This is a genomic window from Pilosibacter fragilis, from assembly GCF_032490495.1.
Lineage (GTDB): Bacteria > Bacillota > Clostridia > Lachnospirales > Lachnospiraceae > Pilosibacter > Pilosibacter fragilis.
On sequence record NZ_JAVYJB010000009.1, the window covers coordinates 57,672 to 115,342 of the forward strand.

A 57,671-nucleotide genomic window follows, 5' to 3' on the forward strand; every position below is an offset into this window, starting at 1 on the left:
GGGACAGAATATCGGAACCTGTGTGACAGCGATGCTCTCCGGTATCGGTGCCTCAAAGAACGCAAAGCGCGCGGCACTGGTCCATCTTTACTTTAATATTATCGGTACCGTTATTTTTATGATCGTCTTTTATACGATCAACGCGGTCGTTCATTTTTCCTTCCTGGACACAGCGGCAAGCGCTATGGGAATTGCCGTGATCCACAGCAGCTTTAATATTGCGGCAACGATCATGCTTCTTCCGTTCGGCAACGGCCTTGTAAAGCTTGCATGCCTCACGATCCCGGAAGAGAAGAAGGAAGCTCCGGTCCAGAACCAGGAAAAAGACGCGTTCCGCCTTCTCGACCAGCGTTTCCTCGACACGCCGGCTTTTGCGGTTGAGCAGTGCCGTCAGACGACGATCCAGATGGCGAAGCTTGCACGGGAATGCTTCTTCACGGCGGTGGATCTGCTTCACGGCTATGATGACGAAAAGGCAGCCCGTGTGGAGACCCTGGAAAACCTTGTGGACCGCTATGAGGATGAGCTTGGAACTTACATGGTAAAGCTTGGCGGAAAGAATCTTTCCAAGTCAGACAGCCATACCGTATCCCTGCTCTTACACTGTATCGGAGATTTTGAGCGTATTTCCGATCACGGCATGAACCTGAAAGATTCCGCAAAAGAGATGAAGGAAAAAGAAATGCAGTTCTCCAGCAAGGCAGAGAAGGAACTTGGCATATTCTTCGACGCAGTAAAGGAGATCCTGAACCTGTCCATCGATGCCTTTGAGACGAACAATACGGATGAGGCAGCCAGAGTGGAGCCTCTTGAGGAGGTCATCGACGATATCAATACCGTCGTAAAGGCAAACCATATCCGCAGACTCCAGAAGGGAAAATGTACGATCGAGCAGGGATTTGTGCTTTCCGATATTTCCATGAATTTGGAGCGTGTTTCCGACCATTGCTCCAACATCGCGGTCAGCGTCATTGAAATCGACCGTGACGGTTTCGATACCCACGGTTATCTTGACAACCTGAAGCGTGACGGAGATCCGCATTTCGCGGCGATGGTAGAGCAGTACCGCGACAAATATATGCTTCCGGTATAGGAAAATATGTAGTAGAATGTTTTTAGTGCTGAACAGTAATACAGAAAGTGAGACAGGAGGAAAGGACCATGGCTCTGATCTATGCGGTAGAAGATGATAAAAATATTCTGGAAATTGAGATGTTCGCGTTAAAGAACAGCGGATATCAGGTGGAAGGATTTGAATGTGCCCGCGATTTTTATAAAAAGCTGGAAGAGAAGCAGCCGGATCTTGCCCTTTTGGACATTATGCTTCCGGACGAGGACGGACTGGAGATCGTTGCAAAGCTCCGCCGCCGTCCGGAGACGAAAAAGCTCCCGATCATCATGGTGACGGCAAAGAGTACCGAGATCGACAAGGTAAAGGGACTTGATGTCGGAGCGGATGATTACCTGACAAAGCCTTTTGGTGTCATGGAGCTGATCGCCAGAGTAAAGGCGGTGCTCAGAAGGACGATGGAGGAAGATAAATTCCTGACTTTGGGGGATATCTTTCTGGATGATGAGAAACATATGGTATACGTGAAGGATGTTCCGTGCAGCCTGACATTTAAGGAATATGAGCTCTTAAAGCTCCTGCTCCACAATGCGGGGATCGTAGTGACGCGAGAGATCATTTTAGAGCGCGTATGGGGAATCGACTTTGAAGGTGAGTCGAGAACTCTGGATATGCATATCCGGACGCTCAGACAGAAACTCGGTGAAGCGGGTTCCATGATCCGCACTGTGAGAAATGTGGGGTATATGATCGAATGAAACGGAAAATCCATATGGAACTTCTGGCCACGGCAGTGTTCGCAATTTTACTGACACTGCTGTGTGCCTTATTTGTTTTTTACGGGGTCTACCGGAAACAGGTCATCGGGGATCTGAAGGCTGACGCTCTTGTCATGAAAAATATGCACATCTTCGACAATATATCCGATCTGCATCCGGATGCCTACGACCTGAACCCGGATACGCTGCGCATCACGGTGGTGAATGCCAACGGGAGCGTTATTTTTGACAGCAACGCGGATTTTTCTGTGATGGAGAACCATGAAGACCGGCCGGAGATCCTCATGGCGGCGAAGTCCGGAGAAGGAAGCGGAACCCGCCGGTCCACAACGCTGGATAAAAATCTGTTCTACTATGCGATCCGGCTGGACAACAGACGGATCTTAAGGATCGCGAGGGAGGGCGACAATATTTTTGCTCTGACCCAGAACATGATGATGACGGTAGTGGGAGTATTTGTCCTTCTCTTTTTCTTCTGTATCATGATGGCAAATTATTTTACGAAGAACCTTGTGGCACCGATCGAGCAGATGGTGGAAAATCTTTCGGAGCCGGGGACGCAGGCGGCCTACAAGGAGCTGGTACCGTTTATGAATAAGATCCGGCAGCAGCATGAAGATATCTTAAAGAGCTCCCAGGTCCGGCAGGAATTTACGGCGAACGTATCCCATGAGCTCAAGACCCCGCTCACGGCGATCTCCGGCTATGCGGAACTGATCGAACACGGCATGTCCGGGGAGAATACGGAACGGTTTGCGTCGGAGATCCATAAAAACGCGGCGAGACTTCTGACCCTGATCAATGATATCATCCAGCTTTCCCAGCTTGACGGCGGAAAGAAAGACGTAGAGTATAGGGATCTGGATCTGTTTCCGCTGGCGAGAGAATGTGTGGACATGCTCCAGATGAATGCCCAGAAACAGAATGTGACGATCCGGGTTCAGGGCGGAGAAGCGCCGGTTTTCGCGGATAAGCAGCTGATGGAGGAATTGATCTATAATCTTTGCGACAACGCGATCCGGTACAATAAAAAGGACGGAACCGTGACGGTGACGACCGGCATTGAGAACGGGCATACGTTCCTTTCTGTGAAGGACACCGGAATCGGTATCTCCGCGGAACATCAGGAGCGTGTATTTGAGCGATTCTACCGTGTGGATAAGAGCCGCTCGAAGGCGACGGGAGGAACCGGTCTGGGACTTGCGATCGTAAAGCACATCGTTGCCCAGCACGGGGCAAAATTGACCCTTGAGAGTGAGCAGGGCAAGGGAACGGAGATCCACGTAGAGTTCTCGGAGGCGTTAAAGCAGCATGAGCTGGAAACTGCAAAACAGCGTCAGGAGGCTCATGCGGAGCGGTCAGAAAATGGTTCGTCAGATTGAAGCAAAAGACAGATGATCTGCAGGCCATATGTGACATATTTACAAAAATTACAAAATTTGCCGCTTTACTTCAAAAACACGTTGATACAGAAGGAAAACTGTGATAGTATGTAACACATAAGTGCAGTCCAGGCGGACAAACGTCCGTATGGACACTCTGGAGAGTCTCCGTATGGAGCGCCGAAGGTGTAAGACCGGTTCATGTCCATGGTACCGGTCGATCTCTCAGGCAAAAGGACAGGGCATACAAATAACCACAATGGGACAAAACCCGTTGTATGCAAATGTTCTACTCTTTGGAGAGCTGATCAATATCAGCTCTTATTTTATTGCATGGAAATTCAGAGGGGATATTCCATGCTGCCGGACAGCCGGAAATTTAAAGAAAAGGCTGGAGGCTATGATGATGAAAGAGGAGGATAATTAAAATGGACACATTGACGCGGCTTGTAACAAAGGGAAATGATTTTCTGTGGAGCTTTCTCCTGCTCGTTCTCTTATGCGGAACCGGACTTTACTATACGATCCGCCTGAGATTTATCCAGGTCAGAGAGTTCGGGGAGGGCGTCCGCCAGGTATTCGGGCATTTCAGCATGAACGGTGAAAAGCACGAAAAGGGCGAGATGACTCCGTTCCAGTCCATCGCGACAGCCATCGCGGCTCAGGTAGGTACAGGAAACCTTGCCGGAGCGGCGACAGCCCTCATCGGCGGAGGCCCAGGCGCGATCTTCTGGATGTGGATCAGTGCATTCCTCGGAATGGCGACGATCTACGGAGAGGCAGTTCTGGCACAGACATATAAGACAGAGGTAAACGGTGAGGTGACAGGAGGTCCTGTCTACTACATCAAGGCGGCGTTCAAGGGCACATTCGGAAAGGCGCTTTCCACTCTGTTCGCGGTATTTATTATTCTTGCTCTGGGCTTTATGGGAAATATGGTTCAGTCCAATTCCATCGGAGCAGCGTTTGTGGAAGCATTTCAGGTATTCCATGTGGAACTTTCACCGGTGATCGTCGGCATTGTTGTCGCAGTGATCGCAGCGGTGATCTTCCTTGGAGGAACAAAGAGTCTGGCAACGGTAGTTGAGAAGATCGTTCCGATCATGGCCAGCGTTTATATCGTCGGCAGCCTGGTCCTGATCCGCATGAACATCACGGCTCTTCCGGCAGCGTTCCTTTCCATTATCGAGGGCGCGTTTGCGCCGGAAGCAGTTCTCGGCGCAGGCGCCGGAATCACGGTGCGTGAGGCGATCCGCTATGGTGTTGCCCGCGGCCTCTTCTCAAACGAGGCAGGTATGGGATCCACCCCGCATGCCCATGCGAGAGCGAAGGCGGAATCCCCACATCATCAGGGGCTCTGTGCAATGGTCAGCGTGTTCATCGACACATTTATCGTCCTGAACCTGACGGTATTCTCTGTCCTCACAACAGGCGTTATGAGCACAGGAAAGGACGGTACCGCGCTCACTCAGGCGGCATTCATGAAGGGTTTCGGCAGCGCGGGGATCATCTTCGTTGCGGTCTGCCTGTTCTTCTTCGCGTTCTCCACGATCTTAAGCTGGCATTTCTTCGGACTTGTGAACGTGAAGTATTTATTCGGCGAGAAGGCATCAAAGCTCTATTCGCTGATCGTTGTTGTCTGCATCGTGATCGGTTCCTGCCTGAAGCTGGAACTTGTATGGTCCTTAGCGGACTTCTTTAACGGGCTTATGGTCATTCCGAATGTTCTGGCGCTTCTGGCGCTCAGCGGACTGGTAGCGCGGGCTTCGAAGGAGAGATAGGAAGTCCTGGCGTGAGCCGGATGGGAATACATATATAATAAATAGGATAGAATGGCGGCAGAACATGTATTGTGGGCATGGGCTGCCGTCTTTTGTTGTTTACGCGGAGCGTGGGGAAGGAAGCTGTGAGGCGGATATTGGAGATCAGGCAAATTTTTCATGGCTGACCAGGTAAAAAATGAGGGTCTGAATTTGTGGAGAATGCCGATTGACAGGGCGAAGAAATTTCGATATAGTACGGGTATCTGAAATCGTTCTGGGAGGTCTGTCCCGGATAGCAGATAGTTCATGATGCGGGAAAGCATCGTCCTGGCGGCGGATCGCTGCAGGCCTCAGTGAGAAGATAAGATGGAAAGAAGTAAAGGACAGGCAGAAGGGTATTTTATGACGGCGGAGAGCAGAAAGTCTGGTATTGAATCGTGGGGATCTGCCGGAGAGGGGATGAAGTATGATGGTGTTACTGTGCGCGGGTAGGGATTTTCTGAACTGAAAAATCCGCACAATACAGTGGCGGTAGTGGATTTTTCCGATTTGGAATGCGAAGCATCAGCAAAATCAGTTGCTGTTTGCGCAAGGCGTGGACATTAACATGATGGTGGAAGAAAAGCCGGACGGAATGAGAAGAAACAGTTGACTTTTTACAGGGATTATATTATGATTAACAGGTACAGAACACTTGTTCGCATATGACGATTGCTTTGGCAGGACGGGAGGGAAAAATTCGGACTGCAAAGTTAGTAATTTGTGGATGTCCGGGGACGCGGGGAACGCTGCGGGGCCGGATCTTGGAGGAAGAATATGAATAAAGATGATAAATTAAAAGCCCTTGACGCGGCTCTCACACAGATCGAAAAAGCTTATGGAAAAGGTTCCGTTATGAAGCTCGGTGATTCCGGTGCGAATATGAATATCGAGACTGTTCCGACGGGTTCCTTAAGCCTTGATATCGCCCTCGGACTTGGCGGCCTTCCGAAAGGACGTGTCGTTGAGATCTACGGACCGGAGTCCAGTGGTAAGACAACGGTCGCTCTCCATATGGTAGCGGAAGTCCAGAAGCGCGGCGGGATCGCCGGATTTATCGACGCTGAACACGCTCTCGATCCGGTATACGCGAAGAATATCGGAGTTGATATCGACAATCTCTATATCTCCCAGCCGGATAACGGCGAGCAGGCCTTAGAGATCACAGAGACGATGGTGCGTTCCGGTGCCGTTGATATCGTGATCGTGGACTCTGTAGCGGCCCTTGTTCCGAAGGCGGAGATCGACGGCGATATGGGTGACTCTCACGTCGGCTTACAGGCCCGCCTGATGTCCCAGGCCTTAAGAAAACTGACCGCCATCATCAGCAAGACAAACTGTATCGTGATCTTTATCAACCAGCTCCGCGAAAAAGTCGGTGTGATGTTCGGAAACCCGGAGACAACGACCGGCGGACGTGCGCTTAAGTTCTATTCTTCTGTCCGTCTTGACGTAAGAAGAACTGAGTCCTTAAAGCAGAGCGGCGAGGTGATCGGAAACCACGTCCGCGTAAAAGTTGTAAAGAATAAGATCGCTCCGCCATTTAAAGAGGCAGAGTTTGATATTATGTTCGGAAAGGGAATTTCCCGAGAGGGCGATGTCCTGGATCTGGCTGCAGACGCGAATATTGTTGAGAAGAGTGGATCCTGGTACGCTTATAAGGGAGCGAAGATCGGTCAGGGACGTGAGAACGCGAAGACGTATCTTGCGCAGAATCCGCTGATCTGCGAGGAGATCGAGAACCAGGTGAGAGAGCTTCACGGACTGGAAGCGCAGCATGTTGCCCCGGGTGAGGCAGCTGCGGCACCGGCGGTTAATGAGGCTGAGGAAGCTGATGAGTAATAAAAATAATGATGAAAAAGAGAACTGTCTGGTGGGTACGGCACTTTAGAAAGAAGCTTGAGACAGGAAGGCAGTTCTGACGGGAAAGCATAGATGAAAGAATGGCAGCAGGAAGAGCACCGGGAGCAGAAAATGTATGCCGGTGCGGATGGAGACGCGGTTCCGGAGGAGTTCCGGGAGGCGCGGAACAAAGGTCTCTACTATCTTCAGTTTTCCGGAAAAACAGAAAATGAAATGCGCAAGAAGCTGGCGGAACAGGGGTTTTCGCCAGCCTCTGTTGAAGATGCGGTTCTTTTTCTGAAACACTACCGGTATTTGGACGATGAGGACTACGCGAGGCGGTATGTGGAGAAAAACGACCACAAAAAGAGCATCCGCAAGATGAAATTTGACCTCCGCCAGAAAGGCGTCAGCGACGATCTGGTGGAGATGGTCTTTGAGGATATGGAGGTGGACGAGTCTGCCCAGATCCTCGGACTTTTGAGAAAGAAAAATTACGACCCGGAAGAACCGGATCCCGCGAAACGCCAGAAGATCTACGCATTTCTGGCGCGAAAAGGTTTTTCCTGCGACGCGATCAACAGTGCGATGAAGCAGTGGGAATAGGGCTGTTTCCGGCCCCAAAGGACAGGATATGACAGGCTTCGTGGGGATGCACAGAAGTACCCGGAATGAGGGCATTATACTTGACATAATGCATAAAACAGTTTAAAATTGAAGTGTTGTAATTAGTACAATGAAAACTAAATAAAGGAGGTGCTCCTGTGTCACCAATAATCAGCGTTATTATAACAGCAATTATTGTGGCTCCTATTACCTGGGTCGTGGCTGTCGCTTACCGCAAGAACAGTTATGAAAGCAAGATCGGTAGCGCAGAGGAAAAATCCAGAGAAATAATAGATGAAGCATTGAAGGTCGCCGAGACGAAGAAGAAAGAAGCTCTCCTGGAAGCGAAGGAAGAGAATTTAAAAGCGAAAAACGAGCTTGAAAAGGAAACCAGAGAACGGAGAGCCGAGATCCAGCGTTATGAGCGCCGCGTACTGAGCAAAGAGGAAAACCTCGACAAAAAATCTGAGGCAATGGAGAGAAAAGAATCCAGTCTTGCCGCGAAGGAAGAGACTTTAAGAAAGCGTTCTTCCGAGGTCGAGGAATTATTTGCTAAGGAGCAGGAAGAACTGGAGAAGATCTCCGGACTTACCAGCGAGCAGGCGAAGGAATATCTTCTGAAATCCGTAGAGGAAAATGTAAAACACGACACCGCAAAGCTCATCAAGGAATTAGAAGCCAAAGCAAAGGAAGAAGCTGACAAGAAAGCCAAAGAATATGTGGTTACCGCCATCCAGAGATGTGCAGCTGACCATGTGGCTGAGACTACAGTTTCTGTCGTTCAGCTCCCGAGCGATGAGATGAAGGGCCGCATCATTGGACGTGAGGGACGTAATATCCGTACTCTCGAGACAATGACAGGTGTGGAACTCATTATCGATGATACACCGGAAGCTGTCGTATTATCCGGTTTTGATCCGGTAAGACGTGAAGTTGCAAGAATTGCTCTTGAAAGACTGATCGTGGATGGACGTATCCATCCGGCGAGAATCGAAGAGATGGTGGAGAAAGCGCAGAAGGAAGTTGAAAATATGATGCGCGAGGAAGGTGAAGCCGCAATCCTTGAGGTCGGCATTCACAATATCCATCCGGAGCTCGTCAAGCTCCTCGGCAAGATGAAATTCAGAACCAGCTATGGTCAGAATGCATTGAAGCATTCCATCGAGGTCGCACAGTTATCCGGTTTACTGGCAGCCGAAATTGGTGTCGACGTCAGAATGGCAAAGCGTGCCGGCTTATTACATGACATTGGAAAATCCGTTGACCATGAGATGGAAGGTTCCCATGTACAGCTCGGATCGGAACTCTGTAAGAAATACAAAGAGTCCCCGATCGTTATCAATGCTGTGGAATCCCACCATGGCGATGCTGAGCCGACGAACCTTATTTCCTGCATCGTTCAGGCAGCAGATACGATCTCCGCTGCAAGACCGGGTGCAAGAAGAGAAACGTTGGAGACATACACGAACCGCTTAAAGCAGCTTGAGGATATCACAAACTCCTTCAAGGGAGTAGACAAGTCCTTTGCGATCCAGGCGGGACGCGAAGTGCGCATTATGGTAGTACCGGAGCAGATCAGCGATGACGATATGGTTCTTCTCGCAAGAGATATATCCAAGAAGATCGAAGAGAGCCTGGAGTATCCGGGACAGATCAAAGTCAACGTGATCCGCGAGTCCAGAGTTACCGATTACGCGAAATAAAAATGAAAGCCGTTGCTGTGCAGAGAGAATCTGTATGGCAGCGGTTTTTTTAACAGGAAATTTAGAAGTCTCTGTGCTGCCGAAGCTTTTGCGATACGAGCAAAGATTGGTCTGCTGCAGATGAGAGATAACAGAGAATATAAAACAGGAGGTAATATTGATATGGCAAAGATTGGTTTTATCGGAATGGGAAACATGGGAACCGCTATCATGCGGGGACTTTTAAAGACATATAAGCCGGAAGAGCTGCTTTTCACAAGCGCCCATGAGGCGAAGATGCAGAAAATTACGGAGGAGACAGGTGTTGCCCATGTCTCAACAGCAACTGACTGCGCAGAGCAGGTAAAATACCTGGTGCTGGCAGTAAAGCCGCAGGTACTTCCGACAGTTTTTAAGGAATTAAACGGAAAGATCAGGAAAGATCAGGTTGTGATCTCCATCGCGGCTGGATATGCGATCGCGGATCTCCAGGCAGGTCTCGGAGACAGTGCGAGAATCGTCCGCTCCATGCCGAATACACCGGCTATGGTCGGCGAGGGAATGTCCGGGGTGAGCTACGATGAGGCGCTGTTTACCGATGAGGAAAAGGATGTCATCGACGGATTCTTTACTTCCTTCGGAAAGATGGAGAAAGTGGATGAGAAGCTGATGGATGTTGTTGGAAGCGCCAGCGGCTGCTCCCCGGCCTATGTATACATGTTTATCGAGGCGCTGGCTGACGGCTGCGTAAAGAACGGACTCCCGCGCCAGGCCGCTTATAAGATGGTTGCCCAGGCCGTTTTAGGAAGCGCGAAGATGGTCCTTGAGACAGGAAAACATCCGGGCGAATTAAAGGATATGGTATGCTCACCGGGAGGAACCACTATCGAGGGACTTGCTGCCCTTGAGGAGAATGGATTCCGCGGTGCGATCATTAAGGCGTGTGATGCAAACTTTGAGAAGAATAAAAAGTTAAAAGGCTGATAATTACGTGAAAGACACGGAAATTTCCGTAGCAGTGTGAAAAATGTAAAAAATAAGTTCTGAGCAGAGGAAAATACTGCAGGGTAATTCCGCAGAATAGAAAATCTGAGAGGAATTGTTTAGAATGTCTGTTAAGGCAGTTAACAGATACATTCATGAAAGGAAAAGACTTTAGTATGGAAAAAACAACTCGTTTAAAACGTGATCTTGCATACACCGGAACGATCTTAAAGATCTACCGGGATACCGTTGTCGCGAACGGAATCGAGGAAGTGTATGACTATATCCACCACGATGGCGCGGCAGCCGTTCTACCGGTGACAAAGGACGGAAAGATCCTCATGGTGCGTCAGTACCGGAACGCCTTAGACCGGTTCACGCTGGAAATTCCGGCAGGAAAACTTGATGCTCCGGATGAGCCGAAGATCGAGTGCGCGGCGAGAGAACTTGAGGAGGAGACAGGATTCCGCGGCGAAACCCTGGAATTCCTGATGACAGTCAACACGACAGTGGCTTTCTGCGATGAGCAGATCGGTGTCTATATCGCAAAAGACCTGATCCCGTCAAAGCAGCGTCTCGACGCGGATGAGAGTATTGATGTGGAAGAGTGGGAAGTAAAGGATCTTCTTGAGATGATCTACACCGGCAAGATGACAGACGCGAAGACGATTGCGGCAATCCTTGCGTACGCTCAGAAAGAGGGAATTCGATAGAAAAAACGGCAGAAGCCAGTAACCGGAAAGTGTCAGTGAGGATAGGGCTGGCTGCCTGCCTGTGGAAAGATTGCTGCAATTAGAAAAAATCCTGGTAACTGTTCAGTAGGTCTGCGCACTTGCTGCGCTGACCGTAAGAAAACATAGGCTGGAAGGCAAAAATCCCATCAGCGAAGCTGATCTGGAATGGATTTTTGCACGTAACTATGAAAGTACTGAATAGTTACAAATCCTGTGGATAAAGTAGGCCTATATGCGCATACATTGTGAAAAAGGAACATGGACGGTATCGCTATGGCCGGAATTCACAGGCATCGGAGATTTTGGGACAGTCAGATGTTCTGGCTGTCCTTTTTTTTATTCTTGGGGACCGTTCTGGGGACAGTTTTCTTCAATAAGATGAGCGCAGAGATGAAAAGCACACTTGAAAGCTGGTTCTCCGGGATCCTCACATCATCGGAGATCGTGTCGGCGGACCGGTATAGTCTGTTTGTGGGAGTATTGAAAAAACGGTTTGTGTGGATTTTATTGGGAATTCTGATCTGCCAGGCAGTTTTTGCCAGAATCCTGTTTTACGCGGGAGCAGTCTATCTGGCATTTACATCCGCAATCGCTGTCTGTGTGTTGACGATGCATGCGGGAATTTATGGGATCCTGCGCTTTTTCGGACTTGTATTTCCGCAGGGATTCTTTTATACACTGGCGGCTTACCTTTTATGGATCATGGTCGTGGAGCAGGCGGATGGAAAAGAGAAAATCAGGTTATGGATGATGGTATTTTTTATGGTGCTTGGAATTATATCTGAGATATTCATAAATCCAAATTTTTCAGCGCTGATCTTCCAAATGTTTTAGAAAGGCATATCTGAAAATCGTGGATTTGAATTAGGACATCAACGGAAGAGACAATATCTGACGAAAGGCGTTGAAGGCGTGGTACGGTAGTCAGGGAAATGGGGGCGGAAAAGTGGAATTTTCCCAGGAAATACGCGGCTTTCAGCCCTTTTTTTATAAAAAAATTTTGTGCATTTTGACAAGATATTGCCATTGTGGATATATACAGTTCCATATCTAGCGATTAGTTATGTAAAATAGTCTAAAATGGGATCCAAGTGGGAAAAATCCGTTTGATTTTGCCCTAAAATGGGACTATAATGTAGAAAAATACTGGTTTTGCCGGGAAAAACAGCGTATCGGGGGGATGGTGGAAAACTTAGGCCTATGTCCCCTGTTTCCCAAAGGCAGACATCGTGAAACTAAAAAACAGATAGAGTATAAACGTGTATAGACACAGGTGCTGAAAATTTCGAACAGAAAAATTTTGTGTAACTGTTCTGTGGATTTGCGCACTTGCTGCGCTGACCAGGAGAAAACATAAGCGGGTGAAGCTGCTGAATAGTTATGATTTCGTATAGGATCGTGAAAAGCGCGGATAACTGTGTCTGGAAATGAACGGGGAAAAAGTATGAGAGAGGAAATTCAAACCTTCATAAACTACATGGAGGAAGAAAAACACGCGTCAAAAAATACAACGCTTTCTTATCAGAGAGATCTGTTAAAAATGGCAGATTATCTGGAGGAAAACGGAATCACAGACTGCGGGAAAGTGACAAAGACGGCGTTAAATTCCTATATCCTTTTCCTGGAGAAAGAAGGAAAAGCAGCGTCGACAGTTTCGAGGGCACTGGCATCCACGAGATCGTTCTTTGGCTGGCTGTTTAAGGAAGGGAAGATCCGCCGTGATCCGGCAGATTCGATGCATGCGCCGAAGATCGAGAAAAAGGTGCCTGTGATCCTTACAGTTGATGAGGTGACGAAACTCCTGGAGCAGCCGTCCGGCGCGAATCCGAAGGAGATCCGCGATAAGGCAATGCTGGAACTCTTATACGCGACAGGGATCCGCGTGACGGAACTTGTGAATCTAAAGCTCTCCGATGTAAATATGTCCATCGGCTTTATCACCTGCCGCGATGAGCACAAGGAGCGGATGATTCCCTTTGGCCATGCGGCGAAGGACGCTCTTGCGAAATATCTGGAGTCTGCCCGTGAGACATTTTTAAAAGGAACACGATCGGAACTGCTGTTTACAAATTACAGCGGCAGAGCCATGAGCCGTCAGGGATTCTGGAAGATTATCAAATACTACGGGGACCGGGCAGGAATTGAGGAAGACATCACACCCCACACTCTGCGCCATTCTTTCGCGGCGCACCTCTTAAGCAATGGCGCTGACATGCGTGCCGTCCAGACCATGATGGGTCATTCCGATCTGGCATCCACCCAGATGTACACGGCATATGCCATGGACAGCGCGGTCAGAGAGGCGTACCAGGGAGCGCATCCAAGAAAGTAAAAGTGAAAACTCAGGCTGGAAGGTAAAAATCCCATCGGCGAAGCCGATTTGGAATGGATTGGGGAATGAACACTCACAGGGAAAATCCTTAATAAGGATCATGCATACATTGAATTACGGCTGAATAAGGGCAGTAATGCAGCTTGAATTAGAAAATGTGCTCAAAGAAAGATAACAAAATTTGGCAGACTTTTTTAGTGTCTTTTTTTGCGATAACGAGCTGTGATTTCTGCATCAATAGGGAATTTCAGACGTATCCATAGAATGTCTCTATGATAAAAATAAATGTCCCTATTATACGGACAAACTGACAAAAATAATTGTCAGATAATCTGACAATTTTGTAAAAATGTGATATTTGCACAAAATTGAAAATATGGCAAGCTATCTCCAACGCGCTGGAATTCCTTACCATGAGCGGCATGGATCTTCCGCTGGCTGTCATGATCACGATCCCGGCGCCGTGGAAACATGACCGCTATATGTGGCAGGAGATAAAGGATTTCTACCGCTATTACGCAACAATGATGGAGCCGTGGGACGGTCCGGCATCTATCCTGTTCACAGACGGCGAGATCCTCGGCGCGGAGAAGTATGCCGCGGAAGGTTTCGGCTTGGAGCTTGACGGGCGTCTCCGGGTAAAGACAGAAAATGACGGACACAGGACCCAGATTCCGGGAATCTACACGGCGGGCGATATGCGCCGGGGCCAGTCACTTGTGGTCTGGGCGATCCGTGAGGGAAGGAATGCCGCAAGAGAGGTCGATGAGGACCTGATGGGATACTCAAATCTTGGGGCGGCGGAATAAAAGTCGGATTGGGCATAAAAGAGCATCTCCGGCTCCAATGTTTTGGAAAATGCCTTAAAACATTGGAGCGCAAAGATGCTCTTTTTTCTATTTTATATGTGAGGTTTTCAGCATACAGATTTAAAGGAAGCTTTTTACTGCCTTACTTCTGATCGATCCTCGCGAGGATACTTCTCGCAACAGAAAGTCCATTCGCGGATGCCTGCTGAAGTCCGCGGGTCACGGACGCACCGTCACCGATAGCGCGGAGACCGTGGATGTTTGTCTCGAAGTCCTTATCGACAACGACCTTGTTGGAGTAGAATTTAACCTCCACTCCGTAAAGCAGTGTCTCATCGCTGGCGATACCCGGAGTTACCTTGTCGAGGGCCTTTAACATCTCCTTGATGTCCACCATGATGCGGTGCGGGAGAACTAAGGAAAGATCGCCCGGAACGGCATCCTTTAAGGTCGGGATGATGTTGTTTCTGCAGAGACGTTCCTCCGTGGTGCGGCGGCCTCTCTGGAAATCACCGAAGGTCTGGACCAGGATCTTTCCGTCGCATAGCATGTTGGACAGCTGGGCGATATGTTTGCCGTACTCGATCGGGGTCTTGAAGGGCTTTGTGAAGTTCTTGGAAACCAGGATCGCAAAGTTTGTGTTGTTTGTCTTATATTCTTTTGATTTATAAGCGTGACCATTTACGACAGCCAGGCCGTTCTCATAGTATTCGGTAGCAACCTCACCGGACGGGTTCGTACAGAATGTGCGGACCTTATCGTCGAAGGTCGGTGTGTAGTATACAAGCTTTGCCTCGTAGAGGTTCTTGTTGAGGAACTCCATGACCTCGTCGCGGACCTCAACACGGACGCCGATGTCGACGGTTCCGACTTCGGTATCGATTCCGTGGTCATCGCAGATGTGGGAGAACCAGTCGGAGCCTTCACGTCCGATGGCGGAGACGATCTCATCTGCGTAGTATGTCTCATCTTTATCGGTGATAACACCCTTTGCGGTACCGTCCTCGATGATGATATCCTTGACCATGGTGTTGAATTCCATGTGGATTCCGTTGGCGAGAAGGTGTTCCTGCAGTCTTGTGTAGATCTTATAACCTTCCTCGGTTCCGAGGTGGCGGATCGGGCATTCGATGAGTTTTAAGTTTGCGTTGATGGCTTTCTTGCGGATCTTGCGGATCTCCTGCTGTTTGTCAACGCCGTAGACGTTCTTGTCAGCGCCGAACTGCAGATAGATATCGTCGGATTCCCTGATGAGTTCTGTCGCTTTATCGTATCCTAAGATCTCCGGCAGATTTCCGCCGACATCCGGGGAAAGGGAGAGCTTGCCGTCGGAGAAAGCTCCTGCTCCGGCGAAACCGGTGGTGATGGAACATGGTTTGCAGCCCACACACACCTTTGTTTTTCTCTTCGGACAGACACGTTTCTCGATCGGTCTTCCTTTTTCAATCATTAAAATGTTCAGTTCAGGTTTTTCTTTGATCAGCTCATACGCGCAGAAGATTCCGGACGGGCCTGCGCCGATGATGATCACGTCAAAATGTTCTCCGGATTTCATATCACAAGTTTCCTTTCGGGTGAGTGGATAATTTCTGTACACATCATTTCTATTCTACCATGGAAGTTTCAGAGATGCAAGAAAACGGAGGCAGATCAATACCCAGATCAATACAGAGTAATATAGAGTTAGGATGCTGCACATGGGCAATCATTTTCCGCATGGAACATATCAACATTCCCCGCAAAGATTCCGTTCAGTCTGTAAAAAACAACGAAAAATATTGAAAATGGGTATTGACTTTAGGTAAAAATAGGATATAATCAACTCATAGGTTGTCTGACAAGTAAAAAAACAATCTTATCCGCCCAGCAAGCAGAATAATAAAGAAGCAGGTAACGCGCGAGGATGAAAATAAAAACAGTCAATATTACAGATCAGGTCGTTGAGTATCTGAAGGAAAATATTGAATCCGGAAAATGGAACATCGGCGAAAAGATTCCGTCTGAAAACCAGATGGTTATGGAACTTGGAGTCAGCCGTTCCAGTATCCGCTCGGCACTTCAATATCTGATCGGGATTGGTGTTCTGAAAAGCTATCAGGGAAAAGGAACGTTCCTGATCAACACTCAGGTTGAAAACTGGGACGAGGCAGAATACAAGATCACATCGGAAGATTGTATGGATATCTGCAAAGTGCTGGAATTCAGAAAGATTCTGGAGCCGGGGGCATGTGTACTCGCAATGGAAAACTGCGATGAAAAAACAGTTGCCGCTCTGGAAGTTTATCTGGAACAGATGAAGGAATTTAAAGGAGACCGAGCGAAATTTGTCCGTGCAGACCTGAAATTTCATGAAGTTATCAGCCGGACCTCCGGCAATCCGCTCCTGGAAAAGAGTCTTCATAAAGTCTTTCTGGAATCCAGAAAAAATCACGAACAGATGAATGAGCTGTTCGGGTATGAGACGGGACTCCACTACCACACGGAGATTCTGGAAGCATTTAAGAATCATGATGCAGAAAGGGCTCGTGACGTGATGGAACAGCATCTTGGTGGTTCCATCGAGACATTGAAGATGTCTGGAAAGATCAAAGATCGTGAAGGTGGAACAGAAAAAATTAAGTAATGAGTAAAACAGGGTGTCGGTTGCAGCGCAAAAGGCACCTTAATAATAAAACCTAACTTGTATGATGAGTAACAAGTTAAGAGGCAATCAAGACAACTTGAAAATCTGCAAAATCAATAAACTGATTATGGCAACGTCTTATAAATAAAAGGATGAGGAGGAATATGGGATGTCAGTAAAGATTAGGGATATCCGGGTGATCTGTACGGCACCGGAAGGAATCAATCTTGTGGTCGTAAAGATCGAGACAAATCAGCCGGGGCTGTATGGACTTGGCTGCGCAACCTTTGCTTACCGCCATCTGACGGTAAAGCATCTGATTGAGGAGTATATGAAGCCGCTGCTTGTAGGGCGCCCGGTTGAAAATATCGAGGAGACCTGGCAGCTGATGCATCAGAACGGCTATTGGAGAAATGGTCCGATCGAGAATAACGCGATTTCCGGAATCGACATGGCGCTTTGGGATATCAAGGGAAAGATGGCAGGGATGCCGTTATACGAGTTGTTTGGAGGAAAAGTAAGGGAAGGAATTCCGGTCTACCGTCATGTGGACGGACGGGACATCAATGAGATCTGCGAGAATATTCAGATGTATCAGGAAATGGGGATTACCCACTTAAGATGCCAGTGCGGCGGTTACGGCGGACTTCCTTATGGACAGACACCTGGGACAGCACCGGAAGGCGCACATGATGGATTGTATCTCGATTCTAAGAAATACATCCGCGATACAATCCAGTTATTTGAACAGATTCGAGCGAAGATCGGTTACGATATGCAGCTTGTGCATGATGTCCATGAGCGGATTACTCCGGCTGACGCGGTGGCGCTTGCGAAAGGTCTTGAACCGTTTGACCTTTTCTTTCTGGAAGATCCGGTTCCGTTAGAGCAGCTCTCCTGGCTTAGAAATTTAAGACAGCAGACGAGCATCCCGATCGCGCAGGGGGAACTGTTCAACAATCCGTATGAATGGAGAACCGTGATCGCAGAACAGCTCATCGATTTCATCCGTGTTCATATCAGCCAGGTTGGAGGAATTACACCGGCGAGAAAGCTCCAGATTTTTGCGGAGCAGTTTGGTGTTCGGACAGCATGGCACGGACCGGGGGATATGTCTCCGTTAGCCCATGCAGCAAATATCCACATCGACCTTGCGGCACAGAATTTCGGTGTTCAGGAATGGTCCGGGATTGAACCGCCGAACTTTGTGATTCAGGAATTAAAAGGACCGCACGGCGCGCTTCTTGATGTATTCCCAGGTATGCCGGAGTATCGGAAAGGCTATGTTTACGCGAATGATAAGCCAGGTCTGGGCGTCGATATCGATGAAGCTGAGGCGGCAAAGTATCCGTGTGAAAACACCGTGACAACGTGGACACAGACAAGAGGACGTGACGGAGCACTTGTAACTCCGTAGATTTTCGGAAAAGGGAAAGGAGCTTAAAGGGGAATGAGCAAAAAGTCATCAGCTCTCGCAGCAGCAGGAATTCTCGCAGCAGCAGTTGTACTCAGTGGATTCAGCATCTACAAGGACAGTCATCAGAAGAACAGCACAGACGGAACGATCACGCTTCGAATGGCACAGACATCCTCGCAGACCGGAGCTATCGGACAGGCGATGGATCATTTCGCAGACAGGATCTATGAGGAGACCGGGGGAAAATACAAGATCGAGACTTATCACAATGGTCAGCTCGGTGCGGAGATCGACACGATCGAAGGCTGTCAGATGGGAACGATCGATATCGCGGTCGTAAACCAGTCTACGATCGGAAACTTCATCAGTGATTTTCAGGCATTGGACATTCCGTATCTGATTACATCGACAGATCAGGCAGATGCAGTGTTCCTTGGTGATATTGGAACAAGATTTTTAGACAAGCTTTCCGGTGTTCAACTTTATGGGCTTGGAATCTGGGAATCCGGTTTCCGAAACCTGACAAACAGCAAGCGTGATATCAACTCCGTAGACGATGTTTCTGGTCTTAAGATCAGGACTATGGAGAATCAGGTACATATCGCATTCTGGAAAGCCATGGGAGCCGACGCGACACCGATGTCCTGGGGCGAGGCGTACACCGCGCTTCAGCAGGGCGCTCTCGACGGACAGGAGAATCCGGCAACGGTTATTCTGACAAATAACGTCGCACAGGTCAACAAACATCTTGCGATCACGGAACATGCGTATTCGACCGTATTCCTCGTTATGAGTCCGGAAACCTGGGCATCCTTCGATGATGAGACAAAACAGATCTTTACAGACGTCATGGCAGAATGCAGTATCAGTGAGAGAGAGCTGAGCCGGAAGATGGATGGAGAAGCTGTTGACCAGTTAAGGGAACAGGGAATGACCGTCACATATCCGGATAAGCAGCAGTTCATCGACAAGGCAGCAGACTTGTATGCGCAGTGGGAAGAACAGTATGGTGATATGATCTCTGAGATTCGGGCACTGTCAGTAAATAAGTAGGAGGTGCGTTATGGAAAAATTCGCGGCAGCCTTTAAAAAAGTACAGAAAATCAATAAAGCGATCATCGGCGCAGTCCTTTTACTGATGATCGGAGTTGTATTCTTACAGACATTTTGCAGATTTGTTATATTTAAGAGCCTGACATGGTCGGAGGAACTTTCCAGATATCTGTTTGTGGCATTGATCGTTCTTGGAATCAACCTCGCGGCGACAGATCACCTGTTTGTCCGCATTGAGCTGATTGACGGATACCTGAAAGGAAAAGCACAGTATGTTATGGATGTGATCCGGAAAGGAATCGCCATTTATGTTAGTTTGATTCTTATGTACAGCGGCTACGGACTTATTGAGATCGGTGGATACCAGATCAGCCCGGCAATGGGAATTCCAATGAGCCTGCTTTACGGGATCATGTTTATCGGATTTATTATGAACTTCCTCGCATTGATCGTAGACACCTGGGAGGAATTTGGAAAAGAGAAGGAGGTAGGCTGATGCAGACTGCAGCTATTGCTTTGATCGTTGTCCTGCTTGTCGGCATGGCATGTGGACTTGAAATTACATGGGCATTGGGGTTATCATGTATTGTAGCGGTTCTTCTTGATCCGAAGCTTACATTTGTAGTGATCGCACAGAGAATTTTCGCAAACTCCAACAGCTTTTCCATGCTGGCGATCCCGGCATTCATGCTCGCCGGTGACGTTATGTCAAAGGGCGGACTTTCCAAGCGTCTCGTTGCCTTTGCAGATTCCCTCGTCGGCTGGATCTCCGGTGGAATCTCCCTGGTATCCATCGTTGCCTGCACATTCTTTGCAGCAATTTCCGGTTCCTCTGTTGCTACAACAGCGGCCATCGGTGGACTGATGTACCCGGAGATGGTAAAGCGCGGCTATCCGGAATCTTATGCGGCAGCCGTTCAGGCGATCGGAGGAACACTTGGAATCGTAATTCCGCCGAGTATCGTGCTCGTTATTTATGGTAATATCACAGGAACAGACGTAGGCGCACTCTTAATGGCCGGTATTCTTCCCGGTGTTGTCTGCAGCGTTTTTCTTTGCCTCTATGCTTACTACAAAGCAAAGAAATGCGGATTCCCGAAATCCGATAAGTTTTCATTCAAGAGATTTCTTGTTTCCTTTAAAGACGCAGTATGGGCGCTGATCATGCCGGTCATCATTCTCGGAGGTATTTACGCCGGAATCTTTACACCGACAGAGTCCGCAGTTGTTGCCGTTGTTTATGGTCTGATCGTATGCCTCGCTGTTTATCGCGAGATCAGCATGAAGACGATCTGGGAGATCGTTGAGAATACAGCAGAGGGAACCGCAAACCTGATGATCCTTGTTGTGACTGCGCAGATGTTTGGCTGGCTGATCTCTTATTATCAGATCCCGCAGGCAGTGACGAACTTCATGCTCGCATTTGTCTCCAATAAATATATGTTCTGGGCGATCATCATCATCCTTCTGACGATCTGCGGCATGTTCCTTGAAGTAGGAGCAACAAACCTGATCCTCGGACCGATCCTTGCTCCGATCGCAGCTGCATTCGGCATCGATCCGGTACAGTTCGGACTTGTATTCGTATTCCTCCTTGCAATGGGACAGGCGACACCGCCGTTCGGAACCTGTATGTTCGTGGCATGCGGAATCAGCAAACAGTCCGTTGGTCAGGTGTCAAAGCATCTGGTTCCGTTCGTTGTAGTAGAGATCCTCTGCGGAATCTTATTTGCACTTGTTCCGGGAATTTCACTGCTGCTCCCGTCGATCATAGGGTAACATGGAATGAACCGGTTATAGATAAAACAAAGCTTTTTAGAAAAAAGGAGAATGAATTATGGCTGAAATGATGAAAGAAGTCGTTGTTGTAGAACCGCATAAATATGAGGTGCGTGAGGTTGAGATTCCTGAACTTGCAAACGAGGATGAAGTCCTTATTCAGATGAAATCCGCAGGTGTATGCGGAAGTGACCATCACATCTGGCATGGCTCCAATCCGTGCTCTACATATCCGAGAATTCCGGGACATGAGAATGCCGGTGTGATCGCAAAGATCGGTAAAAACGTGAAAAATGTGAAAGTGGGTGACCATGTTATCGTGGATCTTCTCTCCTCTTGCGGAACCTGTTACCAGTGTACGCATGGAAGAAAGAATGTGTGCGAGCATGTAAAAGTAAGAGGTTCCGGAGCAGACGGCGGCTGGAGAGAGTATTTCACAGCGCCGGCAAAAGAAGTATACAAGATTTCCGATTCTGTCAAGTGGGAAGATGCGGCACTTGTTGAGCCGTTTGCAATCGGTTCCCACTGCACAGGACGCGGTCGTGTGGTCGAAGATGATGTCGTATTTATCCTTGGTACAGGCACGATCGGTTCCATCATCTTACAGACATGTAAGGCGAAGGGCTGCAAGACCGTGATTTGCTGTGATATCAGCGATTCTTCCCTTGAGCGCGCAAAAGAATACGGCGCTGACTATGTGATCAATTCCAAGACTCAGGATGTTGTTGCGGAGATCCAGAAGATCACAGACGGACATGGCTGCACCGTAGCGTTTGACTCTGCATGCTTCCCGGGTTCCCTGACGATGTGCCTGCAGCCGGGTATCCTTTGCAACGCCGGCCGTATGGTACCGATGGGATTCTGCACCGAGAAAGAGGGCATCACACAGGCGATGATCAACCAGAGAGAGCTCGACATCATCGGTTCCAGAATGTCCCAGGACGCTTTCGAACCGACGATCGACAGAATGGAAAAGGGCGAGTACATCACGGACGGAATCGCAACAACATTCATCAAATTCAGCGAGATCGACAAGGTATTTTATCTGATGGATCATCCGGACGAGTCCGCGAAGAAGATGGTAATCCTGTTTGACTAAGAGAAATCTGAGAGGAGAATATGATCATGGAATTATTTAATATTGAAGGAAAAAAAGCGATCGTAACAGGCGGAACAAGAGGTCTTGGCCATGGAATGGCAGAAGGTCTGATGGAGGCAGGATGTGAGGTTGCGATTGTCGGAACATCCGATAAGGTATATGATGTGGCAAAAGAATTCTGCGACCGCGGATTCAAGTGCCATGGCGTAAAGGCAGATTTCAGCAAGAGAGAGCAGGTATATCAGGGATTCAACGACTGTGTTGCTGCACTCGGCGGAGATCTTGATATCATTGTAAATGCACACGGCATCCAGAGACGTCACAGCGCCGAGGTATTCCCGATCGAAGAGTGGGATGAGGTTCTCAACGTCAACTTAAACTCTGTATTTATTCTTTGCCAGGAAGCTGCAAAGATCATGCTGAAAAAAGGCTACGGAAAGATCATCAACATCGCTTCCATGGTATCCTGGTTCGGCGGTCAGACCGTTCCGGCATACACAGCAGCAAAGGGCGGAGTTACCCAGCTTACAAAGGAGCTCAGCAACGACTGGATCGCGAGAGGCGTCAATGTAAACGCCATCGCTCCGGGATATATGGCGACAGACATGAACTCCGCGCTGCTTGATCCGAAGAATCCGAGATATCAGCAGATCACAGAGCGTATTCCGGCAAACCGCTGGGGCACAGGCGATGACATGAAGGGTGCCTGCATCTTCCTCGCATCCCATGCCAGCGACTATCTGGGCGGAGCAATCATCCCGGTAGACGGCGGATATCTTGTAAAATAACAGAATTGCTGCAAAACGGCTGTAAGACCGGATGCCGTCAGGGCAGAGTATAGATACCTCTGAAGCAGACAGATAAGAATCTGGTGCTTCAGAGGTGTTTTTTTACGCGAACAACGAGCCAAAGTCCGCGCTTGGTATGAGAATGTGCCAGGGTGTTTTTTGCCGGTATGAGCAGAAAGACAGAAAAGGCGGTCATATTTTGGATAAAATATCTGATTTGTCTAAAAAATAACGTTAAACAAAAGATTATTAAGCGAAACTGACAAAACACTTGATTTATTTAATCTATTCATGATAGAATCAAGCATATGTTAAGATGAGTTAAGAAAAAGTGGAACTGTGAAGAGATGGAACAGTTGTGAAAAATGGGAAAGACAGCGGCACAGGGCCGGCAGCAGGAAAATGGGTGTCCTGAAGAGGCGGAGCAATCCGCGCGGTTGATGTGCCGGGAACATATCCGGGGTAAACAAAAAAATGCAGAGGAGTGAATCATATGAGCAGATTGGAGATCATGTCCCCGACCCGCGCGCGGATCGTGATGGAGGGACTTTATAAAGATCTGGAGAGAAGAATCGAATCGAGCCCGCCTGGGCTCTGTCCTGTTGATATGGCGAGAGCGTTTCTGGAGCTCTGCCACGCGCAGACCTGCGGAAAATGCGTTCCGTGCCGGATCGGTCTTGGGCAGTTAAACCAGCTGATCCGTGACGTATTAAACGGAAAAGCGACGATGGATACGCTGGATCTCATGGAGAAGACGGCGCTTTCCATCATGGATTCCGCGGACTGTGCGATCGGCTATGAGGCGGCGAACATGGTCTATAAGGGGCTGATCGGCTACCGCGATGACTATGTGGAGCACATCAAGAAAGGCCGCTGTACCTGTACATACAACCAGCCGGTCCCGTGTGTCGCGATCTGTCCGGCCCATGTGGACATTCCGGGTTATGTGGCGCTCGTGGAAGAAGGAAGATATGCCGATGCGATCCGCCTGATCCGGAAGGACAATCCGTTCCCGACGACCTGCGGTTTTATCTGTGAGCATCCATGTGAGGCGAGATGCCGGAGAAACATGGTCGACGACGCGGTCAATATCCGGGGACTGAAACGGTTCGCGGCAGATTACGCGGGTGTTGTGGATCCGCCGAAATGTGCTCCGTCGACTGGGAAAAAGGTCGCTGTCCTCGGCGGCGGTCCGGGAGGTTTAAGTGCTGCTTACTACTTACAGCTCATGGGACATCAGACGACCGTGTACGAGATGCTGCCGAAGCTCGGCGGTATGCTGCGGTACGGGATCCCGAACTATCGTCTCCCGAAAGATCGGCTGGATGACGATATCAACGCGATCTTAAAGACCGGCGTGGAAGTAAAATATGGCTTAAAGATCGGTGTGGACATCACGATCCAGGAACTGCGGGAACAGTATGATGCGGTGCTCATCACGATCGGCGCCAGCACGGATAAGAAGCTTGGACTTCCGGGTGAGGACGCGGACGGCGTTCTCTCCGCGGTACAGTTCCTGCGGAGTGTCGGAAAAGACGAGATCATCGACCTGACCGGAAAGGAAGTCGTTGTCATCGGCGGCGGAAACGTGTCCATGGATGCAGTCCGCACGGCAAAACGACTTGGAGCGAAGAAAGTCAGCATTTTATATAGAAGACGGAGAAACGATATGACGGCGCTGCCGGGGGAGATCGAGGGCGCGATCGCGGAGGGGATCGAGATCGTGACCTTAAAGGCTCCAGCGTCCTTAGATGTCGGGGAAGACCACAAGATTCACGGCATCTACGCGACCCCGCAGATGATCAGCGCGATCAGGGACGGCCGCGCCAGCGTGAAGCCGACCGGAGAGCCGGATGTCTACATCCCGTGCGATGTCCTGATCAAGGCCATCGGACAGGATATCGAGTCCGGACATTTCGAGAAAGCCGGGATCCCGGTATCCCGCGGAAAGATCGTGACCTTAAAGAGCGGTGCATTTGAAAACATGCCGGGCGTCTTCGCGGGCGGCGACTGCTCCAGCGGTCCGGCATCTGTAATTAAAGCGATCGCAGCAGCGAAGGTTGTTGCGGCGAACATCGATGAATACCTGGGTTACCACCACGAGATCACGAGCGGAGTGGAAATTCCGGAGGCGAGCTTAAAGGATAAGACTCCGTGCGGACGTGTGAACTTAATGGAGCGGGAAGCAGGCGAGCGTGTCTGTGATTTCGAGGCAGTCGAGAAGTGCATGACCGAGAAGGAGGCGAAGCAGGAAGCCGGACGGTGCCTGCGCTGTGATCATTTCGGATACGGAATCTTTAAAGGAGGCAGGAGTACATTATGGTAAATATTACGATCGACGGAAAAAAGATTTCGGCAGAGGAAAATATTACGATCATGGAAGCTGCCGAGAAGAATGGGATCCCGATCCCGAAGCTCTGCTATTTAAAGGGGATCAACGAGATCGCGGCCTGCAGAGTCTGTGTTGTGGAGCTGGAAGGAAAAGAAAAGCTGATCACATCCTGCAACAACCTCGTGAAGGAAGGCATGGTCATCCATACGAACAGCCCGAAGGTCCGGAATCACAGAAGAAATACGGTCCAGCTGCTGCTGTCCCAGCATGATAACCGCTGCGTGGTCTGTCCGAGAAACGGAAACTGTGGTCTGCAGCAGGTGGCATATGATCTGAATATTCTGGAAATCCCGTTTAAGCAGGAACCGGAATATCAGCCGTGGGATAAGAATTTCCCGCTGATCCGTAATTCCGCGAAGTGCATCAAGTGTATGCGCTGTGTTCAGGTCTGTGATAAGATCCAGGGACTCGGGATCTGGGATGTGGAAGGAACCGGTTCCAGAACGACCGTGAATGTCGCAGGACATAAGACGATCGGGGAAGCGAACTGCGCTCTCTGCGGTCAGTGTATCACCCACTGTCCGGTCGGTGCCCTCTCGGAGCGCGACGATACGGAAAAGGTCTGGGAAGCGATCGAAAATAAAGAGAAGATCGTTGTGGCGCAGGTTGCCCCGGCGGTGCGTGCGGCCTGGGGCGAGGAACTTGGACTCTCCGGCGCGGACGCTCCGGTCGGAAAGATCTTCGACGCATTAAAGAGAATGGGCGTCGATTACGCGTTTGATACGGTATTTTCCGCGGATCTCACGATCATGGAGGAGAGCACGGAGTTTATCAGCCGTTTCACAAGCGGCGAACTGAAAGACCGTCCGATGTTCACCTCATGCTGCCCTGGCTGGGTTCGATTTGCAAAGAGCCAGTTTCCGTATATGGTGAACTACCTCTCCACGGCGAAATCCCCGCAGCAGATGTTCGGTGCGGTCATGAAGACATATTTTGCGGAAAAACTCGGAGTTTCTCCGGATCAGATCTTTACGCTCTCCATCATGCCCTGCGTGGCAAAGAAAGGCGAGCGTGAGATGGACCTGTTCTACGGGGAGTATGCCGGACATGACGTCGATGCGGTCCTCACGACGAGAGAACTCGTGAAGATGATCCGCTCCGCCCATATCCGTCCGGATACACTGGTCGAGATCCCGGGCGACAGCCCAATGCATGCGGGAACCGGCGCCGGTGTGATCTTCGGCGCGACCGGCGGCGTTATGGAAGCAGCCCTGCGCACCGCATATTTCACCTTAAAGGGCGAGAATCCGCCGGCAGACGCGTTCCGTGCGGTCCGCAGTGAAGGATTCCAGGAAAACGCAGGAGTCCAGGAAGCGGAGTTTGCGATCGGCGACATTAAGCTGCGCACCGCAGCAGTCAGCGGCCTTGGAAATACGAGAAGACTGCTGCAGCAGATCGAGCGCGGGGAAGTCCACTACGACTTTGTCGAAGTCATGGCATGCCCGGGCGGCTGCGTCGGCGGCGGCGGACAGCCGATCCACGACGGCGAGGAGCGGGCGTTTGCGCGCGGAAAGAAATTATACGAACTGGATGCGGAATCAGAACTCCGGTATTCGCATGAAAACCCGGATATCAAGGAAATCTACAGCGATTTCTTCGGAAAACCGATGTCCCACAAGGCACATATGCTGCTGCATACGGAGCACTGGAAAAACAAATAAATGTACAGGTAATATACCGGATATAAAAACAGCATGTATCTGCAGGAAAAGCAGGTGCATGCTGTTTTTTTGCGACATCGGAAATATGAAAAAAGTCTCCGCAAATAGTAGTGTGATGTGTTAAAAAGTACAACTAGTTGATTGTGAATATACCATAAATATCTGTTAGATTTGTTGTATGTATTGGAGTACAATAAGTTTGTAAATAGGGAGGGGCTAAAACTTCCTAATTGCGAGAATTTCATCGTTGATTAGCCCGAAGATGAAAATAGAATTGGAAAACAGGCAATTTACAAAAAAGGAGGAACTTTATGGGTACATCCGATACAAAAAAGAAACGAGGATTGTTAGAAGGATTTCTTCGCAATGTTGAAATCATGGGAAATAAAATTCCCCATCCGATGCTTCTTTTCATCTATCTTTGTATAGCTACGATCGTAATATCAGCAGTATGCTCAATGTTACATGTCAGTGCAGTAAATCCTGTGTCAGGCGAAACAGTAGAAGTTGTGAATTTATTCAGCAAAGACGGATTCGTTAAGATGCTTACAACATTTGTGAGCAACTTTACAGGAACCTCAGCGTTAGGATTGACACTGACATGTATGCTCGGTGTTGGAGTTGCGGAAGCTTCTGGCTTATTCCACACAGCATTAAGAGGACTTGCCAAGACGAAAGGTTCTGACTTAAAGGTCATCATTATTTTCTGCTTTGTCTGTGTAATGGCAGACTGTACAGGCGGTGCAGGATTTGTTGTAATGCCGCCTTTAGGTGCATTGATCTGGGCCGCAATGGGACGTAATCCAATGGTTGGCATGCTGGCTGCTTATGCATCTGTTTCTGGCGCTTTTGCGTCTAACCTGCTGATCACTTCCATGGATGTTGTAAATATGGGATATACAGAGGCCGCAGCAAAACTTCTTTTACCGGATATCACGTTAAGCCCGTCCATGAACTGGTATTTCAGCATGGTATCAACTGTATTTTTAACGATCTTCTCCGTATTTATCACAATAAAGTATGTAGAACCGAGAATGGGAAAATATACGGGAGATTATGTAGAAAAAGCGGAAAATCCGTCTCCGTTAGATAACAAAGGGCTGAAATGTGCACTGATAGCATTTGGTATTTATCTGATTGTATTTGTGATCTTATGTGCAACAGGCATTCTGGCAGACGAGAATGGTTCCCTGCTGAATTCTGCAGCACCGTTAATGAAAGGCATGACAGTCCTGATCGCATTAATGTTTGCGATCCCTGGTCTTGCATTTGGTTTTGGCTCCGGCCGATTCAAAAAGTTTGATGATGTTGCAAGCGCTATGACACAGGCAATGGCGGGAATGGCATCGTATATTGCATTGTTCTATTTTATTGCACAGTTCTTAAAGTATTTTGATTGGTCAAATCTTGGACTGATCATTGCAATCCATGGTGCAACGGCTCTTGAAAAATCAGGCTTGCCAGTATGGGCGATCATCATTTTATTCGTCATTATGTGTGGCTTTTTAAACCTTCTGATTGGTTCTGCGTCTACAAAGTGGTCATTGCTCAGCAGTATATTTGTTCCGATGTTCATGCTGATGGGATATTCACCGGCATTCGTACAGATGGCATATCGTATTGGCGATGCGATCACAAATCCAATCTGTCCGACATTTGCATATTTTGGAATGCTTTTGGCATTAGCACAGAAATATGATAAAAAAGCAGGTTTCGGAACGTTAATGTCCAATATGCTTCCATATGTCATTGGATTCTTTGCATTTATGATAGCAGAACTGTTGATATGGTTCTTCCTTGATCTGCCGTTAGGACCGGGAAGCTTTGTGACATTTACCATGTAGAGGTGAAATATATATGAGTATTATTGATGATAAAAGAGCACCGGAAGAACTCCGGGGATATGTAAAAAAGCGTATTGACAATATGCGTGAAAAAATGTTCCGGAAAGGAGTAGATGCAGCGATCCTCCTGAGACCGGAAAACGTATTTTATTTCAGTAATTTTAATCCGATCATTATCAGCCATGTTCCATATTTTATTATCACAAAGGATAAAGCGATTCTTCTGGTCCATGCAATTCGTTATGCACATGCGATGAATGAAGGTGCAGTGGACACGGTTATGTGCTATGGAAAATGGGGAAGCGCAGTACCAGTTGCACTGGATGCTTACGATGCAATCCGTGAAATTATCGGAGCTGAAAAAATCACTCTTGGAGTTGAAGGTGATTATGCAAGCGTAAATGTGGTAAAGAAACTGGCAGAAAAGCTGGATGTGAAAGGTGTCGTGGATATCGCCCAGGATGCGCTTGATCTCAGATTGATCAAAGACCCATATGAGATTCAGATGTGCAGGATTTCTGGTGAATTTGTAGACTGTGGTGTTACGCATGCGCTTGAACAGCTGGAAAACGGGGCAAGTGAGGCACAGGCGGCGACAGAAGGTCAGTATGCGATGAGGAAACTCTGGCATGAAAAATATCAGAAATATGAAGTATCCGGATTTTCAAACTCAGAAACAGCTGATATTGACACACTGGTCGTATGGTGCATGTCAAATGAGCGATTAAATTATGGCTGCGACTGCCCGAGCGGATATGTTCCGATGCCGGGAGATATCACAATGCCGATGAGCTGGGCCCGTATTGGCGGATATAATGTGGAAAATGAACGAACAGTTCTGGTTGGGGATGTCTGCGAAGAACGTGCCCGCGCATATGATGCGATGCTAAGAGCTAGGGAAAATATTTTTAACATGCTCCGCCCAGGAACGATATTTGAAGATATGTATTTTGCCGCAATGAAAGAGTATGAAGATGCAGGATTTGCCAACATCCTTCCAGGAAGGTGCGGTCATGGAATGGGATTATCCACGCATGAATTTCCATCCGTGACGAAAGGAAACAAAGCATCGTTAAAACCAGGAATGATCCTTACTGTAGAACCAGGACTTATGAGTGCAGAACTTGGAGCTGTCCGGCATAGTGATACGGTACTTATTACGGAAGAAAGTTTTGAATTTTTAACAAAATCCAGAAGAGATAAGATCGTAATTAAAAAATGATGTAATACGAATGAGGTGGTAATATGACAAAAAAAGATAGAATCAGAGCAGCAGTCAATGGAAAACAGCCGGATCGTATGCCGTATTCATTCTGGACACATATGCCAGGAATCGATACAGATCCTGAGAAGATTGCAGAAAAGACATATGAACTTTATAAAAAATATGATTGGGATTTCATCAAGACCATGAATAGCGGGATGTACTCAATCGAAGATTTTGGATGCAAAATTGACGCTTCAGAAGTACTGAAGGGCGGTGTATCGAAGATCACTGAAACACCGGTACATTGTTCAGAAGATCTCTATAAATTGAAAGAAGTCTCAATTGAAGAAGGGGCATATGCGCGCGAATTAAAGCATCTGCAGCTTGTTTTGGATAAGGTAAAGGAAGAGGATGTTCCTGTTATTACAACCGTGTTTTCACCATTAACGACACTCGATAAGATCTGCGGAAAAGTGACTGTAAAGGCGAATGTAGGAAATGACAATGTAAAGGATATCAAAGTCAGCTGGCTGTCCATTTATATGAAGGAAAATACGGATGCGGTGAAAGCAGCTCTGGAGGAGATCACGAAAACGACGGAAAAATACGCCGCAAGGGTGATTGAAAACGGAGCGGATGGAATCTTTTTCGCATCGCAGATGAGCAGCTATAACCAGTGCACACTTCAGGAATATCTGGAATTTGGGAAAGAATATGATCTCAGAGTCATAAAGGCGGCTGATAAGGGATGGATGAATACGATCCATTGCCATGGTGATAATCTGATCTTTGAAGTTTTAAAGGATTATCCGGTACAGATCTTCAACTGGCACGCATGGGAGACGCTGCCGGATGTAAATGAAGCTTACGTAATGACCGGAAAGTGCCTGATGGGTGGAATCAATCGAAAAGATATTACGGAACGTAAGAAAGAGAAGATCCAGAACCAGATCTTCCAGTGTTATAAAGAGATGGGAGGAAAACACCAGATCCTGACACCTGGTTGTGTGATCAGGTATCCATTGGATACAGATATGTTGATGTACATTAAAAACACCTTACGAGAAATTGAGGAAAAATTAAAAAGATAGGCAGATGAAAATTTAGGACAAACCTTCCTGTTAGCAATCGGCAGCAGGAAGGTTTCCTCTTAGAACGATTAGAATGACTCTGAAAAAAGAGCTTTTGCGATGGAAACGAATTCTTTTCCTGCACGCGTCAATGTATGGTTTTTTTTTCGGCAGATGCCAATGACGGATTTATTGACAATGCTGTGTGTGTCAATGATGTAGATGGTATGATTCTTCATCGCGGCCGGGTTGAAAAGAAGCGTGTTTTTTGAAACAAATGCCTTTTGAAGGATAAAAGACATTGGAACGACACAGGCCCCCATACCTTCCATGCAGAGTGCAATCTGGGTAAGCAGGTTTGTAGTCGTAAGAATAATCTCCGGATGCATATCATACTCCTGACAGAGAGATAAAAATACCTGCCCATTCATGGTATGTGTGGACTGCACGATAAAAGGAATCTTTGAAAATTGTGTGATTGGAAGAGGAACGTCGTCGGAAATATTATCTGGTAGCTCAATACAATCTAAAAAGTGATTGGGAATGAGGATTGCAAAACTCTCTGTATAAAGGGGAATAAATCTGTATTTGGGATCATTTTCCGGAAGCCAGCCAATAAAAAGATCAATGTCAGCGGTATCGAGGGAGGAAAGTAATTTCGGTGTATCTCCCTCTAAAAGATTCAACTGCACATGGGGAAAGTTCCTGTGGAATGCGGACAGAAGGGGCGGAAGCATAAGTGTTCCTCTTGTTACAGGGATTCCAATGTTCAGAGTGCCGTAACGAAAATCTTTGATATCATTGATCTCCCGGTTGCAGTTATCGAGATCCTGAAGGATCGTCCGGCTGTATTTATATAAAACATGTCCGGCATCGGTCAGAGCCATCGGATTGCTTCGAGAAAATAACTTTACCCCCAGATTTTCCTCAAGTTTGGAAATATGATGGCTTAATGCCTGTTGTGAAATGTACATTTCCCTTGCAGCACGGGAGAAATTCATTGTCTCTGCGGCTGCCATAAAACAACGGAGACTTGTTAAACTAAGCATGATACCTCCACAAATAAAAAGTTGTTGAAATTAACTGTAGTATATAGGAAAAAATTGTAAAAAGCAATAGAAAAGGATGAAGCAAATGGATGAGAAATTATATAAGAATCATCTGGAAATACTGAAAGAAGAACTGATCATGGCACTCGGATGCACAGAGCCAATTGCAATCGCGTACGCGGCCGCAAAAGCACGGAAACTTCTGGGAGAAATGCCGGAGAGTTGCGTAGTCTCCTGCAGCGGCAACATTGTAAAGAATGTCATGGGAGTGACGGTACCGAACTCCGGCGGATTAAAAGGAATCGATGTGGCAGCGGTACTGGGAATCGTGGGCGGAGACCCGGATATGGACCTGGCAGTGCTTGAGGGTGTGACAAAAGAGGATCAGGAGAAGACAAAGGAGCTTTTGAAGCGGAAATTCTGTACCTGTAAACTGATCGAAGGCGTGGCGACTCTTTATATTGTAGTAGAACTTTGTGCCGGAGAGCATACGGCACTCGTTGAGATCCAGAAGACTCATAAAAATATTACCCGGATGGAAAAAGACGGGGTAAGTGTTCTGGAAAAAACCGGGGCTGGTGAGGAAAATGGTTGTAAGACAGGAGATAAGCAGCTTCTTACCGTGAAAAACATTCTGGAATTTGCGGATGAAGTAAAGATCGGAGATGTGGAGAAGATCCTGAACCGGCAGATCGAGTGTAATATGGCGATCTGTCGGGAAGGCCTGGAACATCCGTATGGAGCAGAGGTTGGAAGAATCCTGATCGACGGAAACGAAAATCCGACGGTGGGCCTGAAGGCACGTGCATTTGCGGCCGCAGGTTCGGATGCCAGAATGAACGGCTGTCCGATGCCGGTGGTCATCAATTCCGGAAGTGGTAATCAGGGAATCACGGTCAGCGTGCCGGTCATTGTTTACGCGCAGGAGAAAAATATCGAAAAAGAAAAACTTTTGCGAGGACTTGTAGTTTCAAATCTGATCGCAGTTCATCAGAAAAAATATATCGGAAGTCTGTCTGCATACTGTGGCGTTGTGAGCGCCGCATGCGGAGCAGCCTGCGGTATCTGCTACATGCTTGGATATCCATATGAAGTGGTCTGTGAGACAATTACCAACACCATCGCAACTGTGGGAGGTATGGTGTGTGATGGTGCGAAATCATCCTGCGCAGCTAAAATTTCGACAGCCCTTCAAACTGCGCTTCTTGGAATGAAAATGGGATTACATGACAGGGCATTTCAGCCAGGTGAAGGTCTGGTGGAGGATGATGTTGAAGAAACAATTCGAAGTATCGGACGCATGGGACGAGATGGTATGCACTCTACGGATTTGGAAATTTTGAATATTATGCTTGGAAATTAAAAAAAGAGGATCTGCCAGTGGACATTGACTTCTGGTAGATCCTCTTTTTTATAAAAAGTCTGATCCTCCAGCTATGCTGAGGAGAATGGAATCAGTGCAGACAGTAATATCATATGCGATACCGTTCTTGGGGACGGTATGATTTATCCAGAAGATCAAGAAGCTTCTCCGGTGGGAGCGGTTTTGAGAAATAGAAGCCCTGGATCATGTCGACACCGTAGTCGCTTAAAAGTTTTACCTCGGCAGCTGTCTCCACACCCTCTGAGATCACATGGAAGTCCATATTCTGGAAGGAAGACACGATGCTGTGATAGAAGTTCGCGGAGCGCGGATCCTCACAGATTTTGTTTAAGAGGGAGCGGTCCAGCTTGATCGCGGAAAATGGAAGCTGCATGACCGTATTCAGGTTCGCATATCCGGAACCAAAATCATCGAGGCAGAGACCGATTCCGGAATTCGCGAAATCATCGACCGCCTTATTGAGTGCGCTGTTGTATTCTGTGGCGACTGTCTCCGTGATCTCGAACTGGATGAAAGAATGTTTGATGCCATACTCATCCATGAGCCGGATCAGACGGGAGCTGCTGTTTGTCTGGATCAGGTCTAACGGGGAGAGGTTCATCTTAATATTACAGAGTCTGTCTGTGAGAAGCGGGTGCTCCTGGATAAAACGGCAGATCCGGCGGAACTGGAGATTCGTGATCCTGTCGACCAGATGATTCTTTTCAGCGATCTGGATAAAAATGTCCGGAGGGATCCAGCCGAGCTCCGGGTGATATAGACGGCTCAATGCCTCCAGCGTGATGTAGCGCTTCTCCTTCAGGGAATATACGGGCTGGTAGTAGACCTCAAACAGATCATTCGTGATCGCGGTGTGCAGAAACTGCTCCACCTTTTTCAGGTAAAGGAAGCGTTCCATGGTCTTGTCCGTATCACGGACGGTCTCATTGAGCCCGGTGTTCGGCGCGAGCGACTCCAGATACTGCGCATAATCAAGGATGGAACCGCCATCCTCGAATCGTTCCGCATGAGAGATCCCGCTGATGATGACCGGGGAGTAGACAATTGTTTCCGAGAGGGCTGTATCCGGATGGAATAAATTTTTCAACTCATCAAGATAGAGTTCAAACTGCTCTTGGGAGAACGTGAAGATGAGAAATCGTTTCCCGGAAATGCGGAACACATTGTCTCCGCAGAGCCTGTGCAGCTGCCTCGCGGCGGAGAGGATCAGGCGGTCACCGCCATTCACGCTTGTTACCTTGTTGATGTGGTTGAGCTGATATAGAGTCACGGTGATGACGTGGAAGATCCTCCGGTTGGACAGCATTTCGCTGAACTTCCTTAACAGGTAGGTTTTATCGTAGAGACCGGTCAGGTTATCCGTATTCGCGTGCGGATTGTTGATCGTGATGAAAAGCGCCAGGATCCCCAGACTCAGCCCGAAACCGGTCATCAGAAGCTGGTGGCAGAATGCCTGGACAATGACGCCGGACGCAAGCAGGATGAGGATTTCAATGAGGACCAGGACTTTGGACGTTCCAAGGATCTTCCACCACAGGCAGGTCAGTATGAGGGCGGTGAGAAGATGGCTGAGGGCAGAGAAGTACATGAGCATGTACCAGGGTCCTCTTATGTAATTCATGGATGAATCGAAGGAAAACAGGAGTCCGGTCTTCAGGTTCCCGAAGATGATGCAGACCAGAATGAGCGTAGGAATCGAGGAGGCAAGCATCTCACCTGGGGAAAGGATCTTATTTGCCCGGAGAGAACGGACATAACAGATCAGGACGAAAGGCAGCAGGGCCTGGAACAGGTAGAAGACCGTTGTTGTAAACATTGCGCCCAGTCTGGTCCCGGCGTGTTCAAAGTTAATATAGAAGGTACTGAGAACCTCAAAGGCGATATCCAGGCTCACGAGGACCGAAAGGATCAGAAAAAGCTGGTTGTTCAGGTCATCCGGACGCTTCTGGGCGGAAAAATGGCACAGAATGATGAGCTGGATGATCATGGCTGCGATCAGGAAATCGGTGTTGTAACTCATATCTATTTTCCCCATTCCTACAATAATTTTGAGATCTTAGAATATTTTCTGTCCGGAACTGGAAGGACGGTTCCATCGGACAGAGTGATCTCAAAGCGTCGAATGGATCTTACGAAGAATGGATTTACCATAAAACACGTGTGGATCATGGCGATCTTCGGAACCATAGCCGTCTTTCTGTCAGGACCGGTTACTTTTTCCGGGGTCAGTATTTTCGTTTCAAGTGTGGTAGAACCATTGTGAGGTGAAACCAGTTTACCATGTAAAGTAAAAAAAGACAAGATGGTGATTCGACCGGTCCGGAATGCGAAGCACCGGAAAAGTCACGCATATGTTGAAATTGAAGACCATGGTTAAAATGCATGCCATGATGGAGCTGCTGACGGCAGATCCCTTTTTGTGTTGTTATGGATCAACTGCCCCTTGCGCATGGGGGTCAAAGCTGATAAAATGTAGAAACTAGGGGACTTTGGAAAAAGGCCCCTTAAATGCGTTGCAGTTTAGAAAAGTTCAGTTTTTGCTCTGCCTGCGGCGGGAAGCACACAGCAGGCAGAGAAAATGTGCAAAGGAGATAGAAATGTTAATTATTGCAGGTCTCGGAAACCCGGGAAAGGAATATGAAAATACAAGGCATAATGCGGGCTTTATGGTGATGGATGCCCTCGCGGAGAAGGTCGGGGCTGATATTTCAGAGAAAAAGCACAAGGCGCTCTGTGGGAAAGGCGTTATCGGCGGTGAGAAGGTCATTCTCATGAAGCCGCAGACATATATGAATTCCAGTGGGGAGAGCATCCGCGCGGCAGCAGACTATTATAAGGTAGATCCTGAGGATATCCTGATCGTGTATGATGATATCAGCCTGGCACCTGGGCAGTTACGGATCCGCGCCAAGGGAAGCGCAGGCGGACACAATGGGATCAAGAGCATCATCGCACACCTTGGAACGCAGGAATTCCCGCGGGTGAAGGTCGGAGTCGGCGAGAAGCCGTCCCGGATGGATCTCGCGGATTATGTGCTGGGACATTTCTCAAAGGAAGAACAGGCGACGATGGATGACGCAGTGAAGGAAGCGGCCGACGCAGTCTGCGAGATCGTGAATGTCGGGATCGCGCAGGCGATGAATGATCATAACCGGAAGAAAGAAGAAAAATAAAAGAAGTATTGGCAAAATTTTGCCGCAGTGTGCGTGCGGAGAATGCCTATGCACACTAACTGGAATAGAATCAGAAATATGATCGGACAGGAAACGAATAAAAACAGGAGGAACCATGGCTGAAGTTTTTGCAAATCCGCTCGCGGAGCTGGCGGAGTATACCGATATGAAACAGGATATGGATAAAGGAAAAGGTCCGATCCAGGTCAGCGGCGTGACGGATTCCCAGAAAGTTCATGTCATGTATGAACTCTCGAAGGAACATCCGTGGCGCCTTGTCGTGACGTACGATGACAACCGGGCGAAGGAGATCTATGATGATTTCAGCTATTTTGAGCCGAATACATGGCTGTACCCGGCAAGAGACCTTCTGTTTTACAGCTCTGATATCCACGGAAATCTCCTGACGAGACAGCGGATGCAGGTGTTTAAACATCTTTTGGAGGACGAAGGCGGCGTTGTCGTGACAACGGTGGATGGTCTAATGGACCATCTTCTGCCGCTTTCCATGATCAAGGACAGCTGCTTAAATATCATGGCGGGGCAGACTCTGGATATCGAGGAGATCAAGACACAGCTCACGAACATGGGCTATGAGCGGATGGGACAGGTCGATGGAATGGGACAGTTTTCGGTCCGCGGCGGAATTCTCGATGTCTTTCCGCTCACGGAGGAGGTCCCGGTCCGGATCGAGCTCTGGGGAGATGAGGTGGATTCCATCCGCTCCTTTGATGCCGAGAGCCAGCGGTCGATCCAGCAGATGGACGAGGTCACGATCTATCCGGCAGCAGAACTGATCCTCACGAAGGAACATATCGAGGACGGGATCCTGCGCCTGGAAGCGGAGGGAAAGAAGCAGGAAAAGACCTTCCGCGACCAGAAAAAGCCGGAGGAGGCGACGCGGATCAGGCGGGCTGTCGGGGAGCTTGTGGAATCCTTAAAAGAGGGCTTTGATGTCCAGACGCTGGATGCGTATATCAGGTATTTCTGTAAAGATACGGTTTCATTTCTTGACTATATGAAAGAAGTCGGTGCTAAGGTCACTTTGGTGTCTTCTGCGACAGAAACAGGAAAACAGGCGGAAGTGGGAGTTATTGAAACTGAAGCTGAAGAGGCAGGAAAGAAGACAGTAGAATCAGGCGGGAACGTAGATCAAAGCGATACTGGGACAGCTGGGACGAAGACATCAGGAAAGAAAACGGCAAGGGCGGCCGGAAAAACAGCCAAAAAGAAACAGGCATCTGGCCTGGCATTGATTTTAGATGAGCCCCAGCGGATGAAGGAAAAAGCGGAGACCGTGGAGACCGAGTTCCGGGAGAGCATGTCCCATCGCCTGGAACAGGGCTATATCCTGCCGGGGCAGGCGGACCTCCTGTTTTCTTCGAAAACGATCCTGGCGGACGCGCACACGCCGCACACGATCTTCATGACCGGACTCGACCAGAGACTCCCCGGCATGACTCCGAAGGCGAAGTACAGCCTGACCGGAAAGAACTTAAATTCCTACCAGAACAGCTTCGAGATCCTGATCAAGGACCTGACGAGATGGAAGAAGGACGGATACCGCGTTGTCCTCCTCTCCGCGTCAAGGACCAGGGCGAGCCGCCTTGCAGGAGATTTAAGGGAGTATGACCTGCGGGCATTCTGTCCGGAAGACCCGGGACAGCCGGTTGCTCCGGGGGAGATCATGGTTACCTACGGAAAACTCCATAAGGGCTTTGAGTACCCGCTGATCAAGTTCGTCGTCATCACTGAGGGCGACATGTTCGGCGTGGAAAAGCGGAAGAAAAAGCGAAAAAAATATAATTACGAAGGAAAGAAGATCAGCAGCTTCTCCGAACTCTCTGTCGGCGACTACGTGGTGCATGAGAGTCATGGTCTCGGCATCTATAAGGGAATCGAGAAGATCGAGCAGGACCATGTCATCAAAGACTACATCAAGGTCGAGTACGGGGACGGTGGAAACCTCTATCTTCCGGCGACCCGTCTGGAGGGGATCCAGAAGTATGCGGGGGCTGACGCGAAGGTTCCGAAGTTAAACAAGCTCGGCGGGACCGAGTGGACGAAGACGAAGACGAAGGTCCGCACGGCAGTCCGGGAGATCGCGAAAGAGCTTGTGGAGCTCTACGCAGCGCGTCAGGACGCGGAGGGCTTTCAGTACGGGCCGGATACGGTGTGGCAGAAGGAATTCGAGGAGATGTTCCCCTACGATGAGACGGACGATCAGCTCACTGCGATCGACGATACGAAGCGGGACATGGAGAGCAAGAAGATCATGGACCGCCTGATCTGCGGGGATGTGGGATACGGAAAGACGGAGATCGCACTCCGCGCGGCGTTCAAGGCGGTGCAGGAAGGAAAACAGGTCGTGTACCTGGTCCCGACAACGATCCTGGCGCAGCAGATCTACAATACGTTCGTCCAGAGAATGAAGGATTTCCCGGTCCGCGTGGACATGATGTCGCGGTTCCGGACGCCCGGAGAGATGAAAAAGACGATCGAAGGTCTGAAAAAAGGATATGTGGACATCGTGGTCGGCACGCACCGGGTGCTTTCCAAGGATGTGCAGTTCAAGAGTCTGGGACTTCTGATCGTCGATGAGGAGCAGCGGTTCGGCGTGACACACAAGGAGAAGATCAAGCAGATGAAGCAGAACGTGGATGTTCTGACTCTGACGGCGACGCCGATCCCGAGAACACTGCACATGAGTCTCATCGGGATCCGCGATATGAGTGTTCTCGAGGAGCCGCCGGTGGACCGTGTGCCGATCCAGACGTACGTCATGGAGTACAACGACGAAATGATCCGCGAGGCGATCCACAGAGAGTTAGGACGCGGCGGACAGGTGTACTATGTATACAATCGCGTCAACAACATCGACGAGGTCGCAAACCATGTGGCGTCGCTTGTTCCGGAGGCAAATGTGGCATTCGCACATGGTCAGATGAATGAGCACCAGCTTGAGAAGATCATGCTGGATTTCATCAACGGTGACATCGATGTGCTCGTCTCCACGACGATCATCGAGACGGGACTCGATATCCCGAATGCCAACACGATGATCATCCAGGATGCGGACCGGCTGGGCCTCTCCCAGCTTTACCAGATCCGCGGGCGGATCGGGCGTTCGAACCGGACATCCTATGCGTTCCTCATGTACAAGCGCGATAAGATGCTGAAGGAGGACGCGGAAAAACGTCTCCAGGCGATCCGCGAGTTCACGGAGCTCGGCTCCGGCATCAAGATCGCGATGCGGGACCTTGAGATCCGCGGTGCGGGAAACATTCTCGGAGCGGAGCAGCACGGACACATGGAGGCAGTCGGATATGACCTTTACTGCAAGATGCTCAATGAGGCGGTTATTGCCTTAAAAGGCGGACAGGAAGAGGAAGAGACCTTTGAGACCGTGGTGGACTGTGATATCGACGCGTTTATTCCGGATGGATATATCAAGAATGAGTATCTGAAGTTAGATGTATACAAGAGAATTTCCGCCATCGAGACGGACGACGAGTATATGGATATGCAGGATGAGCTGATCGATCGCTTCGGCGATATTCCGAAATCCGTGGACAATCTGCTCAGGGTTGCGGAATTAAAAGCCATGGCCCACCGCGCCTACGTGACCGAGGTGGACATCAACACCCAGGAGATCCGGATCGAGCTCTACCCGAAGGCAAAGCTCGATGTCACCGGGATCCCGGCCCTCATCGCCGGGTATAAGACCGCTCTGCGCTTCGCACAGGGCGAAAAGCCGGTGCTGTTCTATCAGGATAAGGGAAAGAAGTATAAGGATTGCGAGCCGATGATGGAGAAGGCGAAGGAATTGCTGGGGAAGCTTGGGGAACTGGCTGAGAGCAAGAAATGAGCATATGAAAAATGGGGGATGAAGACTAAAGAATGACGATAAAGAAATCTAAGTTATCTTTAGATGAGCAAATTGAACACTTGAAGGATAAAGGTATTCTGTTTAACATTATGGATGAGAGTGATGCTAAGAAATATTTAGAACAAAATAATAATTATTTTAAGCTCACAGCGTACAGAAAAAACTATAACAAACATCCAGATGGGAAGAATAAAGGAAAATATATAAATCTTGAATTTGCGTATCTGGTAGATATGGCAATTATAGACATGAGGCTTCGATATCAAATCGTTCATATGGCACTTGATATCGAGCATCATGCAAAACTCCAGCTTTTGAGAAAACTGGATGAGTATGATGAGGATGGCTATCAAATCGTACAGGATTATATTAATTCTTTGACGGAAAGACAGAAAAAGATATATGACGGTGAAATCGAGAGATGCAGAAGGAGCATTTATTGTAGTGGTATTATTGAAAAGTATGATGATGCTTATCCTGTATGGGCGTTTGTAGAAATCATAACGTTGGGAAGATTTGTTGATTTCTATGGGTTTTGTGCAAAAAGATTTGCGGATAGGGACATGATGGATAATTACTATAATTTGTTAACATGTAAAAAGATTAGAAATGCATCTGCACACAATAACTGTATTCTTAATGATTTAAAAGCTAGAACTTCGACGAATGTAACCAATGCATCGATTACCGCCAAACTTATGACCATTCAAGGCATGAATATGAATTTTCGTAAAAATCGTATGAGTAATGCAAGGATTCAGCAAATAGTAATATTGTTGTTACAGTACACGGGCACTCTATGCCCGTGTACTGTAACAGGATTTTGCCGATGCTTCGCATTCCGAATCGGCAAAATCCGCGGCCATAACGGTATCATACGGAATTTTCAGTTCAGAAAATTCCTACCCATGAAAAGTAACATATTGTTCTATCTACCTACATAAAACAATGGTTGAGAGTGATGGAATACGGAAAGCAGCAGAGGACGAACTTCAGAAATTAATGGGACGAGTTAATAAACATCAGGAGTATTATCTATCAAATTCAATGATTAGTAGTACATTTAATTTTCTCAAATTAGTGGTTGACAATTGGTTCAAGACAGCATAAAATATAGATACATGGAAAAAGTTTAACTTTTGCGGAGCGGCATTGTGGATACGATGTTTGCTCCGCTTTTCTTTTCAGAAAATGTGTTTTGCGGTAAAAAGAGGTACAAATTTGGATGAAATAGCGTTAAAATTATGTGATATACAGGGGAGATTATTTGAGCTATCAGCGAATCAGAAGTATGATAGTATAAAATTCATTCGTGTGTTTATGAATTCAGATGTGTCAAGAGCGCTTGACTCAAAATATAATCGTATGCAATGGGCAGGGGAAGAATATCTCTTGGAGGAAGTTGTGGATAATGCTGGCAATAAAGTGTCGGTTGGCGGAGAAGTATTTTCAAAAGATGTCCTGTATTGGATTGGCTACATTTATCGTTATTGGCATTACTACAGCGGTGAGGATAGCAAAAAGATATACAAACAAGCACCGGTCGAAGTTATGAAACGAAATTATATGATGTTTCATACGATGGATCCGGTTCTCGCGATTGAGGATTTGAAGAAAATTTATAATCAGAAAAAATAAGAGAAACACGTACTGACTGGAGTTGGATAGAGCTCAATTTTAGACAGTACGTGTTTTACTTATATGAACAGCGAGAAAAAAGGAATATGAAAATCACAGTGATTTGAGAAACAAATTGTGATTTCTGAAGTTTTAGAGAAAAGTGCAGGTATAGATCAGAGAGTCTGTATGCAGAAAACTTATTTCGAACACCCCAGAATTTCTTCTGCCCGCTTCACCGTGTCTGCAGTCGGCGGATCCACATCTTTTAAGGTGTAGGGGATGCCGAGGGACTCCCATTTGTAGATGCCAAGTGTATGGTACGGAAGAACTTCGACTTTTTTTACATTGGACAGGGTGTCCAGGAACGCTCGGATACCGTAAAGATGTTCTTCATCGTCGGTCACGCCGGGAACGAGGACGTGGCGGATCCACATGGGTTTGCCGATCTCATTCAGGTATCTGGCGAAGGCCAGGATATTTTCGTTGGTATGGCCGGTGAGAGCGCGGTGCTTTTCCGGATCGATGTGCTTTAAATCCAGCATGACAAGATCGGTATTTTCCATGAGATCGGTGAGCTTTGAGAAAAATGGATCTTCTCTTGTAAACGGCTGTCCTGCGGTGTCAAGTACTGTGCCGACGCCGTTTTCCTTTGCAAGACGGAAAAGTTCATTCATGAAATCGATCTGTAAGAGCGGTTCGCCTCCACTGACCGTGATGCCGCCCTCATTGCCCCAGTAGCGTTTGTAGCGGAGCGCCTGTCTGATCAGGGCAGAGGGGGTCATTTCCTTGTAATTACAGACGGAGGAAGGCGCGGCGCTGTCAGAAGCTGTATTTTGGACAGTATTCGCATGAGCTGCGTTTTCGGAGGTCTGTGGTCCGGAAATGGCAGCAGTGTTTGCCAGCATCCACGTATCCGGATTATGACAATACCGGCACCGCATATGGCAGCCCTGAAGAAAAGTCACAAAGCGGACTCCGGGTCCGTCTACGGAACCAAAACTGTCGATGGAGTGAATGTAGCCTGTTGTTTCCATATAAATAGTTTCCCTTCTCCCGGAATCTGCCGGGGATAAAAATAAAGGTAAAATGAGCAGTGCGGTGCAAAAGCGCAAACACTAAAATATCAATGCCAAGCCAGAAAAAACTGCATAATTTAGACTCAGCCGGGAATAAACAACATTCCCGGCTGATTTTAAATGAATAAATTTACATCGCCTCGTGGCAAGTTCTTGCAATGACATCCAGCTGCTGCTCTCTTGTCAGATCAATAAATTTAACAGCATAACCGGAAACGCGGATCGTGAAGTTTGCATACTCCGGTTTCTCCGGATGTTCCATCGCGTCTTTTAACTTATCAAGACCGAAGACATTCACGTTGAGGTGATGAGCGCCCTGGTCAAAGTATCCGTCGAGAACATGAACGAGGTTGTTCTTCCTCTCGTCCTCGGAGTGTCCGAGTGCACCAGGAGCGATCGTCTCGGTGTTGGAGATTCCGTCGAGTGCGTACTCATACGGAAGCTTTGCGACAGAGTTTAAGGAAGCGAGAAGTCCGCTCTGCTCCGCACCGTAGGACGGGGTAGCGCCCGGGGCAAACGGAGTGAACGCTGCACGTCCGTCCGGAAGAGCGCCAGTTGCCTTACCGTAAACCACGTTGGAAGTGATCGTAAGGATGGAAGTTGTCGCCTCGGAGTTCCGGTAGGTGTGGTACTTTTTCACTTTCTTTAAGAAAGTCTTTAACAGCCAAACTGCGATATCGTCGGCTCGGTCATCGTCGTTTCCGTAGCGCGGGAAGTCACCCTCTGTGATGAAGCTGGACGCCATGCCGTTCTCGTCGCGGACAACCTTGACCTTTGCGTACCTGATCGCGGAGAGGGAATCCACCACATGGGAGAAACCTGCGATACCGGTCGCGAAGGTGCGGCGCACGTCGGTGTCGATGAGAGCCATCTCGGCTGCCTCGTAGTAATATTTATCGTGCATGTACTGGATCAGGTTCAGGATATTCACATAGATTCCTGCAAGCCAGTCCATCATGAGATCATATTTGTGCATGACCTCGTCGTAGTCGAGATACTCGGAGGTGATCGGTGCATACTCCGGACCAACCTGCATCGGTTTGCCGTCCTTTGTCATGTACTTCTCGTCCTTACCGCCGTTGATCGCGTAGAGCAGGCACTTTGCAAGGTTTGCGCGGGCACCGAAGAACTGCATCTCCTTACCTGTCTGGGTAGCGGATACGCAGCAGCAGATGCTGTAGTCGTCGCCCCATACCGGACGCATCACGTCATCGTTCTCGTACTGGATGGAAGAAGTGTCAACGGAGATCTTCGATGCGTACTTCTTGAAGTTTTCCGGAAGGCGGGAAGAGTAGAGCACGGTCAGGTTCGGCTCCGGGGACGGTCCCATGTTCTCTAAAGTATGGAGGAAACGGTAGTCGGTCTTTGTGACCATGTGGCGTCCGTCCTGTCCGAGACCTGCAACCTCGAGAGTTGCCCAAACCGGGTCACCGGAGAAGAGCTGGTTGTAGGACGGAATTCTTGCAAACTTCACCATACGGAACTTCATGGTCATATGGTCGATCAGCTCCTGTGCCTGGGACTCGGTAAGTGTACCTTCCTCGAGGTCACGGTTTACGTAGATATCGATAAAGGTAGAGATACGTCCAACGCTCATAGCTGCGCCGTTCTGAGTCTTAACAGCGGCAAGATAGCCGAAATAAAGCCACTGGATCGCTTCTTTTGCGTTTGTTGCCGGACCAGAAATGTCATATCCGTAGATCTTTGCCATCTCTTTCATGCCCTTTAAGGCACGGATCTGCTCTGCGATCTCCTCTCTCTGGCGGATGATCTCATCGTACATTGCGCCGTTTCCGCAGAGATCCAGGTCTTTCTTCTTCTCTTCGATCAGGAAGTCGATACCGTAGAGGGCCACGCGGCGGTAGTCACCGACGATACGTCCGCGGCCGTAGGTATCCGGAAGACCGGTTACGATATGGCAGTGGCGGGCAGCTTTCATCTCAGGTGTGTAAGCGTCAAAGACTGCCTGATTGTGTGTCTTATGGTATTCGGTGAAGATCTTGTGGAACTTCTCGTTTACTTTATATCCGTAAGTCTCAGCGGCTTCCTCCGCCATTTTGATTCCGCCGTAAGGCATGAAGGCGCGCTTTAACGGCTTGTCAGTCTGGAGACCGACGATGGTCTCAAGATCCTTTAAGCTCTCGTCGATGTAGCCCGGGCCGTAGGAAGTCAGGCTGGACACGATCTCAGTCTCACACTCTAAAACGCCGCCTTTTTTGCGCTCCTCTTTCTGGAGTTCCTGAAGACGCCCCCAGAGTTTGTCGGTCGCCTCGGTCGGAGCGGCGAGGAAATCCTCGTTTCCGTCATACTGGGTATAGTTATTCTGGATAAATTCGCGGACATTGACCTCATCGGTCCATTTTGCGCCCTGGAATCCTCTCCAGGCTTTTTTGAAAAGGTCAGCAGTACCGTTCGGGGTATTCTGTTCAGACATGATGGTTCCTCCTTATATGTTTCAATCACATGTGCTGCGGAAATCCTGTGGTTGTCAGAAATTCCGGTTTCCCGGTCCGGAAAAAGCAGGCGATCATTCACCAGTACATTTTGTCGGATCGGATAAATTTTGAAATCTTCCATTGTGAAGAAATGCTTTGCCATTATAACAGAGGGACAAAAGAAAAACAATAGATTACATGAGAATGATTATCAAAATCATTTTCATAAGAAATTTTCTCATTTCTCTGTATTTTTTAAAATACACGTAACTGTTCGGCAGACTCACACCTACAGGAATCAAAGATCCATTTCAAATCGGCTTCGCCGATGGGATTTCTGCTTTCCTCTTATTCCGGCACCGAAAAGGGATAGAGCCGTTTTTGAAAGAGCAGATGTTCTCGTGGTATTTTATAAGGCGGCGAAATCACTTTGGAAAATTTCGCTGTTACAGAATCACAGCGCGGCGTGAGAGACGCCAATAGACTGAAAAAGCGTAAAAAAATAACCCACAGTCTGCGCTATGATTGCCCAGACGGTCGGCTTTCTTCGATCATACTTCACGTGGTTTATCCACTTATCCGTCAGTCATATGATCGGTACAAGCTATATATACCAGATGTTGTGGTGTGTGTCAAGTGGAAAAGAATGGTCGGACCAGATATGGGGAGAGAATGCCGGACCTTTTGGGCAGATGTCAGCAAAAAAAGCGTGAAGAGCGTCGCTCTATACCGGTTGACGGAATCATGCCCGGCGGGGTACAATAACCTTAATATGACTTTGGGGGAAACAGGGGGGAACGAGGATGTTAAAGGTACTGATCGCGGATGATGAGAGCAAGGTCTGCCAGCTGATCGAAAAGCTGGTGGACTGGGATGCTCTTGATATGAAGGTCGCAGCGGTCGCGGAGAACGGGATCGATGCGCTGGAAAAGATAAAGGAAGTTCATCCGGATATCGTGATCACGGACATCCGGATGCCGGGATATGATGGGCTGGACCTGATCCGGCTCGGAAAAGAGGAAGCTCCGAATGCGGAGTTTGTGATCATCAGCGGCTACCGCCATTTTGAGTATGCGCAGATGGCAATCCGGTATGGGGTGAATGCGTATCTCTTAAAACCGATAAAAAAGGACGAGCTGACGGAGACATTAAAACGCCTCAGCACCCGTTTCCGGGTGCAGACGGAGCAGCTGAGCCAGGAGGAGAAGACCAGACTGGCGATCAGAAGCGATGAGAAGAACCTGAGACAGGCCTTTTTACAGGATCTTGTGGGGAGAAGAAATAAGGAGACCCTGTCGCAGCCGCTTTTGGAGATCAACCGGGAATTTCACTATCGTTTTGAGCCGGGGGAATTCTGCATCGCCATCTTAAAACTGGATGGGCGTGTCTGCGACGAGGAGCAGAATGTCCAGTTTATGGCGGAGAAAGTCCAGTCTGCGGCGGAAAGATTTTTAAAAGACTATGTTATGGAGACAGAGAATACGGAGCTCAACGGATTCCATTTCTTTCTGTTAAATTATGACGCAGAGGACCGGATGCAGATCCGGAGACAGATGAAAGCCCTGCTCTCGGAGATTCGGGTCCAGGGGGATATTTTAAAGAACCTGTCGGTGACGCTGGCGCTCGGAGAGGGCGTGGAAAGTCTCCCGGAGATCGGCAGTTCCTTGAAAAATGCCAGACTCCTCATCGAGGAGCGGCTGCTCGCAGGAACGGGAAAGCTGATGGAAGGAAAGATCGAAAGCGGGGAGTCCTTCGCGGACAGTGAGATCTTCGCGAAATTTAATGACCGGATCGCCCACACGCTCGAGAGTCTGGATTCCTTTGCAGTGCGGGAAGAACTGATCTATCTGAAAACGAAAATGCTGGCTGAAAAGGAGATTAGCGGTCATGAGATACTTCAGATGACGAAGGAGATCTGCAACCAGTACCTGTTTTTTATGAAAAAGTACCGCCTTCCGGTGGAAGAGAACTTTATGGAGAACTTCAGCGTCAGTGCCGACAACTGTGCAGATGCGGCGGAGCTTTTCGATTATCTGACGAGACGGATCACGACTTCCTATGAGAAGGCAGCAAGGTTAAAGCGGCAGGATGAAAACCGCCCGATCCGCGTGGTGAAAAAGTATGTGGAAGAACATTTTGGAGAGCCGCTGACGCTGGAAGAACTCAGTCAGGTTGTGGATCTCTCCCCGACATACCTTAGCACGATCTTTAAAAAGGATACGGGGATGACGTTTCTGGAATACCTCTCGGAGGTTCGCATGGACATGGCAAAAAAGCTCTTAAAGGAGACAAATGACACGGTGGCCGATATCTGCGGGAAGGTCGGTTACAGCGATGTGCGGTATTTCACGAAGACCTTTACAAAATATGCGGGCTTAAAGCCCAAGGAATACAGAAAGCTGTACTCATGATGGAGAAGAAATATACCGATGAGAAAAATTACCTGTCCGTCCGGATCAAATGGTGTGCACTTCTCGCAGCCGGGCTGATCGGGGCATTCCTCGTGAGAATGTGGGTGGTGTGCATCCGGGAAATGCAGTCCCTGATGGTCCCGGCGGTATTTACGGCGCTTTCCGCTGCTCTGGCGGTGATCGTCTACCGGACGGTGCTGATCCCATACCGGGAGACTCGGAAGATCTATGAGCAGTTTGTCATGGGCTATGTCATGGAGGACCTTTTTAAGGTCCGCTATCCGTTTTCACCGGAGAGTGAGCAGGCAGTCCTGCGCCTGAACGAGATCATCGACCGGAACAACCTGATCGCGATCTCGAAGAAACAGGCGGAGTATCTGGCGCTTCAGAACCAGATCAATCCCCATTTCCTCTACAACACGCTGGAGGGGATCCGGAGTGAGGCGCTGATCGCGGGGCTGGACAGCATCGCGGAGATGACGGAGGCGCTGGCGACCTTCTTCCGCTACACGATCTCAAACCTGGAAAATCTCGTGACGCTGGAGGACGAACTTGCCAATATCGAGAATTATTACTATATTCAACAGTTCCGATTCGGTTCCAAACTGGACCTGAAGATCCAGTATGACCGGGATCCGGATGACGATTTCACGGAGATGGATTTTCTGCAGTGCAAACTTCCGAAGCTGACACTGCAGCCGATCGTGGAAAATTCCATCTACCACGGGATCGAGCGAAAGATCGGAAAAGGTCATCTTGTGATCCGGATCAGTGCGAGTGAGGAACGGCTCTACATCAGGATTTCCGATGATGGGCGCGGAATGACGGACGAAAAACTGAAGGAACTGAATGAAAAACTGCGCCGTCTTGATGTGGAGACAGATGTCCCGGAAAAAGAGGAGGAGAAGAAGTCGGCCCGCGGCGGGATCGCGGTGGTGAACGTGAACAGGCGGATCAGGCTCCTCTTCGGCGAGGAGTACGGAATCCATGTCTACAGCAAAGAGGGGATCGGAACTGATGTCATAGTGGAGCTTCCGCTGGTGCGCGACGGGGATCGTCAGGGAGGATGGCGATGAGAAAAGAACTTCTTCGGATATCGCATGTCGATCTTGAACGGGACGGAGAGCTGCTCCTGGATGATCTGGAATTCCAGATGTTTGCCGGGGAGATCGTTGGCCTGGTGGCTCGGAACCGGAAAGGCCAGAAAGAGATGGTGGATCTGATCTGCCGGAACGATCCGATCAGCCTGGGATCCGTGTGGTATGACGGAAACGTTGTAAATAGCTACGCCTACAGCAGCGGCGAGTCCAACAAGGTGGCGCTGATCGAGCAGAAGAGCCATCTCGTGCAGGGACTCAGCGTTGTGGACAACCTTTTTATCCTGCGGGAAGGTTTCCGGAAATATTTTATCAATGAGCAGGTGATCTTCAGCCAGGCGGTCCGCTTTTTTGAGGAAAAAGGGCTGAAAGTGGACCTGGAAAAGAGAGTGGAGAACCTGACAGAGCTTGAGAGATGCTTTGTGGAGCTCGGAAAGGCGCTGCTTTCGGGCTGTCATCTCATTATCGTGGATAACCCGGCGAACTATTTGAGCCAGTATGAGCTCTTCGAGTTCCAGCAGATGTTAAAGAAGATCCGGAAAGAGGGGATCTCCGTGCTCTATGTGGGAAACCACCACCAGGAGCTCTTTAAGATCGCGGACCGGACCGCACTTTTTTCGGACGGTCACATCTACAAGGTCTTTGAGCGGGATGAGATGACGGACGAAAAGATGGCACCGTACATCTCAGAATGGAAGATCATGTCCACGGAGAATGATCAGGATGCCGGGGATGACGGGATCCTGCACTTTCACACCGTGGGAGTCGGAAATTTAAATGGTCTTCGCTTCATCCTGCACCGCGGTGAGTGTATGACGATCCTCGACAAGGAGAATAAGATCGCAGGGGACATGATGGATCTGATGACCGGGAAGAAGCGGTGCAGATCAGGATGGATCACAGTGGAACATGTGACCTACACGCAGAAAAAAGCGGCGGATTATCTCGATGAGGGGATCGCCGTGATCCCGGCGGACGGGGTAAACCGGCTGCTGTTTCTGGATGGGAGCTACATGGAGAACCTGACATTTCTCCTGGACCGGAAACTCAAAAAAAGCCTGATTCCGGGGAAGATCTATAGGAGCATCCATTCAGAATATCTGCCGCTCGTGGGGCCGGTGATCGACGCGCCCTGTGTGCGCGATATTCCGCAGGAAGACCAGTTTGCCCTGCTCTATCATAAGATGAATCTTCTGCGTCCGCGGATCATGGTCTGCATCCAGCCGCTCGCAAAGGGCGACATGTTCTGCCGCATGAGAATTTTAAATGTGCTGCGCCAGATCCAGAAACAGGGGACGGCGATACTCATGATCACCGCGAGTATCTCCGATACGCTTGATATCTCAGACCGACTGCTCGTCGTGGAGCAGGGGAAGGTGGCGGCAGTGTATGAGAAGAGTGAGTTTAAGAGAATTGTGAGGTAGGATTGGAGCTGCCCCGTCCTGTTGTATACATCAAAATATTGTCCCCCATAACCGTAGGATTGTCCTCTGTTACGGGGGACATTTTTCATGTAAGATGGAACTAACAGGGGAGGTCTATATGAACGAGTACATAGGAATCGATATCGGCGGGACGAAAACAGCCATCGTTCGTGGAGACGAGAACGGAACGATCCTTGAAAAGAAGCGATTCGCGACGACAACGAAGGGAGAAACTCTGGAAATGATCTTTCAGAGCGTTGCGGATCTGAAAACAGATCAGACGAAAGCAATCGGCGTCAGCTGCGGCGGACCGTTAAACAGCAGGACGGGTGTGATCCTGGGACCTCCGAATCTTCCGGGATGGGACGAAGTTCCGATTACGGATATGCTGACGGAGCGGTTCGGACTTCCGGCATATTTAAGAAATGATGCGGATGCCTGTGCCGTGGCGGAATGGCAGTTCGGAGCCGGAAAAGGCGCGGAGAACATGATCTTTCTTACCTTCGGGACCGGGATCGGCGCGGGGCTGATCTTAAACGGAAAGCTCTACGAAGGAACATGCGGGCTGGCCGGGGAGATCGGTCATGTACGGCTTTTTGAGGATGGACACGTTGGCTACGGAAAGTCCGGCTCGTACGAAGGATATGTGAGCGGCGGCGGGATCGCCCAGTACGGAAAAGGAACCGCGGCGGAGCTAGGAAAACGGGCGAAAGAAGGAGATCCGGAGACGTTGCAGATCTGGGCGCAGACAGGAGAACATCTTGGAAGCATGCTGGCGATCCTGATCGACCTTTTAAATCCGGAGGTGATCGTCATTGGAAGTATTTTCGTCCGGGCGGAGAAGTATCTGAGAGCTTCCATGGAAGAAAAGATCCGGAAAGAAGCACTGAAACCGGGCGTAGAGATCTGCCGGATCGTTCCGGCGGGACTCGGGGAATCAATCGGAGATATCGCGGCACTCTGTGTCGCCATGAACCTGTAAAAAATGAAAATGCCGGGATTTGCGGAGAAACCACAAAAAGAATGTAACTGTCCGGAATCCCTGCAGTTACAGGAAAAACATTAGAAATATAGCCACAAAAGGATGTGCAGGGCATATTTTCGCACACATAAAACGACCCGGTAGACCGGATCAAACGAGAAACCAAAACTGGAAAGTGGGGGAGAAGATGGGCGAAGTAATTGTTTCAATGAAAGACATCGTCAAGACATTCCCGGGCGTCAAAGCCCTGGATCATGTAAATTTCGAACTCCGGTCGGGAGAGGTCATGGCGCTTCTCGGGGAGAACGGAGCAGGAAAATCTACACTGATGAAGATCTTAAGCGGTGTTTATACAAAAGACAGCGGAACGATGACCATATTCGGAACGGAATATGACAATCTGACACCGAAGCAGGCACAGGCCGTCGGCGTTGCGATCATCCACCAGGAGTTAAACATGTGCCGCCACTTATCGGTTGCGGAAAACATGTTCCTCGGAAGAGAGAAGGTCAACGGGATCGTCTTAAATGACCGGGAGATGGAGGCAGAGGCGGCAAAGATCCTCGGAGATCTGAAGATCGACATCGACCCGAGACAGACCGTCGGCGATCTTCCGGTATCCAAACAGCAGATGGTCGAAATCGCGAAGGCACTTTCGATCCACGCGAAGATCCTGATCATGGATGAGCCGACTTCTTCCCTGACAGCAAAAGAGATCGAGGAGCTCTTCCGGATCATCCGCCAGTTAAAGGCAGACGGCTGCGGAATCGTCTATATTTCCCATCGTCTGGAGGAGCTGAAGGCCATCGTGGACCGGGTGACGATTATGCGTGACGGTCAGTATATCACAGACGGAAATTTCGCAGATATGACGATGGAACAGATCATCGCAAACATGGTCGGCCGTGAGATCAAGGAACAGTTCCCGAGAGTCTCCTGCCCGAAAGGAAAGAAGATCTTCGAGGTGAAAAACTTAAATGCCGGACATCTCGTCCGCGACATCAATTTCTCCCTCTATGAGGGCGAGATCGTCGGATTCGCGGGACTGATGGGAGCGGGACGTACCGAGACAACGAGAGCGATCTTCGGAGTTGACCCGAAGACCAGCGGGGAGATCTGGCTGGACGGAAAAGAAGTGAAGATCACCTGTCCGATGGACGCGATCAAAGCCGGGATCGTACTGGCGCCGGAGGACCGGAAAAAAGACGGTCTCTGCACGAAACTCAGCATCCGTCATAACCTGGCACTCCCGAACCTGGACCTCATCTGCAGCAAGCTCGGCGTGATCAGCAGTAAAAAGGAGGACGACCTCTGCGAGAAGGCGGTGAAGGACCTCCTGATCAAGACCCCGACGGTGGAGGTCAACGCGGGCAATCTTTCCGGAGGAAACCAGCAGAAAGTGGTTGTCGGAAAGTGGCTGGCGAGAAATTCCAGAGTCGTGATCTTCGATGAGCCGACACGAGGCATCGATGTAGGCGCGAAGGTCGAGATCTACAACCTGATGAACCAGTTAAAGAAACAGGGCATTGCCGTTATGTTCGTCTCCTCGGAGATGCCGGAAGTCCTGGGAATCGCGGACCGCGTCATCGTCATGTGCGACGGAAAGATCACCGGCGAAGTCATGGCGAAGGAGACAAGCCAGAATGAGGTTCTGAAGTTCGCTACCGAATTTGAGAAGAAACAACAGGTTAGCTGAGGGAGGACAGGAGAATGAATGAAAAGAAGCAGAGTACAGTAAAGCGGATCCTGGGGACACGCGGAATGGGCGCGGTCATCACGGCATTCGCGGGACTGATCATCATCTATGTAGCATTCGGTCTCATCGACCGTAAAGTATTTGCCGGACAGAACGTCATGAACCTTCTGCGTTCCATGTCAAAGTACCTTCTGATCGGCGTCGGACAGAGCTATCTTCTGATCACCGGAAACATCGATCTCTCGATCGGTTCCATGGTCGGAATGAGCGCCATGATCTCGGCAACCCTGATGGCGATGGGCGTCAATCCGTTCGTTGCGATGGCGGTTGCGATGGCGTGCTGCCTGGTTACCGGAGTGATCAACGGAATGTTAGTCGGAAAGTTCAAGCTTCCGCCGTTCATCGCTACCCTGGGTACCATGTTCGTGACACGAGGCGTTGCCTACATGGTCAACAACAACCGAAACACGGATGCCATCGCCACAGGTATCGGAAAGGAAGCAGGGGATAAGTTCCAGAACGTCTTCTACTATGGAAAGACACTTGGTGTTTACAACACCTTCTGGATCGCTCTCGTGATCTTTCTGATCTTCTTCTTCCTGCTCTCAAAGACCCGCACAGGAAGACATATTTACGCGATCGGCTCCAACGTGGATGCTGCGAAACTGTCCGGTGTGAATGTTGTAAATACAACAATTAAGGCATATCTGGTAAGTGCTGTCTGCGCGTGTGTCGTTGGTTATATCCTCTGCGCACAGGCAGGAATGGGCAACATGGAAGCAGGAAACATGTACGAGATGTACGGCGTTGCGGCCGGCGTTATCGGCGGCATCTCCCCGCTCGGCGGAACAGGACTTCTGCTCGGAACCTTTGCCGGTGCGGCTGTATGGCAGACACTGGAGAATGGTCTGAACATGATCGGTGCACAGGTCGGCATCCAGAGACTTGTCATCGGTATCATCGTTGTATTCTCTGTACTTCTTGATGTTGTCGTTCGTTCCGGAAACTTCGGAAAGAAAGCATCCAAATAAGACAGAGAAAAAACTGTTTTGTGTCTGCGGCATTTTGCAGCAACAGTCGGTCCGCGGTCCTGCATGAGAATAAGCAGGATGCTGGTCCGGAAATATCGTTACATGGATATCTAACTCCCATGGTATACGGGAGTTACATATAAGAAAATCTTAAGGAGGATTTTTATGAAAAAGAGATTGTTCGCACTGTTAAGCTGTGCAGCCCTTGCGGCAGCCAGCATCACCGGCTGTTCCAGCCAGAAACCTGCAGAATCCGCAGCTGCGTCTGCAGAGGCAGAGTCCACCACAGGTGCTCCGTCCAAAGAAGTCGGCGATTATAAGATCGCGCTGATCACCATGGACTCCATCGACCAGCACTGGGTAACCTTAAACGAGGGTGCTCAGGAAGAGGCGAAAGAGCTCGGCGTGACAGTAAGCTTCATGTCCCCGAACACAAAGGATGACGCTCAGCAGATCGAGTGCGTAAATAACGCAGTCGCAGGCGGCTATCAGGCGATCATCGTAGCGGCAAACGGCCCGGACGCGATCTCTTCCGCACTGAAGGAAGCAAAGGACGCGGGCATTAAGATCGTATACGTTGATTCCCCGGCAAACGTGGAGGCAGAGGCAACCTTCTCCACAGACAACGAGGCTGCCGGTACAACAGCAGGAAATGAGATGTTAAAAGCACTCAAGGACGCAGGCGTTACATCCGGTAAGATCGGTATTGTAAACGTAAATGCGGCAACTGATTCCACCGTTAAGAGAGAAGCCGGATTCCGCAAAGCATTCGAAGGAACCGATTTTGAACTTATGGAGACACAGTACGGCGAAGGTGACGCAGCGAAGTCCCAGACCATCGCTGAGAACTACATCACACAGGGCGTTGTCGGCATCTTCGGCTGCAACGAGGGGTCCACGACCGGTACCGGTAATGCAATCAAGGCATCCGGCAATACAGGTATCATCGGCGTTGGTTTCGATAAATCCGACGCGATCATGAACCTTATCAACGACGGATATCTTCTCTGCACAATGGCTCAGAACCCGGATCTCATGGGTAGAGACGGTGTTGAGGCAGCTGTCCGTGCGCTTCAGGGTGAGACATTTGGCGGTCTTGTAACGGATACAGGCGTTTCTGTCATCAAGGCAGGCAACACTGAGGATGCAGCAGGAACAACCGATGTGACAGCAACAAAAGACTGGAAGATCGCGCTGATCACCATGGACTCCATCGACCAGCACTGGGTAACCTTAAATGAGGGCGCTCAGGCAGAGGCAAAGGCACTTGGCGTGACAGTGAGCTTCATGTCCCCGAACACAAAGGACGACGCTCAGCAGATCGAGTGTGTGAACAACGCAGTCGCAGGCGGCTATGAGGCGATCATCGTAGCAGCAAACGGCCCGGATGCGATCTCTTCCGCATTAAAGGAAGCAGCTTCCACAGGCGTGAAGATCGTGTATGTTGACTCTCCGGCAAACGTGGAGGCAGAGGCAACCTTCTCCACAGACAACGAGGCAGCCGGTAAGACTGCAGGCGATGAGATGATCAAGGCTCTCGAGGCAGCAGGCATCACATCCGGTAAGATCGGTATCGTAAACGTAAACGCAGCAACAGATTCCACAGTTAAGAGAGAAGCCGGCTTCCGTTCCGCATTCGAAGGAAAAGGTTACGAGCTTATGGAGACCCAGTACGGCGAAGGTGACGCAGCGAAGTCCCAGACCATCGCTGAGAACTATATCACACAGGGTGTTGTCGGTATCTTCGGCTGCAACGAGGGATCCACAACCGGTACCGGTAATGCCATCAAGGCATCCGGAAAGACAGACATCGTAGGCGTAGGCTTCGATAAATCTGATGCGATCATGAACCTCATCAACGACGGATATCTCCTTTGCACAATGGCTCAGAACCCGGATGTCATGGGTAAAGAGGGCGTTAAGGCAGCAGTCAGAGCGTTAGAGGGCGAAGAACTCGGCGGCGCTGTAAGCGATACTGGTGTATCCGTTCTGAAGAAGAACTGATGTAACTGTGTACGGAACAGTTACGAACTGATAAAGAATTTCAATGGTTACAGTTCGTGCAGCGCATGAATGATGGCCCTGAATGAAAGAAAAGGTGCCGGGCAGGAAAATAAACTGGAAACCGGCACGAAAATGAATTAAAATAACGGTAGCTTCCGCGCGACGGACAGTTACTGAAACATGTAACGCAATGGAACGCCGGGCCGAAAGGATCGGCGTTCCTGCATATAAGGGACAGGAGGACATTTGTATGAAACGCAGTGAGATCAACGCGGCTTTAAAAGAGATGGAACAGATGATCAGGGAATACCAATTTGCGATCCCGCCGTTCTGTAATTTCACACCGGAAGAGTGGAAGGAAAAAGGACATGATTACGATGAGATCCGTGACAATATGTTAGGCTGGGATATCACAGACTACGGTCTCGGTGATTTTGATAAAGTCGGGTTCTCCCTGATCACGATCCGGAACGGAAACCTGAAAATGAAGGACAAATATACAAAATCCTACGCGGAAAAACTCCTGTATATCAAAGAAGGACAGTATTCTCCGATGCACTTCCACTGGTCAAAGATGGAGGACATCATCAACCGCGGCGGCGGAAATGTGCTGATTCGTGTATACAATTCCACAAAGGATGAGGACCTTGATAAAGTGAACGATGTCCATGTCCATGTGGACGGCAGAGAGATGGTCGTTCCGGCCGGCACCCAGGTGCGCCTGACTCCCGGCGAGAGCATTTCCATCTACCCGTACATGTACCATGATTTCGAGGTGGAAGAGGGCAGCGGCCCGGTTCTCTTAGGTGAGGTCAGCCAGTGCAACGATGACAACGTGGACAACCGTTTCTATGAGAAGATGGGAAGATTCCCGGAGATCGAGGAGGATGAAGCACCGTATCGTCTGCTGTGCAACGAATATCCGGAGGCAAAATAGATGACAGATCAGAAAACGCTGATGGCGGTCTGCGGTCATATGGATCAGATCGCCGGAGTCCGTCAGATGGAATTTCAGGATGGGCGGGCAGCGGGACTTCGCTGTGCGATGATTCATAATGGACCGCTGGAGCTTCCGCTGATGCTCGATAAATGCCTGGACCCGGCCTGGATCCGGTATAAGGGGATCAACTTAAGTCTCCTCACAAAACCGGGGCTTCAGGGGAGAAATCCCTATGATACTGCGGGAGACGAGGCGGTGCGCTCCATTATGGGCGGCGCGATGTTCACCTGCGGTCTTGGAAATGTCCACGGAAACCGGGTGGTGGACGGTGTGGAATATCCGGTTCACGGACGGATGAGAACAACCCCGGCGGAAAAGATCTCCATGGACGCGTTCTGGGAGAACGGGGAGTATAAGATTTTGGTGTCCGGGGAGATGCGGGAGGCACAGATCTTTGGTGAAAACCTGGTACTCAGACGAACGATTGAGACGACTTACGGCAGCCG

The 57,671-nt window shown here is 49.1% G+C and carries 44 protein-coding genes and 2 riboswitches (2 of these 46 cut by a window edge); of the genes, 39 read left to right on the forward strand and 5 right to left on the reverse strand.

The genetic code is table 11. The features are described from left to right. From ABCW45_RS10160 to ABCW45_RS10220, 13 genes are all read left to right on the forward strand, one after another. A protein-coding gene (locus ABCW45_RS10160) for a Na/Pi cotransporter family protein (RefSeq protein WP_343220769.1) crosses the window boundary here: on the forward strand, window positions 1-1,093 show its 3' portion. The gene continues 683 nt to the left of window position 1, outside the view; the window shows 1,093 of its 1,776 coding nt (coding positions 684-1,776); its start codon lies beyond the left edge, outside the window; it ends in the stop codon at window positions 1,091-1,093. A 68-nt stretch (window positions 1,094-1,161) separates the two neighbouring features. Next, a complete protein-coding gene (locus tag ABCW45_RS10165) occupies window positions 1,162-1,827 on the forward strand; it encodes a response regulator transcription factor (RefSeq protein ID WP_015552367.1) in 666 nt (221 codons plus the stop codon). Continuing rightward, entirely contained in the window at window positions 1,824-3,230 is a 1,407-nt protein-coding gene (locus ABCW45_RS10170; RefSeq protein ID WP_343220770.1) for a sensor histidine kinase, read from the forward strand. The genes ABCW45_RS10165 and ABCW45_RS10170 overlap by 4 nt, the downstream gene beginning before the upstream one ends. A gap of 147 nt (window positions 3,231-3,377) precedes the next feature. Next, window positions 3,378-3,481, forward strand: a riboswitch (glycine riboswitch). Window positions 3,482-3,658: 177 nt separating this feature from the next. Then, on the forward strand, window positions 3,659-5,011 hold the full coding sequence (locus tag ABCW45_RS10175; protein WP_343220771.1) for an alanine/glycine:cation symporter family protein: 1,353 nt from the start codon (window positions 3,659-3,661) through the stop codon (window positions 5,009-5,011). Window positions 5,012-5,359: 348 nt separating this feature from the next. Continuing rightward, a complete protein-coding gene (locus tag ABCW45_RS10180) occupies window positions 5,360-5,485 on the forward strand; it encodes a hypothetical protein (protein ID WP_343220772.1) in 126 nt (41 codons plus the stop codon). A 324-nt stretch (window positions 5,486-5,809) separates the two neighbouring features. Next, window positions 5,810-6,874, forward strand: a complete 1,065-nt coding sequence (gene recA, locus ABCW45_RS10185) for a recombinase RecA (RefSeq protein WP_015552372.1) — start codon at window positions 5,810-5,812, stop codon at window positions 6,872-6,874. A gap of 93 nt (window positions 6,875-6,967) precedes the next feature. Further along, window positions 6,968-7,480, forward strand: coding sequence for a regulatory protein RecX (locus ABCW45_RS10190; protein WP_343220773.1), 513 nt, complete (start codon window positions 6,968-6,970; stop codon window positions 7,478-7,480). A 158-nt stretch (window positions 7,481-7,638) separates the two neighbouring features. Continuing rightward, a complete protein-coding gene (gene rny, locus ABCW45_RS10195; RefSeq protein WP_343220774.1) occupies window positions 7,639-9,183 on the forward strand; it encodes a ribonuclease Y in 1,545 nt (514 codons plus the stop codon). 162 nt (window positions 9,184-9,345) lie between these two features. Further along, the gene (proC, locus tag ABCW45_RS10200) at window positions 9,346-10,146 is read left to right on the forward strand and encodes a pyrroline-5-carboxylate reductase (protein WP_117470874.1); all 801 of its coding nucleotides are present in this window, start codon (window positions 9,346-9,348) and stop codon (window positions 10,144-10,146) included. Window positions 10,147-10,322: 176 nt separating this feature from the next. Beyond that, complete coding sequence (locus tag ABCW45_RS10205) at window positions 10,323-10,859, forward strand: NUDIX domain-containing protein (RefSeq protein WP_144365849.1); 537 nt, start codon at window positions 10,323-10,325, stop codon at window positions 10,857-10,859. A 411-nt stretch (window positions 10,860-11,270) separates the two neighbouring features. After that, a complete protein-coding gene (locus ABCW45_RS10210; RefSeq protein WP_343220775.1) occupies window positions 11,271-11,714 on the forward strand; it encodes a hypothetical protein in 444 nt (147 codons plus the stop codon). Between the two features lie 610 nt (window positions 11,715-12,324). After that, a complete protein-coding gene (gene xerD / locus ABCW45_RS10215) occupies window positions 12,325-13,212 on the forward strand; it encodes a site-specific tyrosine recombinase XerD (protein WP_144363825.1) in 888 nt (295 codons plus the stop codon). A 368-nt stretch (window positions 13,213-13,580) separates the two neighbouring features. Further along, on the forward strand, window positions 13,581-14,021 hold the full coding sequence (locus tag ABCW45_RS10220) for a hypothetical protein (protein WP_343220776.1): 441 nt from the start codon (window positions 13,581-13,583) through the stop codon (window positions 14,019-14,021). Between the two features lie 142 nt (window positions 14,022-14,163). Here the strand turns inward: ABCW45_RS10220 and ABCW45_RS10225 are convergent, their stop codons facing one another. Further along, window positions 14,164-15,618 (reverse strand): NAD(P)/FAD-dependent oxidoreductase, encoded by a 1,455-nt coding sequence (locus ABCW45_RS10225; protein WP_343220777.1) that lies wholly within the window; start codon window positions 15,616-15,618, stop codon window positions 14,164-14,166. A 306-nt stretch (window positions 15,619-15,924) separates the two neighbouring features. On the opposite strand from ABCW45_RS10225, the gene ABCW45_RS10230 reads away from it, so the two are divergent. From ABCW45_RS10230 to ABCW45_RS10285, 12 genes are all read left to right on the forward strand, one after another. Beyond that, a complete protein-coding gene (locus tag ABCW45_RS10230; RefSeq protein ID WP_144363828.1) occupies window positions 15,925-16,644 on the forward strand; it encodes a FadR/GntR family transcriptional regulator in 720 nt (239 codons plus the stop codon). Window positions 16,645-16,813: 169 nt separating this feature from the next. After that, window positions 16,814-18,061, forward strand: a complete 1,248-nt coding sequence (locus ABCW45_RS10235; protein WP_343220778.1) for an enolase C-terminal domain-like protein — start codon at window positions 16,814-16,816, stop codon at window positions 18,059-18,061. A 33-nt stretch (window positions 18,062-18,094) separates the two neighbouring features. Beyond that, window positions 18,095-19,114, forward strand: a complete 1,020-nt coding sequence (locus tag ABCW45_RS10240) for a TRAP transporter substrate-binding protein (protein ID WP_117470834.1) — start codon at window positions 18,095-18,097, stop codon at window positions 19,112-19,114. A gap of 10 nt (window positions 19,115-19,124) precedes the next feature. Next, complete coding sequence (locus ABCW45_RS10245) at window positions 19,125-19,610, forward strand: TRAP transporter small permease (protein WP_144363830.1); 486 nt, start codon at window positions 19,125-19,127, stop codon at window positions 19,608-19,610. Beyond that, the gene (locus tag ABCW45_RS10250; protein ID WP_343220779.1) at window positions 19,610-20,893 is read left to right on the forward strand and encodes a TRAP transporter large permease; all 1,284 of its coding nucleotides are present in this window, start codon (window positions 19,610-19,612) and stop codon (window positions 20,891-20,893) included. The genes ABCW45_RS10245 and ABCW45_RS10250 overlap by 1 nt, the downstream gene beginning before the upstream one ends. A 58-nt stretch (window positions 20,894-20,951) precedes the next feature. Next, window positions 20,952-21,992: a zinc-dependent alcohol dehydrogenase gene (locus ABCW45_RS10255; RefSeq protein WP_343220780.1), complete on the forward strand. Its 1,041-nt coding sequence runs from the start codon at window positions 20,952-20,954 to the stop codon at window positions 21,990-21,992. Window positions 21,993-22,018: 26 nt separating this feature from the next. Continuing rightward, the gene (locus ABCW45_RS10260; protein ID WP_343220781.1) at window positions 22,019-22,780 is read left to right on the forward strand and encodes an SDR family oxidoreductase; all 762 of its coding nucleotides are present in this window, start codon (window positions 22,019-22,021) and stop codon (window positions 22,778-22,780) included. Window positions 22,781-23,273: 493 nt separating this feature from the next. Next, window positions 23,274-25,106: an NAD(P)-binding protein gene (locus ABCW45_RS10265; RefSeq protein ID WP_215702164.1), complete on the forward strand. Its 1,833-nt coding sequence runs from the start codon at window positions 23,274-23,276 to the stop codon at window positions 25,104-25,106. After that, window positions 25,100-26,833, forward strand: a complete 1,734-nt coding sequence (locus ABCW45_RS10270) for a [FeFe] hydrogenase, group A (protein WP_343220782.1) — start codon at window positions 25,100-25,102, stop codon at window positions 26,831-26,833. The genes ABCW45_RS10265 and ABCW45_RS10270 overlap by 7 nt, the downstream gene beginning before the upstream one ends. 311 nt (window positions 26,834-27,144) lie before the next feature. Continuing rightward, complete coding sequence (locus tag ABCW45_RS10275) at window positions 27,145-28,677, forward strand: AbgT family transporter (protein WP_343220783.1); 1,533 nt, start codon at window positions 27,145-27,147, stop codon at window positions 28,675-28,677. Between the two features lie 13 nt (window positions 28,678-28,690). Then, a complete protein-coding gene (locus tag ABCW45_RS10280) occupies window positions 28,691-29,899 on the forward strand; it encodes a M24 family metallopeptidase (protein ID WP_343220784.1) in 1,209 nt (402 codons plus the stop codon). A gap of 23 nt (window positions 29,900-29,922) precedes the next feature. Beyond that, window positions 29,923-30,975, forward strand: a complete 1,053-nt coding sequence (locus ABCW45_RS10285; RefSeq protein ID WP_343220785.1) for a uroporphyrinogen decarboxylase family protein — start codon at window positions 29,923-29,925, stop codon at window positions 30,973-30,975. A 68-nt stretch (window positions 30,976-31,043) separates the two neighbouring features. Here ABCW45_RS10285 and ABCW45_RS10290 read toward each other — a convergent pair whose 3' ends face one another. Continuing rightward, complete coding sequence (locus tag ABCW45_RS10290) at window positions 31,044-32,003, reverse strand: LysR family transcriptional regulator (RefSeq protein ID WP_343220786.1); 960 nt, start codon at window positions 32,001-32,003, stop codon at window positions 31,044-31,046. A gap of 85 nt (window positions 32,004-32,088) precedes the next feature. On the opposite strand from ABCW45_RS10290, the gene ABCW45_RS10295 reads away from it, so the two are divergent. Beyond that, complete coding sequence (locus tag ABCW45_RS10295) at window positions 32,089-33,366, forward strand: L-cysteine desulfidase family protein (RefSeq protein ID WP_343220787.1); 1,278 nt, start codon at window positions 32,089-32,091, stop codon at window positions 33,364-33,366. A gap of 109 nt (window positions 33,367-33,475) precedes the next feature. Here the strand turns inward: ABCW45_RS10295 and ABCW45_RS10300 are convergent, their stop codons facing one another. After that, entirely contained in the window at window positions 33,476-35,407 is a 1,932-nt protein-coding gene (locus tag ABCW45_RS10300; RefSeq protein WP_343220788.1) for an EAL domain-containing protein, read from the reverse strand. A 577-nt stretch (window positions 35,408-35,984) separates the two neighbouring features. Here ABCW45_RS10300 and pth point away from each other — a divergent pair. The 4 genes from pth to ABCW45_RS10320 all read left to right on the forward strand — a co-directional run bounded on the left by pth (window position 35,985) and on the right by ABCW45_RS10320 (window position 42,087). Then, window positions 35,985-36,560, forward strand: a complete 576-nt coding sequence (gene pth, locus ABCW45_RS10305) for an aminoacyl-tRNA hydrolase (protein WP_343220789.1) — start codon at window positions 35,985-35,987, stop codon at window positions 36,558-36,560. A gap of 115 nt (window positions 36,561-36,675) precedes the next feature. Beyond that, window positions 36,676-40,428 carry a transcription-repair coupling factor gene (mfd, locus tag ABCW45_RS10310; protein ID WP_343220790.1) on the forward strand — a complete coding sequence of 1,251 codons (3,753 nt, stop codon included), beginning with the start codon at window positions 36,676-36,678 and terminating at the stop codon, window positions 40,426-40,428. Window positions 40,429-40,460: 32 nt separating this feature from the next. Then, window positions 40,461-41,393, forward strand: a complete 933-nt coding sequence (locus ABCW45_RS10315; RefSeq protein ID WP_343220791.1) for an Abi family protein — start codon at window positions 40,461-40,463, stop codon at window positions 41,391-41,393. A gap of 277 nt (window positions 41,394-41,670) precedes the next feature. After that, window positions 41,671-42,087, forward strand: coding sequence for a nucleoside phosphorylase-I family protein (locus tag ABCW45_RS10320; protein ID WP_242992148.1), 417 nt, complete (start codon window positions 41,671-41,673; stop codon window positions 42,085-42,087). Between the two features lie 179 nt (window positions 42,088-42,266). On the opposite strand, the gene ABCW45_RS10325 is transcribed toward ABCW45_RS10320, so the two are convergent. Continuing rightward, window positions 42,267-43,103 carry a radical SAM protein gene (locus ABCW45_RS10325; protein ID WP_343220792.1) on the reverse strand — a complete coding sequence of 279 codons (837 nt, stop codon included), beginning with the start codon at window positions 43,101-43,103 and terminating at the stop codon, window positions 42,267-42,269. Window positions 43,104-43,275: 172 nt separating this feature from the next. Then, window positions 43,276-45,579 (reverse strand): formate C-acetyltransferase, encoded by a 2,304-nt coding sequence (gene pflB, locus ABCW45_RS10330; RefSeq protein ID WP_343220793.1) that lies wholly within the window; start codon window positions 45,577-45,579, stop codon window positions 43,276-43,278. 521 nt (window positions 45,580-46,100) lie between these two features. Next, window positions 46,101-46,180, reverse strand: a riboswitch (ZMP/ZTP riboswitch). A 203-nt stretch (window positions 46,181-46,383) separates the two neighbouring features. On the opposite strand from pflB, the gene ABCW45_RS10335 reads away from it, so the two are divergent. The 9 genes from ABCW45_RS10335 to ABCW45_RS10375 all read left to right on the forward strand — a co-directional run. After that, complete coding sequence (locus tag ABCW45_RS10335; RefSeq protein WP_343220794.1) at window positions 46,384-47,991, forward strand: response regulator transcription factor; 1,608 nt, start codon at window positions 46,384-46,386, stop codon at window positions 47,989-47,991. Further along, complete coding sequence (locus ABCW45_RS10340; RefSeq protein WP_343220795.1) at window positions 47,988-49,067, forward strand: sensor histidine kinase; 1,080 nt, start codon at window positions 47,988-47,990, stop codon at window positions 49,065-49,067. Before ABCW45_RS10335 ends, ABCW45_RS10340 begins: the two co-directional genes overlap by 4 nt. Next, entirely contained in the window at window positions 49,064-50,512 is a 1,449-nt protein-coding gene (locus ABCW45_RS10345; protein ID WP_243035800.1) for an ATP-binding cassette domain-containing protein, read from the forward strand. The genes ABCW45_RS10340 and ABCW45_RS10345 overlap by 4 nt, the downstream gene beginning before the upstream one ends. Before the next feature lie 118 nt (window positions 50,513-50,630). Further along, window positions 50,631-51,494 (forward strand): ROK family protein, encoded by an 864-nt coding sequence (locus tag ABCW45_RS10350; protein ID WP_118650403.1) that lies wholly within the window; start codon window positions 50,631-50,633, stop codon window positions 51,492-51,494. Window positions 51,495-51,681: 187 nt separating this feature from the next. Continuing rightward, window positions 51,682-53,190, forward strand: coding sequence for a sugar ABC transporter ATP-binding protein (locus tag ABCW45_RS10355; protein WP_117504753.1), 1,509 nt, complete (start codon window positions 51,682-51,684; stop codon window positions 53,188-53,190). 14 nt (window positions 53,191-53,204) lie between these two features. Then, a complete protein-coding gene (locus tag ABCW45_RS10360) occupies window positions 53,205-54,221 on the forward strand; it encodes an ABC transporter permease (protein WP_117504755.1) in 1,017 nt (338 codons plus the stop codon). A gap of 165 nt (window positions 54,222-54,386) precedes the next feature. Continuing rightward, complete coding sequence (locus tag ABCW45_RS10365) at window positions 54,387-56,225, forward strand: substrate-binding domain-containing protein (protein WP_343220796.1); 1,839 nt, start codon at window positions 54,387-54,389, stop codon at window positions 56,223-56,225. A 250-nt stretch (window positions 56,226-56,475) separates the two neighbouring features. After that, window positions 56,476-57,162, forward strand: coding sequence for a D-lyxose/D-mannose family sugar isomerase (locus tag ABCW45_RS10370; protein WP_015552483.1), 687 nt, complete (start codon window positions 56,476-56,478; stop codon window positions 57,160-57,162). Further along, on the forward strand, window positions 57,163-57,671 hold the start of the coding sequence (locus tag ABCW45_RS10375; RefSeq protein WP_015552484.1) for an aldose 1-epimerase family protein. 538 nt of this gene lie beyond the right edge of the window; 509 of the gene's 1,047 nt are visible here — the first part of the coding sequence; its start codon is at window positions 57,163-57,165; its stop codon lies beyond the right edge, outside the window.

Bases quoted from the DNA above. Each gene is read 5' to 3' on its own strand.
- ABCW45_RS10175 (WP_343220771.1), top strand. From the start codon at position 3,659: ATGGACACATTGACGCGGCTTGTAACAAAGGGAAATGATTTTCTGTGG.
- ABCW45_RS10295 (WP_343220787.1), top strand. From the start codon at position 32,089: ATGGATGAGAAATTATATAAGAATCATCTGGAAATACTGAAAGAAGAA.
- proC (WP_117470874.1), top strand. From the start codon at position 9,346: ATGGCAAAGATTGGTTTTATCGGAATGGGAAACATGGGAACCGCTATC.
- ABCW45_RS10210 (WP_343220775.1), top strand. From the start codon at position 11,271: ATGAAAAGCACACTTGAAAGCTGGTTCTCCGGGATCCTCACATCATCG.
- xerD (WP_144363825.1), top strand. From the start codon at position 12,325: ATGAGAGAGGAAATTCAAACCTTCATAAACTACATGGAGGAAGAAAAA.
- ABCW45_RS10300 (WP_343220788.1), bottom strand. From the start codon at position 35,407: ATGAGTTACAACACCGATTTCCTGATCGCAGCCATGATCATCCAGCTC.
- ABCW45_RS10190 (WP_343220773.1), top strand. From the start codon at position 6,968: ATGAAAGAATGGCAGCAGGAAGAGCACCGGGAGCAGAAAATGTATGCC.
- pth (WP_343220789.1), top strand. From the start codon at position 35,985: ATGTTAATTATTGCAGGTCTCGGAAACCCGGGAAAGGAATATGAAAAT.
- ABCW45_RS10350 (WP_118650403.1), top strand. From the start codon at position 50,631: ATGAACGAGTACATAGGAATCGATATCGGCGGGACGAAAACAGCCATC.
- pflB (WP_343220793.1), bottom strand. From the start codon at position 45,579: ATGTCTGAACAGAATACCCCGAACGGTACTGCTGACCTTTTCAAAAAA.
- ABCW45_RS10315 (WP_343220791.1), top strand. From the start codon at position 40,461: ATGACGATAAAGAAATCTAAGTTATCTTTAGATGAGCAAATTGAACAC.
- ABCW45_RS10265 (WP_215702164.1), top strand. From the start codon at position 23,274: ATGAGCAGATTGGAGATCATGTCCCCGACCCGCGCGCGGATCGTGATG.
- ABCW45_RS10370 (WP_015552483.1), top strand. From the start codon at position 56,476: ATGAAACGCAGTGAGATCAACGCGGCTTTAAAAGAGATGGAACAGATG.
- ABCW45_RS10335 (WP_343220794.1), top strand. From the start codon at position 46,384: ATGTTAAAGGTACTGATCGCGGATGATGAGAGCAAGGTCTGCCAGCTG.
- ABCW45_RS10235 (WP_343220778.1), top strand. From the start codon at position 16,814: ATGTCAGTAAAGATTAGGGATATCCGGGTGATCTGTACGGCACCGGAA.
- ABCW45_RS10365 (WP_343220796.1), top strand. From the start codon at position 54,387: ATGAAAAAGAGATTGTTCGCACTGTTAAGCTGTGCAGCCCTTGCGGCA.
- ABCW45_RS10355 (WP_117504753.1), top strand. From the start codon at position 51,682: ATGGGCGAAGTAATTGTTTCAATGAAAGACATCGTCAAGACATTCCCG.
- ABCW45_RS10325 (WP_343220792.1), bottom strand. From the start codon at position 43,103: ATGGAAACAACAGGCTACATTCACTCCATCGACAGTTTTGGTTCCGTA.
- ABCW45_RS10280 (WP_343220784.1), top strand. From the start codon at position 28,691: ATGAGTATTATTGATGATAAAAGAGCACCGGAAGAACTCCGGGGATAT.
- ABCW45_RS10250 (WP_343220779.1), top strand. From the start codon at position 19,610: ATGCAGACTGCAGCTATTGCTTTGATCGTTGTCCTGCTTGTCGGCATG.
- ABCW45_RS10360 (WP_117504755.1), top strand. From the start codon at position 53,205: ATGAATGAAAAGAAGCAGAGTACAGTAAAGCGGATCCTGGGGACACGC.
- ABCW45_RS10180 (WP_343220772.1), top strand. From the start codon at position 5,360: ATGGAAAGAAGTAAAGGACAGGCAGAAGGGTATTTTATGACGGCGGAG.
- ABCW45_RS10285 (WP_343220785.1), top strand. From the start codon at position 29,923: ATGACAAAAAAAGATAGAATCAGAGCAGCAGTCAATGGAAAACAGCCG.
- ABCW45_RS10245 (WP_144363830.1), top strand. From the start codon at position 19,125: ATGGAAAAATTCGCGGCAGCCTTTAAAAAAGTACAGAAAATCAATAAA.
- ABCW45_RS10165 (WP_015552367.1), top strand. From the start codon at position 1,162: ATGGCTCTGATCTATGCGGTAGAAGATGATAAAAATATTCTGGAAATT.
- ABCW45_RS10255 (WP_343220780.1), top strand. From the start codon at position 20,952: ATGGCTGAAATGATGAAAGAAGTCGTTGTTGTAGAACCGCATAAATAT.
- mfd (WP_343220790.1), top strand. From the start codon at position 36,676: ATGGCTGAAGTTTTTGCAAATCCGCTCGCGGAGCTGGCGGAGTATACC.
- ABCW45_RS10230 (WP_144363828.1), top strand. From the start codon at position 15,925: ATGAAAATAAAAACAGTCAATATTACAGATCAGGTCGTTGAGTATCTG.
- ABCW45_RS10345 (WP_243035800.1), top strand. From the start codon at position 49,064: ATGAGAAAAGAACTTCTTCGGATATCGCATGTCGATCTTGAACGGGAC.
- ABCW45_RS10240 (WP_117470834.1), top strand. From the start codon at position 18,095: ATGAGCAAAAAGTCATCAGCTCTCGCAGCAGCAGGAATTCTCGCAGCA.
- ABCW45_RS10270 (WP_343220782.1), top strand. From the start codon at position 25,100: ATGGTAAATATTACGATCGACGGAAAAAAGATTTCGGCAGAGGAAAAT.
- ABCW45_RS10340 (WP_343220795.1), top strand. From the start codon at position 47,988: ATGATGGAGAAGAAATATACCGATGAGAAAAATTACCTGTCCGTCCGG.
- ABCW45_RS10275 (WP_343220783.1), top strand. From the start codon at position 27,145: ATGGGTACATCCGATACAAAAAAGAAACGAGGATTGTTAGAAGGATTT.
- ABCW45_RS10170 (WP_343220770.1), top strand. From the start codon at position 1,824: ATGAAACGGAAAATCCATATGGAACTTCTGGCCACGGCAGTGTTCGCA.
- ABCW45_RS10290 (WP_343220786.1), bottom strand. From the start codon at position 32,003: ATGCTTAGTTTAACAAGTCTCCGTTGTTTTATGGCAGCCGCAGAGACA.
- recA (WP_015552372.1), top strand. From the start codon at position 5,810: ATGAATAAAGATGATAAATTAAAAGCCCTTGACGCGGCTCTCACACAG.
- ABCW45_RS10205 (WP_144365849.1), top strand. From the start codon at position 10,323: ATGGAAAAAACAACTCGTTTAAAACGTGATCTTGCATACACCGGAACG.
- ABCW45_RS10260 (WP_343220781.1), top strand. From the start codon at position 22,019: ATGGAATTATTTAATATTGAAGGAAAAAAAGCGATCGTAACAGGCGGA.